Source organism: Paracoccus haeundaensis, from assembly GCF_006239215.1.
Lineage (GTDB): Bacteria > Pseudomonadota > Alphaproteobacteria > Rhodobacterales > Rhodobacteraceae > Paracoccus > Paracoccus marcusii.
In genome coordinates this window covers 1-56,062 of record NZ_VDDC01000028.1, presented here as the reverse complement: position 1 = coordinate 56,062, position 56,062 = coordinate 1, and the positions used below count along the sequence as shown (strand labels likewise).

At 68.4% G+C, this 56,062-nt stretch carries 56 protein-coding genes and 1 tRNA gene (1 of these 57 cut by a window edge); 30 read left to right on the top strand and 27 right to left on the bottom strand.

Annotated features, from left to right (window positions below):
* Positions 1-1,032: part of an ABC transporter permease coding region (locus FHD67_RS14925; RefSeq protein WP_139599158.1), annotated on the top strand (this coding region is incomplete at its 5' end). 142 nt of the annotated region lie to the left of the window's left edge; the window shows 1,032 of its 1,174 annotated nt.
* Here the strand turns inward: FHD67_RS14925 and FHD67_RS14920 are convergent.
* The 10 genes from FHD67_RS14920 to FHD67_RS14875 all read right to left on the bottom strand — a co-directional run bounded on the left by FHD67_RS14920 (position 1,029) and on the right by FHD67_RS14875 (position 10,839).
* The gene (locus tag FHD67_RS14920) at positions 1,029-2,150 is read right to left on the bottom strand and encodes an AI-2E family transporter (protein ID WP_139599157.1); all 1,122 of its coding nucleotides are present in this window, start codon (positions 2,148-2,150) and stop codon (positions 1,029-1,031) included. The two genes, FHD67_RS14925 and FHD67_RS14920, sit on opposite strands and share 4 nt — an antisense overlap.
* Entirely contained in the window at positions 2,147-2,512 is a 366-nt protein-coding gene (gene mnhG / locus FHD67_RS14915; protein WP_139599156.1) for a monovalent cation/H(+) antiporter subunit G, read from the bottom strand. Before mnhG ends, FHD67_RS14920 begins: the two co-directional genes overlap by 4 nt.
* The gene (locus tag FHD67_RS14910; protein WP_045983163.1) at positions 2,509-2,790 is read right to left on the bottom strand and encodes a K+/H+ antiporter subunit F; all 282 of its coding nucleotides are present in this window, start codon (positions 2,788-2,790) and stop codon (positions 2,509-2,511) included. Before FHD67_RS14910 ends, mnhG begins: the two co-directional genes overlap by 4 nt.
* On the bottom strand, positions 2,787-3,275 hold the full coding sequence (locus tag FHD67_RS14905; RefSeq protein WP_232303301.1) for a Na+/H+ antiporter subunit E: 489 nt from the start codon (positions 3,273-3,275) through the stop codon (positions 2,787-2,789). Before FHD67_RS14905 ends, FHD67_RS14910 begins: the two co-directional genes overlap by 4 nt.
* Positions 3,272-4,912 carry a monovalent cation/H+ antiporter subunit D gene (locus FHD67_RS14900; protein ID WP_139599155.1) on the bottom strand — a complete coding sequence of 547 codons (1,641 nt, stop codon included), beginning with the start codon at positions 4,910-4,912 and terminating at the stop codon, positions 3,272-3,274. Before FHD67_RS14900 ends, FHD67_RS14905 begins: the two co-directional genes overlap by 4 nt.
* Positions 4,909-5,256 (bottom strand): Na+/H+ antiporter subunit C, encoded by a 348-nt coding sequence (locus FHD67_RS14895; protein WP_045983165.1) that lies wholly within the window; start codon positions 5,254-5,256, stop codon positions 4,909-4,911. Before FHD67_RS14895 ends, FHD67_RS14900 begins: the two co-directional genes overlap by 4 nt.
* Positions 5,256-8,153, bottom strand: a complete 2,898-nt coding sequence (locus tag FHD67_RS14890) for a monovalent cation/H+ antiporter subunit A (RefSeq protein WP_139599154.1) — start codon at positions 8,151-8,153, stop codon at positions 5,256-5,258. Before FHD67_RS14890 ends, FHD67_RS14895 begins: the two co-directional genes overlap by 1 nt.
* A 216-nt stretch (positions 8,154-8,369) precedes the next feature.
* Positions 8,370-8,705, bottom strand: coding sequence for a hypothetical protein (locus tag FHD67_RS14885; protein WP_139599153.1), 336 nt, complete (start codon positions 8,703-8,705; stop codon positions 8,370-8,372).
* A gap of 97 nt (positions 8,706-8,802) precedes the next feature.
* Positions 8,803-10,164 (bottom strand): sensor histidine kinase, encoded by a 1,362-nt coding sequence (locus FHD67_RS14880; RefSeq protein ID WP_139599152.1) that lies wholly within the window; start codon positions 10,162-10,164, stop codon positions 8,803-8,805.
* Positions 10,165-10,170: 6 nt separating this feature from the next.
* Entirely contained in the window at positions 10,171-10,839 is a 669-nt protein-coding gene (locus tag FHD67_RS14875; RefSeq protein WP_046000203.1) for a response regulator, read from the bottom strand.
* Positions 10,840-10,938: 99 nt separating this feature from the next.
* On the opposite strand from FHD67_RS14875, the gene FHD67_RS14870 reads away from it, so the two are divergent.
* The 9 genes from FHD67_RS14870 to FHD67_RS14835 all read left to right on the top strand — a co-directional run bounded on the left by FHD67_RS14870 (position 10,939) and on the right by FHD67_RS14835 (position 19,663).
* On the top strand, positions 10,939-12,036 hold the full coding sequence (locus FHD67_RS14870) for an ABC transporter substrate-binding protein (RefSeq protein WP_218062321.1): 1,098 nt from the start codon (positions 10,939-10,941) through the stop codon (positions 12,034-12,036).
* Positions 12,037-12,120: 84 nt separating this feature from the next.
* The gene (locus tag FHD67_RS14865) at positions 12,121-13,065 is read left to right on the top strand and encodes a Bug family tripartite tricarboxylate transporter substrate binding protein (RefSeq protein WP_046000204.1); all 945 of its coding nucleotides are present in this window, start codon (positions 12,121-12,123) and stop codon (positions 13,063-13,065) included.
* Positions 13,062-13,550: a tripartite tricarboxylate transporter TctB family protein gene (locus FHD67_RS14860; RefSeq protein WP_045982028.1), complete on the top strand. Its 489-nt coding sequence runs from the start codon at positions 13,062-13,064 to the stop codon at positions 13,548-13,550. Before FHD67_RS14865 ends, FHD67_RS14860 begins: the two co-directional genes overlap by 4 nt.
* Positions 13,551-13,554: 4 nt before the next feature.
* Entirely contained in the window at positions 13,555-15,072 is a 1,518-nt protein-coding gene (locus FHD67_RS14855; RefSeq protein ID WP_139599151.1) for a tripartite tricarboxylate transporter permease, read from the top strand.
* 135 nt (positions 15,073-15,207) lie between these two features.
* On the top strand, positions 15,208-15,369 hold the full coding sequence (locus FHD67_RS20505; RefSeq protein ID WP_157020456.1) for a hypothetical protein: 162 nt from the start codon (positions 15,208-15,210) through the stop codon (positions 15,367-15,369).
* Between the two features lie 195 nt (positions 15,370-15,564).
* Positions 15,565-16,839: a hemolysin family protein gene (locus tag FHD67_RS14850; protein ID WP_046000206.1), complete on the top strand. Its 1,275-nt coding sequence runs from the start codon at positions 15,565-15,567 to the stop codon at positions 16,837-16,839.
* 15 nt (positions 16,840-16,854) lie between these two features.
* Positions 16,855-17,220 carry a hypothetical protein gene (locus FHD67_RS14845; protein ID WP_139599150.1) on the top strand — a complete coding sequence of 122 codons (366 nt, stop codon included), beginning with the start codon at positions 16,855-16,857 and terminating at the stop codon, positions 17,218-17,220.
* A 72-nt stretch (positions 17,221-17,292) separates the two neighbouring features.
* Positions 17,293-17,481, top strand: coding sequence for a hypothetical protein (locus FHD67_RS14840; protein ID WP_139599149.1), 189 nt, complete (start codon positions 17,293-17,295; stop codon positions 17,479-17,481).
* Positions 17,482-17,659: 178 nt separating this feature from the next.
* Positions 17,660-19,663, top strand: coding sequence for a Hint domain-containing protein (locus tag FHD67_RS14835; RefSeq protein ID WP_139599148.1), 2,004 nt, complete (start codon positions 17,660-17,662; stop codon positions 19,661-19,663).
* A gap of 107 nt (positions 19,664-19,770) precedes the next feature.
* On the opposite strand, the gene modC is transcribed toward FHD67_RS14835, so the two are convergent.
* From modC to FHD67_RS14810, 5 genes are all read right to left on the bottom strand, one after another.
* Positions 19,771-20,868 (bottom strand): molybdenum ABC transporter ATP-binding protein, encoded by a 1,098-nt coding sequence (modC, locus tag FHD67_RS14830; protein WP_139599147.1) that lies wholly within the window; start codon positions 20,866-20,868, stop codon positions 19,771-19,773.
* Positions 20,865-21,572: a molybdate ABC transporter permease subunit gene (modB, locus tag FHD67_RS14825; protein WP_139599146.1), complete on the bottom strand. Its 708-nt coding sequence runs from the start codon at positions 21,570-21,572 to the stop codon at positions 20,865-20,867. The genes modC and modB overlap by 4 nt, the downstream gene beginning before the upstream one ends.
* Entirely contained in the window at positions 21,569-22,327 is a 759-nt protein-coding gene (gene modA, locus FHD67_RS14820) for a molybdate ABC transporter substrate-binding protein (RefSeq protein ID WP_139599145.1), read from the bottom strand. The genes modB and modA overlap by 4 nt, the downstream gene beginning before the upstream one ends.
* A 136-nt stretch (positions 22,328-22,463) precedes the next feature.
* Positions 22,464-22,553: transfer RNA gene (locus tag FHD67_RS14815), tRNA-Ser, on the bottom strand.
* A gap of 42 nt (positions 22,554-22,595) precedes the next feature.
* Positions 22,596-23,099, bottom strand: coding sequence for a hypothetical protein (locus tag FHD67_RS14810; RefSeq protein ID WP_139599144.1), 504 nt, complete (start codon positions 23,097-23,099; stop codon positions 22,596-22,598).
* Positions 23,100-23,218: 119 nt separating this feature from the next.
* Between FHD67_RS14810 and FHD67_RS14805 the strand changes: the two genes are divergently transcribed.
* The gene (locus FHD67_RS14805; protein WP_045982037.1) at positions 23,219-23,629 is read left to right on the top strand and encodes a SufE family protein; all 411 of its coding nucleotides are present in this window, start codon (positions 23,219-23,221) and stop codon (positions 23,627-23,629) included.
* Here FHD67_RS14805 and mnmA read toward each other — a convergent pair.
* Complete coding sequence (gene mnmA / locus FHD67_RS14800) at positions 23,601-24,770, bottom strand: tRNA 2-thiouridine(34) synthase MnmA (RefSeq protein ID WP_139599143.1); 1,170 nt, start codon at positions 24,768-24,770, stop codon at positions 23,601-23,603. The genes FHD67_RS14805 and mnmA overlap by 29 nt on opposite strands.
* Before the next feature lie 177 nt (positions 24,771-24,947).
* On the opposite strand from mnmA, the gene sciP reads away from it, so the two are divergent.
* The 4 genes from sciP to recG all read left to right on the top strand — a co-directional run bounded on the left by sciP (position 24,948) and on the right by recG (position 30,393).
* Positions 24,948-25,223: a CtrA inhibitor SciP gene (gene sciP / locus FHD67_RS14795; RefSeq protein ID WP_042249233.1), complete on the top strand. Its 276-nt coding sequence runs from the start codon at positions 24,948-24,950 to the stop codon at positions 25,221-25,223.
* A gap of 99 nt (positions 25,224-25,322) precedes the next feature.
* Positions 25,323-26,033, top strand: a complete 711-nt coding sequence (gene ctrA / locus FHD67_RS14790) for a response regulator transcription factor CtrA (RefSeq protein ID WP_042249236.1) — start codon at positions 25,323-25,325, stop codon at positions 26,031-26,033.
* Positions 26,034-26,110: 77 nt separating this feature from the next.
* The gene (ligA, locus tag FHD67_RS14785) at positions 26,111-28,300 is read left to right on the top strand and encodes an NAD-dependent DNA ligase LigA (RefSeq protein ID WP_425467275.1); all 2,190 of its coding nucleotides are present in this window, start codon (positions 26,111-26,113) and stop codon (positions 28,298-28,300) included.
* Positions 28,273-30,393, top strand: a complete 2,121-nt coding sequence (recG, locus tag FHD67_RS14780) for an ATP-dependent DNA helicase RecG (protein ID WP_232303302.1) — start codon at positions 28,273-28,275, stop codon at positions 30,391-30,393. Before ligA ends, recG begins: the two co-directional genes overlap by 28 nt.
* A gap of 273 nt (positions 30,394-30,666) precedes the next feature.
* Here the strand turns inward: recG and FHD67_RS14775 are convergent, their stop codons facing one another.
* The gene (locus FHD67_RS14775) at positions 30,667-31,104 is read right to left on the bottom strand and encodes an iron-sulfur cluster assembly scaffold protein (protein WP_046000235.1); all 438 of its coding nucleotides are present in this window, start codon (positions 31,102-31,104) and stop codon (positions 30,667-30,669) included.
* Between the two features lie 72 nt (positions 31,105-31,176).
* On the opposite strand from FHD67_RS14775, the gene hisI reads away from it, so the two are divergent.
* Positions 31,177-31,533, top strand: a complete 357-nt coding sequence (gene hisI / locus FHD67_RS14770; RefSeq protein ID WP_139599142.1) for a phosphoribosyl-AMP cyclohydrolase — start codon at positions 31,177-31,179, stop codon at positions 31,531-31,533.
* On the opposite strand, the gene gluQRS is transcribed toward hisI, so the two are convergent.
* The 3 genes from gluQRS to FHD67_RS14755 form a co-directional block, all read right to left on the bottom strand.
* Positions 31,530-32,351, bottom strand: coding sequence for a tRNA glutamyl-Q(34) synthetase GluQRS (gluQRS, locus tag FHD67_RS14765; protein WP_139599141.1), 822 nt, complete (start codon positions 32,349-32,351; stop codon positions 31,530-31,532). The genes hisI and gluQRS overlap by 4 nt on opposite strands.
* Complete coding sequence (trmFO, locus tag FHD67_RS14760) at positions 32,333-33,670, bottom strand: methylenetetrahydrofolate--tRNA-(uracil(54)-C(5))-methyltransferase (FADH(2)-oxidizing) TrmFO (RefSeq protein WP_139599140.1); 1,338 nt, start codon at positions 33,668-33,670, stop codon at positions 32,333-32,335. Before trmFO ends, gluQRS begins: the two co-directional genes overlap by 19 nt.
* A 101-nt stretch (positions 33,671-33,771) precedes the next feature.
* Entirely contained in the window at positions 33,772-34,401 is a 630-nt protein-coding gene (locus FHD67_RS14755) for a 50S ribosomal protein L25/general stress protein Ctc (RefSeq protein WP_045982043.1), read from the bottom strand.
* Positions 34,402-34,610: 209 nt separating this feature from the next.
* On the opposite strand from FHD67_RS14755, the gene FHD67_RS14750 reads away from it, so the two are divergent.
* Positions 34,611-35,570 (top strand): acyltransferase family protein, encoded by a 960-nt coding sequence (locus FHD67_RS14750; RefSeq protein ID WP_139599139.1) that lies wholly within the window; start codon positions 34,611-34,613, stop codon positions 35,568-35,570.
* Here FHD67_RS14750 and FHD67_RS14745 read toward each other — a convergent pair.
* Positions 35,567-36,745: an alpha-hydroxy acid oxidase gene (locus FHD67_RS14745; protein WP_139599138.1), complete on the bottom strand. Its 1,179-nt coding sequence runs from the start codon at positions 36,743-36,745 to the stop codon at positions 35,567-35,569. The two genes, FHD67_RS14750 and FHD67_RS14745, sit on opposite strands and share 4 nt — an antisense overlap.
* Positions 36,746-36,803: 58 nt before the next feature.
* Positions 36,804-37,088, bottom strand: coding sequence for a hypothetical protein (locus FHD67_RS14740; protein ID WP_176695145.1), 285 nt, complete (start codon positions 37,086-37,088; stop codon positions 36,804-36,806).
* 40 nt (positions 37,089-37,128) lie between these two features.
* Here FHD67_RS14740 and FHD67_RS14735 point away from each other — a divergent pair, with 40 nt between their 5' ends.
* The 6 genes from FHD67_RS14735 (at position 37,129) to FHD67_RS14710 (ending at position 44,094) form a co-directional block, all read left to right on the top strand.
* Positions 37,129-37,713, top strand: a complete 585-nt coding sequence (locus FHD67_RS14735) for a TetR/AcrR family transcriptional regulator (protein WP_046000240.1) — start codon at positions 37,129-37,131, stop codon at positions 37,711-37,713.
* 42 nt (positions 37,714-37,755) lie between these two features.
* Entirely contained in the window at positions 37,756-39,666 is a 1,911-nt protein-coding gene (gene dnaG, locus FHD67_RS14730; RefSeq protein WP_139599137.1) for a DNA primase, read from the top strand.
* A 150-nt stretch (positions 39,667-39,816) separates the two neighbouring features.
* Complete coding sequence (gene rpoD, locus FHD67_RS14725) at positions 39,817-41,790, top strand: RNA polymerase sigma factor RpoD (RefSeq protein ID WP_046000242.1); 1,974 nt, start codon at positions 39,817-39,819, stop codon at positions 41,788-41,790.
* On the top strand, positions 41,780-42,205 hold the full coding sequence (locus FHD67_RS14720; RefSeq protein WP_052715208.1) for a BLUF domain-containing protein: 426 nt from the start codon (positions 41,780-41,782) through the stop codon (positions 42,203-42,205). The genes rpoD and FHD67_RS14720 overlap by 11 nt, the downstream gene beginning before the upstream one ends.
* Before the next feature lie 63 nt (positions 42,206-42,268).
* A complete protein-coding gene (locus FHD67_RS14715; protein WP_139599136.1) occupies positions 42,269-43,672 on the top strand; it encodes a DNA recombination protein RmuC in 1,404 nt (467 codons plus the stop codon).
* Positions 43,669-44,094 (top strand): secondary thiamine-phosphate synthase enzyme YjbQ, encoded by a 426-nt coding sequence (locus tag FHD67_RS14710; RefSeq protein ID WP_046000244.1) that lies wholly within the window; start codon positions 43,669-43,671, stop codon positions 44,092-44,094. The genes FHD67_RS14715 and FHD67_RS14710 overlap by 4 nt, the downstream gene beginning before the upstream one ends.
* Here FHD67_RS14710 and FHD67_RS14705 read toward each other — a convergent pair.
* Complete coding sequence (locus tag FHD67_RS14705) at positions 44,085-44,756, bottom strand: SDR family oxidoreductase (RefSeq protein ID WP_139599135.1); 672 nt, start codon at positions 44,754-44,756, stop codon at positions 44,085-44,087. The two genes, FHD67_RS14710 and FHD67_RS14705, sit on opposite strands and share 10 nt — an antisense overlap.
* Before the next feature lie 163 nt (positions 44,757-44,919).
* Here FHD67_RS14705 and nrdR point away from each other — a divergent pair, with 163 nt between their 5' ends.
* Positions 44,920-45,384 (top strand): transcriptional regulator NrdR, encoded by a 465-nt coding sequence (nrdR, locus tag FHD67_RS14700; RefSeq protein ID WP_045982052.1) that lies wholly within the window; start codon positions 44,920-44,922, stop codon positions 45,382-45,384.
* On the top strand, positions 45,381-46,391 hold the full coding sequence (gene ribD / locus FHD67_RS14695; protein WP_255352865.1) for a bifunctional diaminohydroxyphosphoribosylaminopyrimidine deaminase/5-amino-6-(5-phosphoribosylamino)uracil reductase RibD: 1,011 nt from the start codon (positions 45,381-45,383) through the stop codon (positions 46,389-46,391). The genes nrdR and ribD overlap by 4 nt, the downstream gene beginning before the upstream one ends.
* Here the strand turns inward: ribD and FHD67_RS14690 are convergent, their stop codons facing one another.
* The 3 genes from FHD67_RS14690 to FHD67_RS14680 form a co-directional block, all read right to left on the bottom strand.
* Positions 46,392-48,398: a capsular polysaccharide biosynthesis protein gene (locus FHD67_RS14690; protein ID WP_139599134.1), complete on the bottom strand. Its 2,007-nt coding sequence runs from the start codon at positions 48,396-48,398 to the stop codon at positions 46,392-46,394.
* 1 nt (position 48,399) lies between these two features.
* Positions 48,400-49,494 carry a polysaccharide biosynthesis/export family protein gene (locus FHD67_RS14685; protein ID WP_232303314.1) on the bottom strand — a complete coding sequence of 365 codons (1,095 nt, stop codon included), beginning with the start codon at positions 49,492-49,494 and terminating at the stop codon, positions 48,400-48,402.
* Positions 49,495-49,645: 151 nt separating this feature from the next.
* The gene (locus FHD67_RS14680) at positions 49,646-50,992 is read right to left on the bottom strand and encodes a capsule biosynthesis protein (protein WP_139599133.1); all 1,347 of its coding nucleotides are present in this window, start codon (positions 50,990-50,992) and stop codon (positions 49,646-49,648) included.
* A 188-nt stretch (positions 50,993-51,180) separates the two neighbouring features.
* Here FHD67_RS14680 and FHD67_RS14675 point away from each other — a divergent pair, with 188 nt between their 5' ends.
* The 5 genes from FHD67_RS14675 to FHD67_RS14655 all read left to right on the top strand — a co-directional run bounded on the left by FHD67_RS14675 (position 51,181) and on the right by FHD67_RS14655 (position 55,393).
* Entirely contained in the window at positions 51,181-51,789 is a 609-nt protein-coding gene (locus FHD67_RS14675) for a riboflavin synthase (protein WP_046000248.1), read from the top strand.
* A 22-nt stretch (positions 51,790-51,811) separates the two neighbouring features.
* Entirely contained in the window at positions 51,812-52,930 is a 1,119-nt protein-coding gene (ribB, locus tag FHD67_RS14670) for a 3,4-dihydroxy-2-butanone-4-phosphate synthase (RefSeq protein WP_045982067.1), read from the top strand.
* Positions 52,931-52,934: 4 nt separating this feature from the next.
* Positions 52,935-53,477 carry a 6,7-dimethyl-8-ribityllumazine synthase gene (locus FHD67_RS14665; RefSeq protein ID WP_046000249.1) on the top strand — a complete coding sequence of 181 codons (543 nt, stop codon included), beginning with the start codon at positions 52,935-52,937 and terminating at the stop codon, positions 53,475-53,477.
* Positions 53,474-53,956 carry a transcription antitermination factor NusB gene (gene nusB, locus FHD67_RS14660; protein WP_045982058.1) on the top strand — a complete coding sequence of 161 codons (483 nt, stop codon included), beginning with the start codon at positions 53,474-53,476 and terminating at the stop codon, positions 53,954-53,956. The genes FHD67_RS14665 and nusB overlap by 4 nt, the downstream gene beginning before the upstream one ends.
* A 498-nt stretch (positions 53,957-54,454) precedes the next feature.
* Positions 54,455-55,393 (top strand): DUF481 domain-containing protein, encoded by a 939-nt coding sequence (locus FHD67_RS14655; protein WP_139599132.1) that lies wholly within the window; start codon positions 54,455-54,457, stop codon positions 55,391-55,393.
* Between the two features lie 464 nt (positions 55,394-55,857).
* Here the strand turns inward: FHD67_RS14655 and FHD67_RS20715 are convergent.
* Positions 55,858-56,062: hypothetical protein (locus FHD67_RS20715; protein WP_218062320.1), on the bottom strand; the 205-nt coding region annotated here is incomplete at its 5' end.

Below are 56,062 nucleotides of genomic sequence, written 5' to 3'. Positions count from 1 at the left end.
CAGGTGTCGTCGAACCTTCGCCAGGCCATCGCGACCGAACTGCCCGAACGCGCGCCCAGCTATTTCTTCCTGGACATCCAGCCCGATCAACTGGACCCGTTCCTGACCCGGCTGCGGGACGATCCGCTGGTCGGCGACGTGCAGACCGCGCCGATGCTGCGCGGCATCGTCACGCAGCTGAACGGCCGCCCCGCGCGCGAGGTCGCGGGCGATCACTGGGTGCTGCGCGGCGACCGGGGCATCACCTATGCCGCGACCCCGCCGCCGGGCACCCAGATCACCCGCGGCGACTGGTGGCCCCAGGATTACGCCGGCCCCCCGCTGGTCAGCCTGTCCGAGGAGATCGCGACCGAGATCGGCCTGGACCTGGGCGACACCGTCACCGTCAACATCCTGGGCCGCGACATCACCGCGACCATCGCCAACCTGCGCGTCGTCGATTTCAGCGACGCGGGCATCGGCTTTGTCATGGCGCTGAACCCCGGCGCGCTGGCGGGCGCGCCGCACACCCACATCGCCACTGTCTATGCCGATCCGGCGGCCGAGGCGCAGATCCTGCGCGATCTGGGCAACCGCTTTCCCAACATCACCGCCGTCCCCGTGGCCGAGGCGATCGACCGCGCCTCGGACGCCCTGGCGGGGATTGCGGCGGCGGTGGCCTGGGCGGCGGGGGCCACGCTGGTCACCGGTTTCGTCGTGCTGATCGGGGCCGCGGCGGCGGGCGAACGCGCTCGCGTCTATGAGGCCGCGATCCTCAAGACGCTCGGCGCGTCGCGCGCGCTGATCCTGGGCAGCTTCGCGCTGCGCCAGGCGCTGATGGGGGCGGCGGCGGGGCTGGTCGCGCTGTTGGGCGGGGGCCTCGCGGGCTGGGCTGTCAGCCGCTTCGTGATGGACGTGCCCTATCGGTTCGACATGGGCTCGGCGCTGCCCATCGTGGCGGGCGGCATCGCCGCGACCGTCGTGGCGGGGCTGGCCTTTGCGTGGCGCCCGCTGGCTGCGCGGCCCGCACAGGTCCTGCGGGCGCAGGACTAGGGGTCGACGGGACCGGGCAGGGGGGCCGCGGGCTGGGAAACGTCGCGCTGCCATTCCCGCCAGATCGACATCAGCAGCGCCATCAGCACCGGCCCCACGAACAGGCCTACCAGGCCCATCGTCTTGATCCCGCCGATCAGCCCGAAGAAGGTGGCCAGGAACGGCAGCTTGACCGGGCCGCCGATCAGCACGGGGCGGATGGTCTTGTCCACGATGAACAGCTCGACCGTGCCCCACAGGAACAGCGCGGCGCCCGCGACCGGCGTTCCGCTGAACACCAGATAGGCCGAGATCAGCGTGAAGGACAGCGGCGCCCCGCCCGGGATCAGCGCCATGAACCCGGTCACGACCCCGAAGAACACCGGCGAAGGCACCCCCGCCAGCCAATAGGCCGTGCCCAGGATCACCCCCTCGCCGATGGCGATCAGGGTCATGCCGGTGACGGTCGCGCTGATCGTGGCGGGGACCACGCGCGACATGTGCGACCAGCGGCCGGGCAGGATGCGCGCGCCCACGCGGTCCAGCTGCGCCACGATGCTTTCGCCGTCGCGATAGAACACGAACAGCGCGATCAACGTGAACAGCAGGTTCAACATAAAGTGGAACGCGGTCGATCCCGCGGTCAGGATGCCGCGATAGACGGAATAGATGTTTGACCCGGTCACCGCCTGGACCAGCTGGCTGATCGCGCCGGGCTGACCGATATAGGTGCGCCATTGCTGGTCCAGCCACGGCCCTACGCGGGGGATGTCGGCGATCCAGGGGGGCGTGGCCTCGCCCATGGCGTTCACGTTGCCCGCCCACAGGATCCAGACGCGCAGTTCGGCCGCCGCATAGGTCAGCGCCATCAGCAGCGGCACCACCAGGATGCACAGGATCGCCAGCACCAGCAGCGTCGCGGCCAGCGTCGGCCCGCTGCGCTCTGCCAGGCGCTCGCGGATGCGCCAGCTGGCCACGCAGATGATCGTCGCGGCCAGGACCGGGATCAGGAAGCCGTGGAAGAAATAGATCGACGCCGCAAGGATCCCCAGCAGCAGCCAGCGCGCGGCCGACAGGTCGGTGACCAGCGGGCGCGGCGCCGGACGGGGAACGGCGTTGCGGTCGGCCCCTGGGGTCATTCGCGCATCTCCGGGTGGTCGTCGCCAGGGGCGGGGGGCAGCGTGCCCTCGGCCCGGTCGCGGTGCAGGGCGGCGCGGCCCAGCAGCATCAGCGTGACGGGAACCGTCGTCATGATGCCCAGACCCACCATCAGTTCATGCAGGATCGGGCGCCCCTGCTGAAAGCTGGCCAGCAGCGCCGACCCCAGGATCACCCCGCCCGTCCCCCAGCTGGAGGCCAGCGTCGGCGCATGCAGCCGGTCATAGAAGCTGTCCATCCGCGAGAACCCCCAGGCCCCGATCAGAGTCAGCGTCGCGCCCAGCATCACCAGCCCCGCCACCGGAATGGCCAGCCACAGGGGGATGTCGTCAAGCGGGCTCATTCGATCACCTCTCCGCGGAACAGGAATTTGGCCAGCGCGATGGAGGCCACGAACCCCATCACCGCGATGACCATCGCGGCCTCGAACAGGTACAGTGAGCCAAGGCGCATCCCGGTGACCAGGAACAGCAGCATCACCGCGATATACAGCGTGTCAAGGGCCAGCACCCGGTCCTGGGCGCGGGGACCGCGCAGGATGCGCAGGCCCGCCAGGCAGCCCGCCAGGGCCAGGACCACCTGGGCATAGCCGATGGCAAAGGTCAGGATCGTGCCGCTCATTCGAAGATCTCCTGCAGCATGGGTTCATACACGTCGCGGATGACATGCAGGTAATGGTCGGTCTCGGCCCCGTCGAAGACATGCAGGACAAGCGTCTGGCGGTCGTGGGAATATTCGATCCAGGCGGTGCCGGGCGTGGCGGTCAGGATGATCGACAGCACCGCCAGCCCGGTCGGGCTGCGCAGCTGCAGCGGCACCTCGAGGAAGGCCGAGCGGCGGCCCGACCGCCCCTCGGTCAGGATCAGCCGCGCCACGCGGATGTTCGACCGGACGATGTCGCCGAACAGCGTGGCGATCAGCCGCGGCACCACGCGCCAGTTGCGCGGCGTGGCCCGTTCGGGGTGCAGCGACGACATCGCCCAGCCCGCCAGCAGCGCCAGCGCGCCCCCCAGCAGCAGGTGACCAAGCGAGAACCGCGTCATCACCATCCACAGCAGCGTCAGCAGGCCCGACTGGACAGGATAGGGGACAAGCCGGGTCATCATGGAACGTCCTCTGGGGTGGGCGGCTGCGCGTCGTCGGCGCGGGGCGCGGTCAGCACGCCCTGGGCATAGCGCGACGTCTGGTGCAGCGCCTGCGCGGTGCGGTCGGTATAGCGCAGCACGGCCTCGGATTCGATGCTGATCATGGCCAGGACGGTGATCAGGGCCATGATCGGCGCGATCTCCATCGCCATGACGGGGGAATCGCGGTCGTCATTGGCCCAGAAGGTCTGGATGCCGATCCGCGCCAGCCCGATCAGCGTGGCAAAGCCCGACACCAGCAGCAGCGCGACGAAGGCCCAGCCCAGCCAGGGGCTGGTGTCGGTCGTGTCGAAGACGCCCTGGATCATCGTCAGCTTGCCGATGAAGCCGGGCATCGGCGGCAACCCCGCCAGCGCCAGCAGGCACAGCGCAAAGCATGCCGCCAGCAGGGCGGGGCCCGCGGCGATGGCGGGGCCGTCCGGGCCGTCGTCGTCGGGCGGCAGGTCGGCCTTGGCGCCATAGATCTCGGCCGTCAGGGCCAGCATGGCGGCGATGCCGCCGTCGTCGCGCGACATCGGCTCGACCATCAGGAACAGGGCGCCCGCGGCCAGGGTCGACGCGACCATGTAATGCAGGGCGCCCGCCAGCATCCATTCCCCGCCCCCCGCCAGCGCCAGCCCGGTCACGGCCAGCATGGTGCCCGACGACAGGATCACCGCATGCGCCGCGATCCGCCCCAGGCTTTGCGACGCCAGCACGCCCAGCATGCCGAAGACGACCGTGGCCATGCCCAGCCCGATCAGCAGCCCCGCGCCCAGCCCCGCAGACGGGCCCGATCCGGCCGCGAACAGCAGCATCGTCAGGCGCAAAATCGCATAGATGCCCACCTTGGTCATGATCGCGAACATCGCGCCCACCGGCGCGGCGGCGGCCATGTAGGCGTTGGGCAGCCAGAAGGACAGCGGCCAGATGCCCGCCTTGACCAGGAAGGCCACCCCCATCAGCGCCAGGCCCATCTGCAGCAGGGGCCGGTTGGCGGCATCGATGTCGGGCATCATGCTAGCCAGATGCGCCATGTTCAGCGTGCCCGTCACGCCATAGATCAGGCTGATCCCCAGCAGCAGCAGCAGGGACGCCGCCAGGTTGATCGCGATGTAATGCAGGCCCGCGCGGACCCGCACCTGTCCCGACCCGTGCAGCAGCAGGCCATAGGACGCGGCCAGCAGCACCTCGAAAAAGACGAACAGGTTGAACAGGTCGCCGGTCAGGAACGCGCCGTTCAGACCGACCAGCAGGAACTGGAACAGCGAAAAGTAATGCTGCCCCTGCCGATGCCAGGACGCCCGCGCATAGACCAGCGACGCCAGCGCCAGCACCGATGTCAGCAGCAGCATCATCGCCGCCAGGTGATCCAGCACCAGGACGATCGCCATCGGCGCGGCCCAGTCCCCCAGCAGGTAGAAGCCGATGTTTTCGGCTCCTTCGGACGCGCCCAGCTTGGCGCGCATCAGCAGCGCCACCGCCACTGCCAGGGTCAGCCCGGTCGCGATCAGGCTGAGCCAGAATTTCGCCGCGCGCTGGCGGTCGTCATAAAGCAGCATCAGCGCGCCGGCGACGAAGGGGATCAGGATCGGGGCGATGATCAGGTGCTGGCTCATGGCTGCTCTCTCTCGCGGCCGTCGACATGGTCGGTGCCGGTGAACCCGCGAGAGGCGATCAGCACGACCAGGAACAGCGCCGTGGTGGCAAAGCTGATGACGATGGCGGTCAGGACCAGCGCCTGGGGCAGCGGGTCGGCATAGCGGGTCGGATCGACGAAGCCGCCCTTTGGCATGATCGCGGGCGCCGACAGCGTCAGGCGCCCCATGGAAAAGATGAACAGGTTCACCGCATAGGACAGCAGGCACAGCCCGACGATGACCTGGAAGCTGCGCGGGCGCAGGATCAGCCAGATGCCCGACGCCGACAGAACGCCGATGGCCAGGGACAGCACGATCTCCATCAGCGGATCTCCTTTGTGGCGGGGGCAGCGTCGTCCTGTTCGCGCAGGCGCGCGGCGCGCAGGGACTGGTGGGCGATGGCGATCAGCATCAGCACCGTCGCGCCCACGACCAGGGCAAAGACCCCCAGGTCGAACAGCAGCGCGGTCGCGGCGGGCACGTTCCCGATCAGCGGGATCGAGACATAGCGGGCATGGGCCGACAGGAACGGATAGCCGAAGATCCACGACCCCATCCCCGTGCCCACCGCGATCAGCAGGCCGATGCCCATCCAGCGGATCGGCAGGATGGTCAGCCGCGCCTCCACCCATCGCACATTGGTGGCCAGGTATTGCAGCAGGAAGGCGATGGCCATGGTCACGCCCGCGGCGAAGCCGCCGCCCGGCAGGTCATGACCGCGGAAGAAGAAATAGGCCGCGACCATGATCAGCACCGGGAACATCCACAGCATGATGACCGACGGCACCATCAGGTAGTCGTCCAGCACCTGCTGGCTGGTGGCCTGCTGCTGGTTGGGTTGGTCCACGCTTTCGGGGGCGGGGCGGAAGCGGCGCAGCAGCGAATAGACGGTCAGGCCCACGATCGCCAGAACGGCGATCTCTCCGAACGTGTCGAAGGCGCGGAAATCGACCAGGATGACGTTCACCACGTTGGTGCCGCCGCCTTCGTAATAGGCGTTGGCCAGGAACCAGTCGCCCACGTTCGGGACCAGCGGCCGTGTCATCACCGAATGCGCCACCAGGGCGATGCCCGACCCGCCCGCGACAGCCATCACCAGGTCGCGCATCCGCCGCCTGCGCGCGGATGCCAGGTTGTCCTCGGGCAGACCCGCCCGGCGTTGGGGCAGCCAGCGCAGGCCCAGCAGCAGCAGGACCGTGGTCACCACCTCGACCAGCAGCTGGGTCACGGCAAGGTCGGGGGCCGACAGCCAGGCGAAGGTCAGGCAGGTGACCAGACCCGCGCCGCCCAGCATCGCCAGCGCGGCAAAGCGGTGGTACTTGGCCTGCCACGCCGCCCCCACCGCGCAGGCCCCGCCGATCAGCCACATCAGCGCGAACGCCGGGCTGAAATCGGTCACCCGCGCCGGGGGTGCCCAGGGGAACCGCGCGCCGATGGCCGCGACGGCCAGAAACAGCGCGACCGCCACCAGCAGGCGCAGCTGCGGCTGCAGCCGTTCGGTCGCCAGCCGGCCCAGCACCCGGCGGGGCAGGACCCACGCCCCCTTTAGCATCAGCCGGTCGAAGACGCGCTGCCCGCGCAGGCGGTGCAGCAGGGGCGGGCCTTCGGGGCCCAGGGGGATGCGGGTCCGGGTGATCGCATAGATCAGCGTGCCCACGCCCAGGGACACCAGGCTGAGCATCAGCGCCGCATTGACCCCGTGCCAGATCGCGATGTCGTAATAGGGCAGATCCGGCCCCAGCACGGCGCGCGCGGCGCGGTTGATGACGGGGCCGATCACCGGCGCGGGCAGGATGCCCACCGCCAGGCAGGCCGCGGCCAGCAGGCTGACGGGCAGGCGCAGCAGGACCGGCGCCTCGGACACGCGGCCGCGCAGGGCGTCGGGCAGCGGACCGAAGAACACCGACGCGATGAACCGGATCGCATAGGCGGCGGAAAACGCGCTGGCCACGACCGCCAGATAGGGCAGGCTGTCGTCCAGCCAGCTGCCGTTGTGCCAGGCGACGGCCTCGGCCAGGAACATCTCCTTGGACAGAAAGCCGTTCAGCAGCGGCACGCCCGCCATCGCGGCGGATGCGATGATCGCCAGCGTCGCGGTGAAGGGCATCACGCGCGCAAGGCCCCCCAGCTTGCGCAGGTCGCGCGTGCCGGTCTGGTGGTCGATGATGCCCGCGGTCATGAACAGCGACGCCTTGAAGACCGCGTGATTGCAGATGTGAAAGATCGCGGCCAGGATCGCGCCCTGGCTGCCAATGCCGGCCAGCGCAGTGATCAGGCCCAGATGGCTGATCGTCGAATAGGCCAGCAACCCCTTGAGGTCGTGGCGGAACAGCGCGATCACCCCGCCGGTCAGGAAGGTCGCCATGCCGATGCCGGTCACGGCCAGGAACCACGCCTCGGTCCCGCCCAGGACGGGAGAAAAGCGGATCAGCAGGAACACCCCGGCTTTGACCATCGTGGCACTGTGCAGGAAGGCCGAGACCGGGGTCGGCGCCGACATCGCGCCGGGCAGCCAGAAATGGAACGGCACCTGCGCCGACTTGGTGAACGCGCCCAGCAGGAACAGCGCCAGGATCGCGCCGTACATCGGGTGTTCGCGCACCTGCGGCCCCGCGGCCAGCACCACGTCCAGATCGTGGCTGCCCACGACATGGCCCAGCATCAGCATCGCCAGCAACAGGCACAGCCCGCCCATCGCGGTGATCAGCAGCGCGGTGCGCGCGCCGTCGCGTGCCGCCTGGCCCTGGTGCCAGAACCCGATCAGCAGGAACGACACGACCGATGTCAGCTCCCAGAACACCACCAGCATCAGCAGGTTGCCCGACAGAAGGATGCCCTGCATCGCGCCGGTGAACGCCATCAGCAGTGCGAAGAAGCGCGGCAGGCGGTCCTTGCCCGCCATGTAGACCTGGGCATAGACGACGACCAGCAGGCCGATCGTGCTGACCAGCGTCGCGAACATCCAGGCGAACCCGTCCATCCGCAAGGACAGCGACAGCCCCGCCGACGGCACCCAGTCCAGCGACGCGCGCAGCACCTCGCCCGACATCACGGGTCCCCCCAGCCCCGCCGACAGCGCGATCCCGGCCAGCATGGTGATGCCCGCCAGAATCCCCGCCGCGCGCCCCGAGACGCTGATCAGCAGAAGCGCGGACAGGAAGGGCAGGACCGCCAGCAGCACCAGAAGGTTCTGCTGCGCAAGGGCGGTGGGGGTGATCATCAAGGGCGGTCCTTCGCTGGGGCGGCATGCAGGGCGGGGCAGGATCCCAGGCGGGATCATGCGGGCGTCGGGGGAATGCGGCAAGATGCGGGTGATGACGGGACGGCGCATGCGATGCGGCCGTGCCGCGGCACGATCCGTCCGGGATCACCTCTGTGGGGGCGGCCGCGGAGCCATCGGCCGCGGGTCAGGACAGCAGGCGTCCGCGGGCGCGGGTCAGGCCAGCGGAGGGCCGCGGGCGCGGGCAGGGCGGGCGACGCCCTGCGGCCGGGGAACGTCCGCGTCGGACGCGGCGATGACCGACACGGCCTGCGGCGGGACGGGCCCCGCGGGCGCGCGGTACCAGGGATCGGCGTCCGGCAGTGGTGATGTCGCCTGCGGTCCGGCCGGGGCCTTGGAGGTCAGGACGGCGACCTGGGCCGGGCTGTCGGAATACAGCCGCTGCTCCTCGGTCAGGCGCAGGAACTGCGGCCCCAGTTCGACCGAGGCAGGCGCCGTCGCCCCGTACAGCGCAAGCTGCACGATGCTGGCCACCAGGACCAGAACGCGCATGATGCACGCCAAGGCTGTCCGCTGTCCGTCCATGGCACGGATATTGCAGACGCCGCCGGGGCGATGCAAGGGCGGGTGGGGGGCGCAGACGCGTTTGTCACCCCACCGGCAGGTGCAGTTCGGCCCGCAGGCCGCGCCCCTGCGCCCCCGCGCGCAGCCGCAAGGTCCCGCCGAACAGCTGTGCGATCTCGGTCACGATGGACAGGCCCAAGCCGCTGCCGCCGGGCCGCGCCTCGGCCGACGCGCCGCGGGTAAAGCGCGAGGTCAGCTGGTCCATCGCCGGGGCGGCGATGCCGGGGCCGTCATCCTCGACCGAGATCACCGCCGTGCCGTCCTGCCGCGCGACGCGGACGGTGACCTCTGCCCCGCGGCCGGCATAGGCCAGCGCGTTGTCGACCAGGTTCTTCAGCGCCTCGGCCAGCAGGACGGGTTCGGCGCGCACGACGACGGGCTGGCCGTCATAGCCCAGGTCGATCCCCGCACCGGCGGCGCGCGGGATCATCTCTCCGGTCAGATCGCGCGCCAGGGCGTGGGCATCCAGCGGCGCGACCATCGGATGGCCCGCGGCCGCATCGACCCGCGCCAGCAGCAGCAGCTGCGCCAGGATCCGTTCGGCATCGGCCAGCGCCGCGTCGCCCTTGGCCACCGCCGATCGCGTGGCCTGCGCGTCGCCCGCCCGCTGCGCCAGGGTCAGCTGGGTGCGGATCACCGCCAGCGGCGTGCGCAGCTGATGGCTGGCATTGCCGGTGAAGTTGCGCAGCGCCGACAGCGCCGTGTCCAGCCGCACCATGAACGAGTTCATCGCCGCGACCAGGTCCTGGACCTCCTGCGGGACGTCGGTGGGCAGGGGGGACAGGTCGTCCGCGCGCCGCGCGCTGATCGCGTCGCCCAGCCTGTTCAGCGGACGCAGCGCCAGCGGCACCGCGATCCAGATGATCGCCGCCGCCCCGCAGATCATCAGCGCCAACCTGGCCGCCGAGCGCAGCAGGATCGCCTGCGACAGCTGGTTCCGCGCCAGCTTGGATTCCGCGACCGTCACGCGGAACGGGATGGATTCGATGCCCGTCGACACGGTCCGCGCCAGCGTGATGACCCGGATCGGCGCGCCCGCGAACACCGCATCCGCATAGCCCGCCCCATCCGCGCCCGGTTCGGCCAGCGGCAGGTCGGCATAGCCGGTCATGAACCCGCCCGGCCCGTCGACGCGATAGAACACGCTGTCCTGCGCGGTCGAGGTCAGCATCTCCAGCGCGGAATAGGGGATGTCGGCCTGCAGGGCGGCATCGTCGCCCACCGTCACCCGTTCCGCGATGGCCAGCGCCGATCCGGTCAGCACCCGGTCGGACACGGCGCGCGCGGTGGACACGGCCTCGGACCAGGTGTCGGCCATCGCCAGCGTGCCCAGGGCGGCCGTGGCCGCCAGCAGCCAGGCCAGCAGTCGGCGGCGCAGCGATCCCATCGGCGCTCAGACGCCCTTGTCGATGTAATAGCCGATGCCCCGCGCGGTGCGCAGCTGCACCCCGTGGGGCGCCAGCCTGCGGCGCAGGCGGCTGGCATATTGCTCGATCGCGTTGTCCGACAGGGTATCCTCCAGCGAGGTCATGGATTGCATGATCGTCTCCTTGGGGACGACCTTGCCTGCGCGCATGAACAGCAGTTCCAGCAGCGCATGTTCGCGGGCGGGCAGGTCCATCGGCTGCCCCTCGGCCAGGAAACGGCGCGCGGTCAGGTCCAGCATGACGCCGCCGATCGTGACCTCGGCCGCGCGCAGGCCCGCCTGGCGGCGCAGCAGCGACCGGACGCGGGCCTCGAACTCGGTGATCTCGAAGGGTTTGACCATGTAGTCGTCGGCGCCAAGGTCCAGGCCGCGGACGCGTTCCTCGGGCGTGCCGCGGGCGGTCAGGATCATCACCGCGGCCGGGTCGCGCCGGGTGCGCATGCGGCGCAGCACCTCCAGCCCGTCCATCTGCGGCAGGTTCAGGTCCAGGATCACCAGGTCGAACCGTTCCGCCGCGATCAGCGCCTCGGCCGAGGCGCCGTCATCGACATGATCCACGGCATGCCCCGCACCGGCCAGAAGCTGCACCAGCCCGTCGGCCAGCGCCGCGTTGTCCTCGACCAGCAGAATGCGCATCGACCGTCCCCCCGGCGGCGATCTTAGGGCCGCGCGGGCCGGGCAGGCAAGGGCGCGCGGCCCGCTTGTCCGGCGGGGCGGCGGGTGCCACGATGCGCCATGCTGGTGCGCATGATTCCCCGCCTGTCCTGCGTTGCGCTGATCCTGTCCGTCATCGCCGGGGCGGCGGCGGCCGACACGCTACGGTTTCCCGCGCCCTCGGGCGCGCAGGACCGGCCGCTGCGCCTCTACATGTCGCTGGACGAGGATCTGGCCCGCCCGCTGATCCAGGGGTTCCAGGCGCTGAACCCCGACATCGCCGTCGAATACCAGGACCTGCTGACCGGCCAGATCTTTGCGCGCATCACCGAGGAGACTGATGCCGGCGGCACCACCGCGGATCTGGCGTTCTCCTCGGCCATGGACCTGCAGATCAAGCTGGCCAATGACGGCTATGCCCAGGCGGTGGCCACGCCGTCCTCGGCAGACTGGCCGCGCTGGGCGAACTGGCGCGACACGGCCTATGCGATCACATTCGAACCCGCCGTCCTGGTCTATCATAAGCCCAGCTTCCGCGACCGCCAGCCCCCCGCGACCCGGTTCGAGCTGCTGGACTGGCTGGATCATGGCGGGGCGACGGTGCAGGGGCGCATCGGCACCTATGACATCGCGCTGTCGGGGGTGGGATACCTGTTCCTGGCCCGCGACCAGGAGCATTTCTTTGACATCTGGAACCTGGGCCAGGCGATGGGACGCGCGGGCGTCCAGCAGTTCGCGACCTCGCGCGAGATCCTGGAACGCGTAGCCGACGGGCGGCTGGCGGTCGGATACAACATCCTGGGGTCCTATGCCGCGGACTGGGCGCGGCAGGAGCCGGACGTGGGCCTGCTGTTGCCGCGCGACTTCACTGTGGTCGTGTCGCGGGTGGCGCTGGTGCCGCGTGCGGCGGCGCGGCCCGACCTGGGCGCGGCCTTCCTGGCCTTCCTGATGTCGCGCGAGGGCCAGACCATCCTGGCCGAGGAGCTGCGCCTGCCCGCCGTCAGCTTGGAGGTGTCGTCGGGCGCGGACGGTATGCCCCCGGCGCTGGGCGCGCAGCTGCGCCCCGTGGCGATCAGCCCCGGCCTGCTGGCCTATCTGGACCAGTCGCGCCGCGCCCGGCTGATCGCGCGATGGCAGCAGGCATTGTCCCCGCCGGAGCCGGAGCCGGGCCCGGAATAATCGCGCCGATGTCAGCTTTGCGTCAGGTTGGCGTGTCAGGATGCCCGTTGCCGGGTGGAGGCCCGGCCAATGGGGAGGACTATCTTGAAACACGCGATTCTTGCGGGCCTGTTCACCGCGGCCCTGGCCGTTCCGGCGCTGGCCACCGACTATACCATCCTGGCGCCTGCCGCACCGGGCGGCGGCTGGGACCAGACCGCCCGCACCATGCAGGAGGTCCTGCAGGCCGAGGGCATCTCTGATTCCGTGCAGGTCCAGAACGTTCCGGGTGCCGGCGGCACCGTGGGTCTGGCGCAGTTCGCGTCCTCGGCCACCGGAAAGGCCGACCAGCTGATCGTGGGCGGCTATGTGATGGTCGGGGCGATCCTGACCAACGCCTCGCCCGTGTCGCTGGCCGACGTGACGCCCATCGCCCGCCTGACCGGCGAGTACGAGGCGATCGTGGTGCCCACCGCATCCGAGATCCAGGACATCAACCAGCTGGTCGAGATGCTGAAGGCCGATCCCGGCTCCGTCAGCTGGGCCGGCGGTTCGGCGGGCGGCGCCGACCACATCGCGGTGGGCCTTCTGGCCAATGCCGCCGATGTCGACCCGACCGCGATTAACTACATCGCCTATTCCGGTGGCGGCGAGGCACTGGCCGCGATCCTGGGCAACCAGGTGACGGCGGGCATCTCCAGCCTTGGCGAGTTCAAGCCGCAGGCCGATGCCGGGACGCTGCGCATCCTGGCCGTCACCTCCGAGGAGCGGATCGAGGGCGTCGACGCCCCCACCCTGACCGAGGTCGGCCTGGACGTCGTGCTGCAGAACTGGCGCATGGTCGCCGCCCCCGCAGGACTGTCCCCCGAGGACGAGGCCGCCATCGCCGCCGACATCGAGACGATGGCCAAATCGACCGCATGGCAGGAGGCGCTGGTGACCAAGGGCTGGGCCGACACCTATCTGGCGGGCGACGCGTTCCGCGCCCAGCTGGAGGAGGAGACCGCCACGACGGCCGCGGTCCTCAAGGACATCGGGCTGGTCGAATGACGACTGCCCCGGACACGAGACGCCGCCCCGACGGGGCGGCGCTGACCGTGGCGGCCGTGCTGGCGCTGATCGCGGTCATCATTTTCCGCGACGTGGCCACGCTGCCGCAGAACCGGGGCTATTCCGGCGTCGGCCCGGCCGACGTCCCGCGCTGGATCGCCTGGGCGCTGCTGGCGCTGTCGGCCTGGACCGTCGTCGCGGCATTCCGCGACGCGCCGGCCGAACGCCCGGCCCAGGATCCCGCGCCCATCGCCTGGATCATCGGCGGCCTGGCCGCGCAGCTGGCGCTGCTGAACACGGCGGGCTTCGTCATTGCGACCGCGCTGCTGTTCGCGGCCACCGCCCGGGCCTTCGGCAAGCGCAACCTGGCACTGACCCTGCCCATCGGGCTGATCTTCACCGGGACGATCTATCTGGTCTTCTCCCAGCTTCTGAACCTCAGCCTTCCGGCGGGTCCGCTGGAACGCCTGATCACGGGGGGCTAGGGGCATGGACACGTTCGGATACCTGTTCCAGGGCCTGATGGTCGCGACCGACCCGATGATCCTGCTCTACGCGCTGATCGGCGTGACCGTGGGCACCGCCGTGGGCGTGCTGCCCGGCATCGGGCCTGCGCTGACCGTGGCGCTGCTTCTGCCGGTGACCTACGGGCTGGACCCGGCCGGGTCGCTGGTCATGTTCGCGGGCATCTATTACGGCGGCATGTATGGCGGATCGACCACGTCGATCCTGCTGAACACGCCGGGCGAAAGCGCCTCCATCGTGACCGCGCTGGAGGGCAACAAGATGGCCCGCGCCGGACGGGGCGGACCGGCGCTGGCCACCGCCGCCATCGGGTCCTTCGTCGCGGGGCTGGTCGCGACGCTGCTTCTGGCCTTCGTCGCGCCGACGGTGGTCAAGCTGGCCCTGACCTTCGGCCCGCGCGAGTATTTCGCGCTGATGGTGCTGGCCTTCGTCACCGTGTCGTCTGCCTTTGGCGACAGCGCGCGCAAGGGGCTGATATCGCTGTTCATCGGCCTGGCGCTGGCCCTGGTCGGCATCGACCAGCTGACCGGTCAGGCGCGGCTGGACTTCGGCGTCCCGCAGCTGCTGGACGGGATCGAGGTCACGACCCTGGCCGTGGCGCTGTTCGCCGTGGGCGAGGCGATGATCGTCGCCGCCAACCGTCATGGCGTCGAGGACAAGGTGACGGCGGTCAAGGGATCGGTCTGGATGACGCGCGAGGACTGGAAGCGGTCCTGGAAGCCCTGGCTGCGCGGCACCTTCATCGGCTTTCCCATCGGCGCCATGCCCGCGGGCGGTGCCGACATCGCCACCTTCCTGTCCTATGCCGCCGAGAAACGCGCCGCCAAGCGCCCCGAGGAGTTCGGCCACGGCGCCATCGAGGGCGTCGCCGGGCCCGAGGCCGCGAACAATGCCAGCGCCGCGGGCACGCTGGTCCCGCTGCTGACGCTGGGCCTGCCGACCACCGCCACCGCGGCCATCATGCTGGCCGGGTTCCAGCAGTTCGGCCTGCAGCCCGGACCGCTGCTGTTCGCGACCAACCCGGATCTGGTCTGGGGGCTGATCGCGTCGCTGCTGATCGCGAACGTGATGCTGGTGGTGCTGAACCTGCCGCTGATCGGACTGTGGGTGCGCCTGCTGACCATCCCGCGGCCGTGGCTTTACGCGGGCATCTTGTGCTTTGCCACGTTGGGGACGATCGGCGCCAACCCGTCCCCGATCGAGCTGTCGATGCTGCTGATCTTCGGCGTCATGGGCTACCTGATGCGCCTCTACGGCTATCCCATCGCGCCGGTGGTCGTGGGGCTGATCCTGGGCCCGATGGCCGAACAGCAGCTGCGCCGCGCGCTGTCGATCAGCCAGGGCGACGTGATGACGCTGGTCTCGACCCCGGTGTCCGCGGGGCTGATCGCGGTCGCGGCCTTGGCGCTGATCGTGCCGATGATCATGCGGGCCCGCGGCAAGGGTCAGGTCCTCAGCCAGATGGCATCGGACGAGGATTGACGCGAAACCCCGGCCCGGTGACGGGCCGGGGTCATGCACCCGGCGCAAGGCTGGGTTGACCGGATGCTGCGTTGCAGAAACGGGGGTCGGACCCGATATCTCTGCTGTCACCTGATGACGGAAAGAGAGATCGAAATGACCACCCTGCGCAATGCCTGGAACCGCCTTCTGTCCGCGATGGACACTCTGGGTGCCAGCCTCGAGGCGGCCCGCGCCGTCCGCGCCCATCGCCGTCCCGCCGATGCCAGCCTGAAGCAGCTGGGCATCCGCCGCGACAGCTTTCCGACCCATATCTGATCGCGGCCCCGGCCCGATCCGCCACCCGGCGCGCCGCCCCCCGCGGCGCGTCTTCGTGTTTCCGCGCCACGCTGGCGGAAAACCGACGATTGCGTGAACGGACGCGGAAAGGTGCTGGTCCGATGGGGGGCCGTCGCCTATCGTGGCGGTCCAGGACGGCCGTGACGCCGCCTTTCATCACCTGACGAAAGTCCCATGCTCCTCGAAATCGCCATTGTCCTGCTGTTGACCCTGTTCAACGGCGTTCTTGCCATGTCCGAACTTGCCATCGTCTCTGCCCGGCCCGCCCGGCTCAAGACCATGGCCCAGCAGGGCAGCCGGGGGGCCGCGACCGCGCTGGACCTGGCCGCCGATCCGGGCCGGTTCCTGTCCAGCGTCCAGATCGGCATCACGCTGGTGGGCGTGCTGTCGGGCGCCTTCTCGGGCGCGACACTGGGCACGCGCCTGGCCACCGCCCTGGTCGCGGGGGGCATGCAGCCCGCGCTGGCCCATACGCTGGCCGTGGGCGGCGTGGTCGTCGCCATCACCTATCTGTCGCTGATCGTCGGGGAACTGGTCCCCAAGCAGATCGCACTGCGCGCCCCCGAGGCCGTGGCCGCGCGCATCGCGCCGCTGATCCGGATGATCTCGCGCATCGCGGCGCCGGTGGTCTGGGTGCTGGACCGGTCGGGGCGGGTGCTGCTGGCCCTGCTGGGCCAATCGGGCAAGGCCGAGAGCAGCATGTCCGACGAGGAGATCAAGGTCATGCTGGCCGAGGCGCACAACGCCGGCGTCATCGCCCCGGCCGAGAACGAGATGATCGCTGGCGTCATGCGGATCGCCGACCGCACCGCGCGCGGCCTGATGACCCCGCGCCACGAGGTGCTGATCGCCGACGCGAACGCCACCCCCGACGATTTGGCGCAGGTCTTCCGCACCGGCCATCGCTCTCGCATCCTGCTGCGGGACGGGGCCGATGACGACATCGTCGGCGTCATCCATGCCCGCGACCTGATCCGCCTGCAGGCCGATCCCGCCGCCGACCCGCGCGCGCTGATTCAGGCGGTGCCCGTCGTGCGCGACGGTCTGCCGGCGCTGAACGTGATCGAGCAGCTGAAATCCTCGCCCGCGCACATGCTGCTGGTCTTTGACGAATACGGGCATTTCGAGGGTGTGATCACCGCGATGGACGTGCTGGAAGCCATCGCCGGCGATTTCCCCGACCCCGGAGAGGACGAGCCCAAGGCCGTCCGGCGCGACGACGGCAGCTGGCTGATCGCGGGCTGGATGCCGGTGGACGAATTCTCCGACCTGCTCGGCGTCCCGCTTCCCGAGGATCGCGATTACGAATCCGTGGCCGGCCTGGTTCTTGACCTTGCGGGCGTCCTGCCCGAGGTGGGCGCCCACGTGACCCTGTCGCCCTGGCGGATCGAGGTGGTGGACCTGGACGGCCGCCGCATCGACAAGCTGCTGGTCGCCCGCATCGACTGAGGAACGCCAGAACCGATGTCCGCCCCGCCGAACGCCGCATCCCATAACAGCCTCAGGACCTTTGTTCTGAGGCTGTGGACCGTCCGCGCGGTCCTGCTGCTGGTCGCGGCGGTGGCGGTTTCCCATCCGGCCTGGCAACGGCAGGTGCCGCATCTGTCTGGCGACCGCCTGTCACAGCTCGGCTTGCCCGCGACCTTCGCGCTGGTCGACCGCCAGGGCGTGCCGGTGGTGCCGTCACCCGCCGCGGGGGCCGATCCGGAACCGTTTTCGCCGCCGCCCCCGCGCGCGCCCGTCAGGCTGGTCCTGCCACAGGCACGCCGCGCCCCACCCCCGCGGCCTGTCCGGCGGACGCGCAGGCCCCGCGCGCCGCCACGCCCCTGAAGCGATGACGATCTGAACGGACACCGCCCCGGCGGGCGGTTCGTCACGACCTCATTCTTTCAGGACATCCAGATGACAGAGATGAACCAAGACCGGGCGGCCACGCCCCCGGCACCGACCGACATGGACGCGCAACCCGACCCGGTCGAGGACTGGCGCCTGGTGCAACCCCCGACCACGCCGCACAGCGTCCTGCTGCACTGGGCGATCTTCGCGCTGGTGTTCGGCGGGGTGATCGGTGCCCTCGTGCTGATCTACTGACCGGCGTGGCATGGTGCGGCGGGGCCGTGCCATGCCCGTGGCCTGTAGAAAAGGACAACTCTCAATTGGGCAGCGTTTTGGACTAAACCGACATAAGTCAGCGGGTGCGAATCGCCGGGCAGAAGCCCTCAGCGACCCGCGGCATGTGATGTAACCAGCGACATTGTGAGGACTATCCATGGCCGCAGATCTTCCCGGAACCACGGGTGACGACACGATCGTGGGCACCGCCGAGGGCGACACGATCAACGGCGGCCCCGGCAATGACACCATCGACGGCGGTCCCGGAAATGACACCGTCAACGGTGGCGAGGGCGCCGACCATCTGACTTGGAACGGGTCGGCCGAGGGTGGCGAGCACGACACGTATATCGGTGGCGACGGGCATGTGCCGGTCTTCGACGGTTCCTATGTCATCGGCATGACGGGGTCCGAGAATTACACCTTCGATCCCTACAACCACAACGGCGGCGACACGCTGAGCCTGAACCCGGACAGCGACGCCGACATGACGGTCACCTATTCCTCGACCGAGGCAGGGACCGCGACCGATTCCAACGGCAACACCATCGAATTCCAGGGAATCGAGCGGGTGTACCTGGGCGACGGCAACCACAATGTCGACGCCTCGAATGCCGACATCCTGTATGTCGACGGCCCGACGCACACGGTCGGCATGCGCCTTTATTCCGGCAACGGGGATGACACGATCCTCGGCAGCTCGGGCACGGACTACATCCAGAGCGGCGGCGGCAACGACATCGTCCATGGCGGCGACGGCAACGACGTGATCGAGACCGGCGGCGGCGACGACGTCGCCTATGGCGGGGACGGTGACGACGGCTATCGTTGGGGCAACGGCGGCAGCGACGCGCCGATCGGGAACGACCTGTACGACGGCGAAGGGGGGTACAACACCCTGAACGCCTGGCAGTCCGCCCCGTCGGAGCCCACCGAATCCGCGCCCGGCGTGCATGTCGTGCTGGACAGCTCCAGCTCGGGCGACATCGACGCCCTGGGCGGCGTGGACGGGCATCTGCGGTTCCTGAACATGCAGAACCTGCGGACCGGCGGCGGTCATGACGTGATCGACGGATCGGCGGCAGGCGTCGACGGATACCGCGTCTTTGCCGACGCGGGCAACGACATGATCATCGGCAGCGACGGCAACGACGTCCTGGAAGGCGGGTGGGGCGCCGATACTATCATCGGCGGCCTTGGCAACGACGAGATCTCGATGAACGGCGATCTGTTCGCCGCCGTCAGCCGTCCTGATGCCGAGGTCGACACGCTGGTCCTGACCGACGGCTTTGGCCATGACACGATCCGCGGGTTCGGGTTCGGGGACGAGCTGGACAGCGAGGGCAACCCCGCCGCCGCGGACGTGCTGGACCTCAGCGGCCTGCATGATGCCGATGGCAACCCGATCGACCTGTCAGACGTCAAGATCCGCGCCGATGTGGACGAGTGGGACAACAAGTACGCCGTCATCTCCTTCCCGAACGGGGAAGAGCTGTGGATGCGCGACGTCGATCCCGACAGCCTGACGCCGTCGCGCCTGAACGGGATGGGCATTCCCTGCTTCTGCGCGGGCACGATGATCCGCACCCCCGATGGCGACGTCGCGGTCGAGGACCTGCGCGTGGGCGACCTGGTCGAGACCCGCGACAACGGCGCCCGTCCGATCCGCTGGATCGGGGGGCGCGCGCTGGACCGCGTCGATCTGACCATGGTTCCCAAGCTGCGTCCGATCCGCATCCGCGCGGGCGCCCTGGGGCAGGCTCTGCCAAGCCGCGACCTGATGGTGTCGCCGCAGCATCGCGTGCTTGTCCGGTCGGCCATCGCGCAGCGCATGTTCGGCACGACCGAGGTTCTGGTCGCCGCACGTCAGCTGACCGCGTTGGACGGCGTCGATGAGGTCGCGGTGGACTCGGTCCAGTACTATCACATCCTGTTCGCCCGCCACGAGATCGTCTTCTCGAACGACGCGCAGACCGAGTCGCTGTATACCGGGCCGCAGGCGATGAAGTCCCTCGGCCAGGCCGCGCAGGACGAGATCTTCACGCTGTTCCCCGAACTGCGTGCCGGCCCGTCGGAACCCGCACGGCCCTTCGTGCCCGGCGGCAAGGCCCAGAAGATGGTTCAGCGCCACCGCCGCAACGGCAAGACGCTGGTCTGCTGACCGGGGCCACGCCTTCACGGACACCGCAACCGAAGGCACGCCGCCTTCGGTTGCGGTGTCCGTTCATTTAGGCGTCGGCCATCACATTTCAGCATCCGAAGATGCGGTCACGTCGCGGGCGGGACAGCGCGCAATGCGCCGATGTCGCCGGCGGCCACCGCTACGGTCTTCAGGATCGCGTGGCAGGGTTGCCCCGGCGCAAGACCCATCCCGGCGACGGAGCGGCGCGTCAGGCGGGCCGTCAGCGTGTCGGGCCCGACGGTCAGGACGACCTGCGCGTTCGGTCCTTCCTCGGCCGTGATCGCGGCGATGCGGCCCGCCAGGATGTTCAGCGCCGACAGGCCCTGCGGCCGATCCCGTGACAGGATGACGTCGCGCGCCCCCACCCGCAGGCGCACATGCGTGCCGGGCGGGGCATCCAGGCGGGCGACGAAGACCGGACCCGCCCCCGTCTGCAGACGTGTCAGCCCGTCCGCATCATGGCCGGCGACCTGCGCGGTCAGGACCGATGCCGTGTCCGCACCGACCGCGCCCGCATCGCCCAAGACCTGCGCCGGCGGCCCGATGGCCGCGACCCGCCCGGCCCGCAGCGCCACGACGGTGGTGGCCAGCCGCGCGACCTCGGCGCTGGAATGGCTGACATAGAGGATCGGCACGCCGGCCTCGTCGCGCAGGCGTTCGAAATAGGGCAGGATCTCGGCCTTGCGGGCCTCGTCCAGGGCGGCCAGCGGCTCGTCCGCCAGGATCAGGCGCGGGGCGGCCAGCAGGGCGCGCCCGATGGCCACGCGGCTGCGCTCTCCGCCGGACAGGGTTCCGGGGCGGCGGGCCAACAAAGGGCCGATGCCCAGCATCTGCACCACGCGATCCAGATCGGGCGCGGTGGCGTCGCGCGGCGCGAACCACCGGCCATAGAGCAGGTTCTGGCGGACCGACAGATGCGGGAACAACCGCCCCTCCTGGAAGACATAGCCAAGGCGGCGGCGGTGGGGGGGCAGGTGGCGCCGAAGGGCGCTGTCGGTCAGGACCCAGTCATCGACCGCGATCCGCCCTGCATCCGGTCGCAGCAGGCCCGCGACCGCGTTCACGATCGTGGTCTTGCCCGAACCGGATGGCCCGAAAAGCACCGTCAGCCCCGGGGGCGCGTCGAACGCCACGTCCAGGTCGAACCCGGCAAACCGGTGGGTCAGGCGGACCTGCAGCGTCATGCGCCCGCCACCCGCCGCGCGACGCGGCGCGCCAGAACCTCTGACAGCAGCAGCGCGGTCATGGCGATGGTGATCGACACCAAAACCAAGCGCCCCGCTGCCGCCTCTCCACCCGGCGCCTGCAGCAGGGCATAGATCGCCGAGGGGACGGTCTGGGTCTGGCCGGGGATGTTCGACACGAAGGTGATGGTCGCCCCGAATTCACCGATCGCCTTGGCAAAGGCCAGGATCGATCCGGCCAGCACGCCGGGCAGGATCAGGGGCAGGGTCACCGTGGCGAACACCCAGGAAGGGCTGGCGCCAAGCGTGCCCGCCGCCGCCTCCAGCCGGGGATCGACGGCCTCGATCGCCAGGCGGATGGCACGCACCATCAGCGGAAAGGCCATGATCGCGGCCGCCAGCGCCGCCCCGGTCCAGCGGAACGAGAAGATGATGGCCACCGTCTCCAGCCACTGCCCGACGCTGCCCCGCCGCCCGAAGGTGACCAGCAGCAGATAGCCCGTGACCACCGGCGGCAGGATCAGCGGCAGGTGGACGATGCCGTTCAGGATCTGCTTGCCGGGAAAGGACCAGCGCGCCAGCGCATAGGCGGTCAGGATGCCCAATGGCAGGCTGACCAGCGTGGCTACCAGCCCGACCCACAGCGACAGGCGCACCGCCTGCCATTCGGTCGGCCCCAGCCAGGATGTGACGGCGTCGATCATTGTACGGTCGTGAAGCCGAACTCTGCCCAGACCGCCCGTGCCGCGTCCGACGACAGATAGTCCAGAAAGGCCTGCGCCTGATCATTGTCCGACTGCGCGGTGACGGCGGCGGGATAGACGATAGGGTCGTGGCTGTCGGCAGGGAAGGTGCCCAGGATGGTCACGTCGTCCTGCGCGGCGGCGTCGGTGGCATAGGTGATGCCCAGGGGCGCCTCTCCGCGCGCGACGAAGGTCAGGGCGCTGCGCACGTTGTCCGATTGCGCGACCATGGGCGCCACCGCGTCCCACAACCCCAGATGGGTCAGCGCGGCCTTGCCATAGATGCCCGCCGGGACGCTGTCGACCATCGCCATGGACAGCCGCCCCCCGTCCAGCATCGCCGTCAGGTCCAGGGTCTTGTCGATGGTCACCGGGGCCGCGTCGCCATGCGCGATCAGCACCAGGCTGTTGCCCAGCAGGTCGCGGCGCGTATCGGGACGGATGTCCCCCGAGGCCTGCACCGCGTCCATCCACTCCTCGCTGGCCGAGACGAAGATGTCCGCGGGCGCGCCCTGCTGGATCTGGCGGGCCAGGGCGGACGAGCCAGCGTAGGACATCACGGCCATCTGACCGGTCTCTTCGCTCCACTGGGCAGCAATGCGGTCCAGCGCGTCGGTCAGGCTGGCGGCGGCAAAGACGGTCACATCATCGGCCAGCGCGGGAGACGCGATCAGCGCCACGCAGGCGGCAAGGGCAAGGCAATCCGGGCCGGGCATGGTGATCTCCGTCGGTGATATGGCCGGGTGGATATAACGCAACGAAGGGCCGACTTGGCAAGCGCTATTTTCCGGCGGACATATCGACGCACAGGGCGGGTCAGGGTGCGGACGAAAAGATCAGATGAGTTGGGGATGGCGGAGGCGGTGGGATTCGAACCCACGGTGGACTTTCACCCACGTCGGTTTTCAAGACCGGTGCATTTAACCACTCTGCCACGCCTCCGACCGCTGCGGACTAGCGCGGCGCGGGCGTTTGCGCAAGCCTTCAGCGGGTCAGGGTGATCACGCGGTCGCCGCCCTCGACCTGGATCGCGGAAAGGCGCGACAGGCGCAGGAAGCTGATCGGCAGCGCCACCGTGATCGTGTCCGTGACGGGATTTGCGGGCAGGGCCGCCGCGGGATTGTCCGCGACCGGGGGCGAGGCCACGAAGCGCAGGCGCAGGACGCCGTCCGGGTCGGGCTGCAGCTGGTCGCCGGACCGCGGCACCGACCGGACCAGGGCGGCCGAGTGATAGCCCTTGACCGGGGCAAAGCCGCGCAGCACCAGCAGGCGGCCGTCGCTGAGCGGTTGCCATTCGGCACCCAGGATCTGCGGCACCGCGGGGCGGGCGTCCTGGGCCGTGGGATAGCCGCCTTCCGGGGCCAGGGTTTCGGGGGTCGACGCACCCGCGCCACGCCAGCCAAGCGGGTTCCAGCCGCTGTCACCGAACCGCCCGCAGCCGGACAGGATCAGGGCGCCGATCAGCAGCGGCAGGGTAAGTCTGGTCATGGCATGTCCCCTTGGCGGTCCTTGGCCCCGTGATAGGCGATCCGGGCCGCGCCGAAAAGCCTCTTTGACCTGACCGCCGCGGCGCGCTAGGCCATGACCCCTGATATCAGGAGAGACCCATGGCCACCCCCGCCTTCGAGGACATCGCCGAAACCTTCGACTTTCTGGACGATTGGGAAGACCGCTATCGCCACCTGATCGAGATGGGCAAGGCCCTGCCGCCCATGGACTCCGCGGTGCAGGTCCCGGCCACCAAGGTCGACGGCTGCGCCAGCCAGGTCTGGATCCTGCCGCGGATCGAGGGGCGCAGCTTTGATTTTCAGGGCGACAGCGATGCGCTGATCGTGCGCGGCCTGATCGCGGTGCTGCACGCGCTGTATGCCGGTCTGCCGGTGGACCAGGTCGAGGCGGTGGACGCTCAGGCTGCGCTGGCGCGCCTTGGGCTGGACGAACACCTGTCGGCGCAACGATCGAACGGCGTGCGCGCGATGATCGCCCGGATCAGGCAGCTGGCCGCCGACGCAGGCTGATCCAGCCGCCACCCAGGACGCGCGTGCCCTCGGCCTCGTAGAAAACGCAGGCCTGGCCGGGGCTGACGCCGTCCTCGGGATCCAGAAGTTCGACCTCGGCACGGCGGCCGGGCAGGGGGCGCAGGATCGCGGGCCGCGGCGGGCGGGTGGACCGGATGCGGACCAGGCAGGCGATCTCTCCCTCAAAGGGCTGATCGCCCAGCCAGTTCACCTCGGTCACGGCGACGGTGCGCGTCGACAGCGCCTCGCGCGGGCCGACGACGACGCGGCGCGTCTCCGGCTCCAGCCGCAGCACATAGAGCGGGCTGCCGCCGCCGATGCCCAACCCGCGCCGCTGTCCGATCGTATAATGGATCACCCCGCGATGGGTGCCCAAGACGGTGCCCTGCTGGTCGACGATCTCACCGGGATCTGCGGCACCGGGGCGCAGCTTCTCGATCACCGCGGCATAGTCGCCGTTGGGGACAAAGCAGATATCCTGGCTGTCGGGCTTGTCTGCGACGGACAGGCCGTAATCGGCGGCCAGGGCGCGCGTCTCGGCCTTGCTGACCAGATGGCCCAAGGGAAAGCGCAGGAAATTCACCTGTTCCTGGGTGGTCGAGAACAGGAAATAGCTCTGATCGCGGTTCGGGTCGGCCGCCATGTGCAATTCGGCGCGATGCGCGCCGTCCTTGCGCTGGATGTAATGGCCGGTCGCCATGCAGTCGGCATCCAGGTCGCGCGCGGTTTCCAGCAGGTCGCGGAACTTGACCCGCTCGTTGCAGCGGATGCAGGGAACGGGCGTCGCGCCGGCCAGATAGGCATCGGCGAATTCGTCGATGACCGATTCGCGGAACTTGTTCTCGTAATCCAGGACATAATGGGGAAAGCCCATGCGTTCGGCCACGCGACGGGCATCGTGGATGTCCTGGCCCGCGCAGCACGCGCCTTTCTTGGCCAGTGCAGCGCCGTGGTCATACAGCTGCAGCGTGACCCCGATGACGTCATAGCCTTCGGATTTCAGCTGCGCCGCAACGACGGAACTGTCCACGCCCCCCGACATCGCCACGACGACACGCGTCTGCGCAGGGGATTTTGCAAAACCAAGGCTGTTCAGTTCGGTCGCGGGCGCATCGGCACGCAGGGCAGCGGTCAGGGTCATGGATGATCTTTCGGCCCGCCAGGGGCGGTGCTGGTCGGGCGGCAAAGGGATTTGCGTCAAAATATAGGCAAATTGGTCGGATTCTCAACCCCGGCCGGGGTCGAAATCCCGATCAGGCTAACCGTGCCTTAAGTGCTTTCGACCAGAACTTGCAGAACGTGACGGAAGGACGCTGCAATGTTCGTGAAAAAGACCACAGGCCCGCGGATCGTGACACTGGCGGATGGGCGCATCCTCAGCGTGGCGGATCTGCCGATGGCCGACACCAGATGGGTCGCCAGCCGCAAGCAGACGGTCGTGCTGGCGGTGTCGCACGGGCTGATCAGCCGCGACGACGCGCTGCGCCGCTATGGCCTGTCGGAGGAGGAGTTCGACGGCTGGTGCACCGCGGTCGCGCGCCACGGAAAGGCGGCTTTGAAGGTGACGGCGCTTCAAAAGTATAGACAACCATAAGGTGCATGACGCAGAAGGAATGCAAGTGGTAACGACATATTAACCTGTTCGTCAGATTGTCGGGACATGACCTTCGGCGAATCGGGGAAAGACCAAGCCATGCGAATCCTTCTGGTAGAAGACGACCCAAGCACTGCACGGGCGATCGAACTGATGCTGACGGCGGCCAGCTACAACGTGTTCCTGACCGACATGGGCGAGGAGGGGATCGATCTGGCCAAGCTGTACGATTACGATCTGATCCTGCTGGATCTGGACCTGCCCGACATGCACGGGATGGAGGTCCTGCGCCATCTGCGCCTGGCCCGCATCGACACGCCGATCCTGATCCTGACCGGGTCCGACGACACGGAAAGCAAGTTGCGCGGCTTCGGCTTCGGCGCGGACGATTACATGACCAAGCCCTTCAACCGCGAAGAGCTGCAGGCTCGCATCCAGGCGATCATCCGCCGCTCCAAGGGGCACAGCCAGGCGCTGATCCGGACCGGAGAGATCACCGTCAACCTGGACGCCCGTTCGGTCGAGGTGAAGGGCAAGCCGGTGAACCTGACCGGCAAGGAATACCAGATCCTGGAACTGCTGAGCCTGCGCAAGGGCACGACCTTGACCAAGGAGATGTTTCTGAACCACCTGTACGGCGGCATGGACGAACCCGAACTGAAGATCATCGACGTGTTCATCTGCAAGCTGCGCAAGAAGCTGTCCGAGGCCTTGGGCGGCGAGAGCCACATCGAGACGGTCTGGGGCCGCGGCTATGTCCTGCGCGATCCGGGTCCGGGGCAGGCGGAACGTCTGGCGATCGGGGCCTGATACGGGGCTTCTGGACGATTGCCTGCCCTTGGGCGATACCCACATCTGAGACGGTCGCGTGTTTCGGCCGGATGCGGATGATGGGGGCGGCGATGGCGCAGGACAAGTCGGTGGGGCAACCGGACCGGAAGATGGATCGCGGTCAGGCCGCGGACCGCATTGCGGATCTGGCGGCGCGGGTCGCCGCCGCGAACCAGGCCTATCACGCCGAGGACGCACCGCAGATATCGGACGCTGAATACGACGCGCTCAAGGCGCAGCTGGCGGCGCTGGAGCGGGACTTTCCCGATCTGGCGCTGCCCGACAGCCCGACCGGCAAGGTCGGCGCCGCCCCGGCCGACGGCTTCGGCAAGATCGTCCACGCGCAACGCATGATGTCGTTGGGCAATGCCTTCACCGAGGGCGACGTCGCCGACTTCACCGCCCGCGTCCGCAGCTTTCTGGGCCTTGCCCCCGACATGCCCCTGGAGGTGACGGCCGAGCCGAAGATCGACGGCCTGTCCCTGTCGCTGCGCTACGAGGGCGGCGTGCTGGTCCATGCCGCGACCCGCGGCGATGGCGTGGTGGGAGAGAACGTGACCGCCAACGCCCGCACGATTTCCGACATCCCCCACCAACTGGAGGGTGACGTCCCCGCCATCCTTGAGGTGCGCGGCGAGGTCTACATGGGGCATGACGACTTTGCGGCACTGAACGATGCGGGGCGGGTCTTTGCCAATCCGCGCAACGCGGCTGCGGGATCGCTGCGCCAGATCGACCCGACGGTGACCGCGCGCCGGCCGCTGCGCTTCTTCGCCTATGGCTGGGGGCAGCTGTCCGAACCGCTGGCGCCGACGCAGATGGCCTCCGTGGAGCGGCTGGCCGCCTTGGGGTTCCAAACCAATCCGCTGACGCGCCTGTGCACCGACACCGCGCAGATGATTGCCACCTGGGCCGAGATCGAACAGCAGCGCGCCACCCTGGGCTATGACATCGACGGCGTGGTCTACAAGGTGAACGACCTTGCGTTCCAGGGGCGGCTTGGCTTTCGGTCCACCACGCCCCGATGGGCCTTGGCGCACAAGTTTCCGGCCGAGACCGCCTGGACCCGGCTGGAGCGGATCGAGATCCAGGTCGGTCGCACGGGCGCCCTGTCCCCCGTCGCGCGGCTGGAGCCCGTGACCGTGGGCGGCGTGGTCGTGTCAAACGCGACCCTGCACAACGAAGATTACATCGCCGGGCAGGACAGTTCTGGCGCGCCCATCCGTGACGGTCGCGACATCCGCGAGGGGGACTGGGTCAAGATCTATCGCGCCGGCGACGTGATCCCCAAGATCGCCGATGTCGACCTGTCGCGCAGGCCCGCGGACAGCGTGCCCTATGTCTTTCCGTCGCACTGCCCCGAATGTGGGTCCGAGGCGATCCGCGAGCCGGGCGACAGCGTGCGCCGCTGTACCGGCGGCCTGGTCTGCCCCGCGCAGGCCGTCGAGAAGCTGAAGCATTTCGTCAGCCGCGCGGCCTTCGACATCGATGGGCTGGGCGCCAAGCAGATCGAGATGTTCTTCGCAGACGACCAGCTGCCCATCCGCGAGCCCGCCGACATCTTCACCCTGGCCGATCGCGACGCCCGGAACTTCACCAAGCTGAAGAACCGCGAGGGGTTCGGCGAACGCTCGGCCGAAAAGCTGTTCGCCGCGATCGAGGATCGCCGTTCGATCCCCATGGCCCGGCTGATCTTTGCCCTGGGCATCCGCCATGTGGGCGAGGTCGCGGCCGCGACCCTGGCCCGCCATTTCCACGACTGGCCTGCCTTGATCGCCGCCATCGACGGGGCGGTACGGGAGCCCGCCTTTGCCGCCCCGGACGACAAGGCCCGTCGCGCGACGTTGGCCGACAGCCCGAACTGGGCCGAGCTGACCGGCATCGACGGCATCGGCGCGGTGCTGGTCGATTCGCTGGTGACGACGTTCGCGCAGCCGACAGAACGCGCCAGCATCGACCGGCTGGCGACCCTTCTGGACATCCGGCCGGTGGATACCGCTAACGCGGTGCAGACCGAGATTTCCGGCAAGACGCTGGTCTTCACCGGTACGCTGGAGCGGATGACCCGCGCCGAGGCCAAGGCGCGGGCCGAGGCGATGGGGGCCAAGGTCGCGGGGTCCGTCAGCGCCAAGACCGACCTGCTGATCGCGGGGCCCGGGGCGGGGTCCAAGGCCGCCAAGGCCGAGGCCCTGGGCGTCACCGTCATCGACGAGGACGAATGGCTGCGCATCGCGGGGGTCGGATGACCGCGCCCAAGGGCCGCCCGCCCGCGTTGTTCCCGCTGTTCGCGGCCATCGACACGCTGCCCGGCATCGGCCCCAAGGGCCGCGCCGCGCTGGAACAGATGGGCATCGACAAGCCGCGCGACCTGGTCCTGACGCTGCCGGTCAGCGGCATCACCCGCCGCCGCATCGCGCGCATCGCCGACGCCCGCGCGCCCGAGATCGTGACGATCACGGTGACCGTCACGCGCCACCACCCGCCCCAGGTCCGCGGCCGCCCGTTCCGGGTGCATTGCACCGACGGAGAGGGCGACCTGACGCTGGTGTTCTTCCGTCCGCGCGACAACTGGATCGAAAGCCAACTGCCCGTGGGCGCGCGCCGCATCCTCAGCGGCAAGCTGGAACTGTTCGACGGGCTGGCCCAGATGGTGCATCCCGACCACATCCTGGCGGATTGCGAGGCGCTGCCGCCCAGCTTCGAGCCCGTCTATCCCCTGTCGGCGGGGCTGACGCAGAAGGGCATGGCCAAGGCCGTCGATGCCGCGCTGTCCCGGCTGCCCGCGGTCGAGGAATGGATCGACCCGCAGCTGATCGCGCAGCGCGGCTGGCCTTCATTCGCCGAGGCGCTGCATCAGGCGCATGCGCCGCAATCGCCCGGCGCGCTGTCGCCCGACAGCCCGGCGCGGGCGCGGCTGGCCTATGACGAATTTCTGGCCCATCAGATGACCTTGGCACTGGTGCGGCGGGACAAGCGGCGGCTGAAGGGGCGGGCCAGTGCGGGTGACGGCGCCCTGCGCGCGCGGGTGCTGCAAAGCCTGCCCTGGCCGCCCACGGGCGCTCAGACCCGCGCGATCGCCGAGATCGCCGATGACATGGCCAGCGCGCGCCGCATGAACCGCCTGCTGCAGGGCGATGTCGGCGCGGGCAAGACGCTGGTCGCGCTGATGGCCGCCCTGGTCGCGGTCGAGGCCGGGGGCCAGGCCGTGCTGATGGCGCCCACCGAGATCCTGGCCCGCCAGCATGCCCGCGCGCTGGAACCGCTGGCGCGTGCGGCAGGGGTGCGGCTGGCCGCGCTGACCGGGCGTGACAAGCGCGACCTGCGCGGCCAGATCCTGACCGATCTGGCGGATGGAACCATCGACATCCTGGTCGGCACTCATGCGGTGTTCCAGAAGGACGTGACCTTCCACGACCTGCGCCTGGCCATCATTGACGAACAGCACCGCTTCGGTGTGGCCCAACGGCTGGAGCTGTCGGCCAAGGGCGACGTGCCGCCCGACATGCTGATCATGACCGCGACGCCCATCCCCCGCTCGCTGGCCCTGTCGCAATATGGCGATCTGGACGTGTCGGTGCTGGACGAAAAGCCGCCGGGGCGCCAGCCCATCACCACGGTGATGATCGCGGACACGCGGTTGGACCAGGTCACCGAACGCCTGCGCGCCGCGATGGCGCAGGGCGCGCGTGCCTATTGGGTCTGCCCCCTGGTCGAGGAGAGCGAGGTCACCGACCTGACCGCGGCAGAGGCGCGGTTCACCCATCTGCGGGCGATCTTCGGCGACAGGGTGCGGCTGATCCACGGCCAGATGCCCCCCGACCAACGCGACGCTGCGATGGCCGATTTCGCCGACGGCACGGCGCAGCTGCTGGTCGCCACCACCGTGATCGAGGTGGGCGTGGACGTGCCGCAGGCCACGATCATGGTGATCGAACGCGCCGAAAGCTTTGGCTTGGCGCAGCTGCACCAGCTGCGGGGTCGGGTCGGGCGCGGGGCAGGGGCCTCGACCTGTCTGCTGATGTATCATGGGCCCTTGAACGAGACCGGGGCTCGCCGCCTGACCACGCTGCGCGACACCGAGGACGGGTTCCGCATCGCGGAGGTCGACCTCGAGATGCGGGGCGCGGGCGATGTGATCGGCACCGCGCAATCGGGCCTGCCGCGGTTCCGCATCGCGGACCTAGAACACCAGGCCGGGCTGATGGCCGTGGCGCGCCAGGACGCACGGTCGCTGCTGGAACGCGACCCCACACTGGAGACCCCGCGGGGGCAGGCGCTGCGGCTGTTGATGTGGCTGATGCAGCAGGATCAGGCGATTCGACTGATCCAAGTCGGCTGACAAGGCGGAATGTTCTTAAAAAGTTCTTTACCGAATCGAGAGAACATGAGAACAAAGAGGCAACAGAGAGGAGTTGCCGTCATGACCAAAGACACCGCCATCGATCTGATCGGGGCCGCCGCGCTCAGCCTGACCACCATTGTCCTGCTGTGGCTGCCCGCCATGCTGCAGGTCTGACCGACTGCCCCGCGACGCAGGGATGGCGCCCCGCCTGTGCGCCATCCGTCCCCAAAGCTCGCGCACCTGGCCGGCCCCGCAGGGGGCCGGCCCTTTTCATACGGATGCCTTGTCCAGCGCCTCCAGCGTGGCGTCCCAGGCCAGCAGGATCGACGGATGGCGGTTGGGATAGGCGCGCGCGGGCGTCAGTGCCTCGAGGTCGGAAAAGGGCGCGTCGGGGGCGGGTGCATCCTGGGTCAGCATCGCGCGCAGCTGATCGCGCGCCTGCACGATGCCCGCCCGGTCCATGCCGATCACCGCCTGCCCCAGCACGGATGCCGAAGCCTGACCCAGGGCGCAGGCCCGCACCTCCTGCGCGAAATCGCTGATGCGGCCATCGGCCATCGACAGGTGCACTGTCACGGACGATCCGCATTGCGGCGACCGGCGCTGTACGCTGGCCTGCGCGTCGTCCAGCCGGCCCTGGTGGGGGATGGCGGTCGTCAGCGCGAGGATGCGTCGCGAGTAAAGCTGCATCAGATCGGTTTCGGCCATGCGTCATCCCTTGGGGTTTCATCAGCGCGGGTCGATGAGTAGATAGGGATGGCCATGCCGAAAGGAAACCCGATGTTCGACCCCCTCAGCCTGAAATATGACGCGGCCGGCCTGATCCCCGCCATCGCGCAGGACGCCGCCTCGGGCGAGGTGCTGATGATGGCCTGGATGAACGCCGACGCCGTGGCCCGGACGCTGGAGACGGGGCGTGTGACCTATTGGTCGCGGTCGCGGTCGTCGTTCTGGATCAAGGGCGAAAGCTCGGGCCACGTCCAGGCGCTGGTCGAGATGCGCGTCGATTGCGACCGCGACTGTCTGCTGGTGCTGGTCGATCAGACCGGGCCCGCCTGCCACACGAACCGGCGCAGCTGCTTTTACTCCGGCATCCGGGACGGGGCCGAGGTCGTGCTGACCGAACCGATGGTCTAAAGCCCGACCATGCGGCGGATGTCGTCGGGGGACGCGCCGTCCGCCCGGTACTGGCGGATCGCGCGGGCATCGTCGCGTTTCGCCAGCCGCCGCCCCGCCGTGTCACGGATCAGCCGGTGGTGCAGATAGGCCGGCGTCGGCAGGTCCAGCAGGTGCTGCAGCAGCACGTGGATATGAGTCGACGCGAACAGGTCCATCCCCCGTGTCACCAGCGTGATCCCCTGTGCGGCGTCGTCCACGACAACCGCCAGATGATAGGACGTGCCCATCCCCCGGCGCGACAGGACCACGTCGCCGATGCCCCCCAGGAACTGCTGACGGGTCAGGATGTGGCTTTGGCCTTGATCCGTGAACCCGATGCTGTCCAGCCCAAGCGCGTCGAAGGCGCGACCGGCGTCCAGCCGGATCACGTCGTCGGGGCCGGCATCGCGCAGGTCGCGGTGGCGGCAGGTGCCCGGATAGATCAGGCCATCCGGCCCGGCGGGCAGGGCGCCCTCCTGCGGGGCGGACAGCGCCGCGCGAATATCGCCCCGGCGGCAGCGGCAGGGATAGGTCAGCGGCACCAGCCGCGCCAGCGCGTCCTGATAGGCGGGCATGCGGTCGGACTGGCGCATGGGCCGCGGCCAGTCCAGGCCGAGCCAAGCCAGGTCCTCGAAGATCGCGGCCTCGTATTCCGGGCGACAGCGGTCGGGGTCGATATCCTCGATCCGCAGGTGGAAATCCCCCTGCGCCGCCGCGGTCAGGGCGGAAAACGCATGGCCCAGGTGCAGCAGCCCCGTGGGCGACGGCGCGAACCGTGTTACTGGGCGGCCAGCCATGCGTTGAAATCGTCCTTGGCGCGCTGCGTGTAGGCGGGATAGCGGTCCTTGCGGCCGCGGCGACCCGACCGGCTGTCGGGCAGGGGCGGGAACAGGCCAAAGTTCACGTTCATCGGCTGGAAGGTCTTGGCCTCGGCCCCGCCGGTGATGTGGTTGACCAGCGCGCCCATCGCGGTGGTGAAAGGCGGCGGCGCCAGATCGCGCCCCAGGGCCTGGGCCGCGGCCATCCTGCCTGCCAGCAGCCCCATCGCGGCGCTTTCGACGTATCCCTCGACCCCGGTGATCTGCCCGGCAAAGCGCAGGTTCGGCGCCAGGCGCAGGCGCATGCGGTCGTCCAGCAGCGTCGGGGAGTTCAGGAAGCTGTTGCGGTGGATGCCGCCAAGCCGGGCAAAGCCGGCATTCTGCAGGCCAGGGATCATCCGGAACACCTGGGTCTGCGCGCCGTATTTCATCTTGGTCTGAAAGCCCACGATATTGTACAGCGTACCCAGCGCGTTGTCGCGGCGCAGCTGGACCACGGCATAGGCCTTTTCCTGAGGCTTGTGGGCATTGGTCAGGCCCACGGGCTTCATCGGACCGTGGCGCAGGGTCTCGCGGCCGCGTTCGGCCATGACCTCGATGGGCAGGCAGCCATCGAAATAGCCCGCGGTCTCGCCCTCGTGGAACTCGGTCTTGTCGGCGGCCAGAAGCGCGTCGATGAAGGCCTCGTATTCGTCGCGGTTCATCGGGCAGTTGATATAGGCCTTCTGCTCGGCCTCCGTCTCGCCCTTGTCATAGCGCGACTGCTCCCAGGCGATCGACATGTCGATCGTGTCGGCATGCACGATGGGCGCAATGGCGTCGAAGAAGGCCAGCGCGTCCGTCCCTGTCACGCCGCGGATCGCCCCGGCCAGCGCGTCCGAGGTCAGCGGCCCCGTCGCCACGATCCAGTTGCCGGTGCCGGGCAGTTCGGTGATCTCTCCGGGAACGATGGTGATCAGCGGCTCCGCCTTCAACGCGGCGGTGACGGCGGCCGAAAAGGCCTCGCGGTCCACGGCCAGCGCGCCGCCCGCGGGCAGGCGGTGGCGGCCCGCCATCTCCATGATCAGACCGCCGGCGGCCCGCATCTCCCAGTGCAGCTGGCCGACGGCGTTCATCACGTCGTCATCGGACCGGAAGCTGTTCGAACAGACCATCTCTGCGCAGTCGCCGGTCTTGTGGGCAAAGGTTTCGACCTGCGGGCGCATCTCGTGCAGCACGACGGGCACGCCCATCCGGGTGATCTGCCAGGCGGCTTCCGATCCGGCAAGGCCGGCACCGATGATGTGGACGGGTTCCATGCGTGTCTCCTTGACGGGTGGGCTAGCAAGGCCTTGGCGGAATGGAAAGGGGCGGCGCCGTCGGCACCGCCCCCAGGGTCATGCGACCGATCCGCGCGGGATCAGGCCTCGGCGGCTGCCTCGGCGGCGTCGCCGTCCTCTGCATCATCCTCGGCGCGCAGGGCCGACGGTGCGGCCAGGTTCGCGATGACGAAGTCGCGGTCGATCGTCGCCTTGGCGCCGTTCGGCAGCGTGACGTCGCTGATGTGGATGGTGTCGCCGATCTGGCGGCCTTCCAGGTCCACGGTCAGGTGATCGGGGATGTCACCCGCGGTCACGACCAGCTCGACCTCGGGACGCACGGTGACGAGGGTGCCGCCGCGCTTGAGGCCGGGGCACTTGTCCTCGTTGATGAATTCGACCGGGATGAACAGGTTCACCTTGGACGTGCGGCGCAGGCGCATGAAGTCGATGTGGATCGGCAGATCCTTGACGACGTCGCGCTGGACGCCGCGGCAGATGACGCGGACATCGTCCTGGCCCTCGACCTGCAGGTTCCACAGCGTGGACATGAAGCGGCCGGCGCGCAGCGTGGTCAGCAGCTTGTTGAAGTCGAACGCGATCGAGACGGGCTCTTTGCCGTCGCCATACACGATACCGGGCACCTTGCCTTCGCGGCGGGTCTGGCGGGCGGCCCCCTTGCCTGACCCCGCGCGTGCCTCGGCCACCAGATTCGGAATCTCTTTGGCCATTTTCTTAATCCTTAACCATGATTGAAGACGCCACCCTCCAAGGGTGCGTGGCGCCAAGCGGTGCCCTTAGCGCAGACCGGCCCGGATGTGAAGTCAGAAATGCCACGCCGCGCGACGCATGCGCGCAGGTGAATTGACTTGCCGGTCCCCCCGGCCCTATGGGCCGACAGGGCCTGCGCGCAAGGCGTGGGCGGGGCTTGGGGGCAGCGGTGGACAAGACGCAGGCGCGGCTGATGTCGGTGGACTATCTGCGGGTGGTGCTGGCCGCCTTCGTGGTCGTCGCGCATTCGGGCCTGGCCCGAGAGACGTTCCGGAGCTGGGGCGATGCGGGCCTGGTCGCGCTGGCCACGGGCAACAGCGTGCTGCGCGTCGCGGTGCCGGTCTTCACGCTGATCGCGGGGTATTTCCTGGCATCGGTGCTGCGGCGGGCGCGGCTGTCGGATTGGGTGGGGCATCTGCTGGTGCTCTATGCCGTCTGGTCCGTGGTCTATCTGCTGTTCCTGTCGCCCTATTACACGAACCGGCCCCTTGGGCTGACCGCGACCGAACTGACGCTCGGCTTCATGCACCTGTGGTTTCTGGAGGGGCTGGCGATCTCCGGCGTGATCCTGGGCGCGGTGCGGCTGCTGGGATCGGGGGCCGTCGTCGCGTCGGCGATCGTGCTGGGGCTGGTGGGGGTCGCGCTGCAATACGCGCGTATGACCGGCCTGTCCGAGATGCCCGTCGAACATTATCGCAACGGCCCCTTCTACCTCTATCCCTATCTGGTGATGGGCTGGTTGATGGCCGTGCATCCGCCGCGCCTGTCGACGGCCCTTCTGTGGGCGATGGTCGCGGGGGGGCTGGCCCTGACCATCGGCGAAAGCCTGTACTGGCTGCGCCGCATCGGAGAGGAGCCGCTGCTGGAGATCCCGGTCGGCCACCTGATCCTGTGTCCGGCGCTGCTGCTGCTGGTCATGCGGCTGCGGGTGCCCGACACGGCGCTGCCCTTGGGGCGGGCGGCGGCGGGGATCTATGTGCTGCACGTGATCGTGCTGCAGGGGCTGCCGAAATTGGGGGTGGACCACCCCGGCGTCACGGCGGTCCTGGGGATCGCCCTGCCGTTCCTGCTGGTCTGGGGCGTCAGCCTCGCGGGCCGACGCCACCGCTGGTTGTCGCGCCTGTTCTAGGCCGGCTGGCCGATCTGGTATTCGTCCAGGAAGTCGCGCGGGATCAGCAGATGCTTGGGCCCGATATTGTCCAGGTCGCGTTCGCCGCACAGCGCCATGCTGATGTCCAGCTCCTTGCGGATGATCTCCAGCGCGCGGGTCACGCCGGCCTCTCCCATCGCGCCCAGCCCGTGCAGCCAGGCCCGTCCGATCCAGGTGCCGTGCGCGCCAAGCGCCAGCGCCTTGAGCACGTCCTGACCCGACCGGATGCCGCTGTCCATGTGGACCTCGACCCGGTCGCCCACCGCCTTGACGATATGGGGCAGCATCCGGATCGACGACAGGGCACCGTCCAGCTGTCGCCCGCCATGGTTGCTGACGATGATCGCATCGGCGCCGAAATCGGCGGCCATGCGGGCGTCTTCGGGGTCCAAGATGCCCTTCAGGATCAGCTTGCCACCCCACATGTCGCGGATCCTGGCGATCTTGTCCCAGTCCAGGCGCTCGTCGAACTGCTCGGCCGTCCAGCTCATCAGGCTGGAGGTGTCGCCCACGCCCTTGGCATGACCCACGATGTTGCCGAAGAAGCGGCGCTTGGTCTTCAGCATGCCCATGCCCCACCGCCAGCGGGTGGACAGGTCCAGCATCGTGGGCAGGGTCATCTTGGGTGGCGCGGACAGGCCGTTCTTCAAGTCCTTGTGCCGTTGGCCAAGGATCTGCAGGTCCAGCGTCAGGACCAGCGCGCTGCAGTTGGCGGCCTTGGCGCGTTCGATGATGGCGGCAACGAAATCCTGGTCCTTCATCACGTACAACTGGAACATGAAGGGCGCCGTCGTGTGCGCGGCCACGTCCTCGATCGAACAGATCGACATGGTGGACAGACAGAACGGCACGCCGAACTTCTCGGCCGCGCGGGCGGCGTGGATCTCTCCGTCGGCATGCTGCATGCCTGTCATGCCGACCGGAGCCAGCGCCACCGGCATGGTCACTGCCTGACCCGCCATCTGCCGCGACAGACGGCGGTCGGACATGTCCACGGCGACCTTCTGGCGCAGCTTCAGCCGCGCGAAATCGGTCGTGTTGTCGCGAAAGGTCTGTTCGGTATAGCTGCCCGATTCCGCATAATCGTAGAACATCTTGGGCGTGCGGGCGCGGTGCATCCGCTTGAGATCGTCGATGCAGGTGATGACGGGCATGGCATGGCCTTTCGCGAACTGGTCAAAACTTATTACCAGTTGCGCGGACCTCTGGCAATCACCCGCCCGCGCGTCCCCGCAGGCCCGGATCGACCACCGGGCCGCGCAGCGCATCGGCCCGCGCCTGCAGGGCGGCTGCACGGGCGGCGGTCGCATCCTCCAGCGGTGCGGGGTCGGTGCGGGCCGCGGTCGCATGGGCGGGCAGGGCGGGTTCGGCCAGCGCCTGTTCCGTCGGCAGCAGGCGGGGATAGTCCCCGTCGGCGGTGCAGGCGGCCAGCGTCAGCGCAAGGATCAGGGCGTGTCTCATGGCGGCGACGATACGCGGGCCGGGGGCGTCCGGCAACGCCTTCCCTCGGCCGTGGCCGCGCGCTAGACACGGGGCCATGGCCCGCACCACCGGTTCCCGCGCCGAAATCACCGGCCCCCTGATCCGCGACAAGGCCCGCCGCCTGTTCGCGCGGCAAGGCTATGCCGCCGTGTCGATGCGCCAGATCGCGGCCGCCGTGGGCGTGCAGGCCGGCGCGCTTTACGCCTATACGCCCGACAAGCAGGCGCTGCTGGCCGACCTGCTGGAAAGCCATATGCAGGAGCTGCTGGGCGCCTGGTCGGACGATCCGGCGGCCGATCCGCTGGGGCGGCTGGAACGCTTCGTGCGGTTCCACATCGATTTCAGCCTGGATCACAGCGACGCGGTGTTCCTGTCCTACATGGAGCTGCGCAACCTGACGCCCGACAATTTCGCCCGCATCGCGGCGCTGCGGGGCCGGTACGAGGCCGCGTTGGAGCAGATTCTCCGTGCCGGGGTCGCCTCCCGCTCCATGAGGATCGAGGATCCTAAGCTGACCACGCTGGCCCTGATCGCGATGCTGACCGGGGTGACGAACTGGTACCGCGAGGGCGGGCGCCTGGACCGGGGCCGCATCGCCCAGATCTACTGGGGGCTGGCCCGCGGCGCGGTGGGCGCCTGAAGGCGCTTGCTGCCCCCCGCGCCATGCCGGATAATCGCGCCCATGTCCCTGCCCCCCGGTTTCCTTGACGAGATTCGCAACCGCGTCCCGATCAGCCGGGTGATCGGCAAGAAGGTCACGTGGGATCTGCGCAAGTCGAACCAGGCGCGCGGCGACTGGTGGGCACCGTGCCCCTTCCACCAGGAAAAGTCCGCCAGCTTTCACTGCGACGACCAGAAGGGCTATTATTACTGCTTCGGCTGTCAGGCCAAGGGCGACGCCATCGGTTTCCTGCGCGACCATGACGGGATGGAGTTCATGGAGGCGGTCAAGCTCTTGGCCGCCGAAGCCGGGCTGACCATGCCCGAACCCGACCCCCGTGCCCGCGAAAAGACCGACAGGCGGACGCGGCTGCTGGAGGTGACGGAGGCCGCCTGCCGCTGGTTCCGCCTGCAGTTGCAGACCGGCGCCGCGGCGGATGCGCGCGATTACCTGGACCGCCGCGGCCTGGACGCGGCCGCACTGGACCGGTTCGAGATCGGCTTTGCCCCCGATCACCGCACCGCCCTGACCGCGGCCCTGCGCGACAAGGGCTTTGCCGAAGACCAGATCGTCGAGGCCGGCATGTCCGCCCGGCCCGAAGGCGGCGGCGCGGCCTATGACCGGTTCCGGGGGCGCATCATCTTTCCGATCCGCGACGGACAGGGCCGCTGCATCGGCTTCGGCGGCCGGGCGATGGACCCGAACGCGCGGGCGAAATACCTCAACAGCCCGGAAACGCCGCTTTTTGACAAGGGGCGCAACCTGTACAATCTGGGCCCTGCGCGCAGCGCGGTCGCCAAGGGTCAGCGGCTGGTCGTGGCCGAAGGCTACATGGACGTGATCGCCCTGGCCCGCGCGGGGTTCGAGGGGGCGGTGGCCCCCCTGGGCACCGCCATCACCGAGGAGCAACTGCGCCTGATGTGGCGCGTCTCACCCGAACCGGTGATCGCGCTAGACGGCGATGCGGCGGGCCAGCGCGCGGCGCAGCGGCTGATCGACCTGGCGTTGCCGCTGACCGGACCCGAACAGGCACTGCGCTTTGTCATTTTGCCCGCGGGGCAGGATCCCGACGATCTGATCAAGGCATCCGGCCCGGGCGCGATGGGGGCGCTGCTGGATCAGGCACGGCCCATGCTGGACCTGCTCTGGGGGCGCGAGACGCAGGGGCAGGTCTTCGACAGTCCGGAACGCAAGGCGGCCCTGGATCGCCGCCTGGCCGAAGCTGTCGCCCGCATCCCCGATGAACGCACCCGCGCGCTGTACTCCGAGGATATCCGGCGCAAGCAGTGGGAGCTGTTCGGCGGTGGCGCCCGCAAGACCACCCCGCGGGGGGGCGCGGCCGGGCGTGGCCCGGCCCGGCGCCAAGGGGCCTCGATGGCCCCGCGGGCGCCGTCCCTGCCGGTGGGGATCAACGTCCCGGAGCAGGGAGAGGGGACGCTGGAGGGCGCTGCCTTGCTGATCTGTGCGTTGCGCCCTTCGGTCGTGGCGCATGTCGAGGCGCGTCTTGAACGCGTGCTGCCGCGCGACCCGGACCGCGCGGCGCTGCTTCATGATCTGCTGACCCACACCGACAGCCCGGCCGGGCGGCGCGGCCTTGAAACCCTGCGCCGCGACGCCCATCTGGGCCTGACGCCCGCAATCATCGAACGGAAGGACGACGACGGCGCCGTGACGATGCTGCTGGATCTTCTGGACCGCATCGAGGTCGCGCGCGCCACGACGCACGAACTGCCCCGCGCCGAATCCGAGATCCAGGGAGAGGCCGATGAGGGACTGACATGGCGCATCAGCCAGATCACCCGCGCCCGCCACCGGGCCGAGAACCCCGAGATGGAGACGTCGGGCGACATGAACGAGGATCGCGACGCCATGTCGGCGCAATTGTCGGATTGGCTGTCGGGCCAGATCTGGCGCAAGCCGCCCCGGCGGTGACCGCGATTCGCAACCCCCGGGGGTTGCGAATCATCAGCGCGCCCGGCCTTTGATTCGGCCGGGAAGCACGTTAGAACCGAAGCAACTTTGCGACGATTCGCACGCACATGCGAATCACCCGCCCACGATCTCGCCGAGAAGGAGCCCTGGATGGCCGCCAAGGACGATGACCACGACAAGACCGACAAGGACGACAATGCCCATACGCTGGACATGAGCCAGGCGGCGGTCAAGAAAATGATCGCCGAGGCACGCGAGCGTGGCTACATCACCTACGACCAGCTGAACGCCGTCCTGCCGCCCGAGCAGGTCAGCAGCGAGCAGATCGAGGACGTCATGTCAATGCTGTCCGAAATGGGCATCAACGTCATCGAGGACGACGACGCCGCCGAGGAGTCGGAGGGCGGGGCCATCGTCACCACCGGGTCCGGGTCGCGCGAACTGGCCGTGTCGGCCAGCGAGACCGAAAAGCTGGACCGCACCGACGACCCCGTCCGCATGTATCTGCGCGAGATGGGATCGGTCGAGTTGCTCTCCCGCGAGGGCGAGATCGCCATCGCCAAGCGGATCGAGGCGGGCCGCAACACCATGATCGCGGGCCTGTGCGAGAGCCCGCTGACGTTCAAGGCCATCACGCTGTGGCGCGAGGAGCTTCTGGACGAAGAGATCCTGCTGCGCGACGTCATCGACCTCGAGACCACCTTCGGCCAGTCCATGGACGACGAGGAGGCCGAGGAGGTCGAACTGACCGTCGAGGGCGAGGCCAGCCCTGCCGCGACCAAGCGCGAGGAGTTCGACGCCGACGGCAACCCGCTGCGCGTCGAGGATGACGAGGACGAGGACGAGGGCGCCAACCTGTCGCTAGCCGCGATGGAGGCAAGCCTCAAGCCCAAGGTCCTGGAGACGCTGGAAGCCATCGCCCATCACTACGAGGGGCTGGCCGACATGCAGGACCAGCGCATGTCCGCGACGCTGAACGAGGACAACAGCTTCTCGGCCAGTGCCGAGAGCGACTATCAGAACCTGCGGTCGGAAATCGTCGTCCTGGTGAACTCGCTGCACCTCAACAGCGGCCGGATCGAGGCGCTTGTCGATCAGCTTTACGGCATCAACCGCCGGATCGTCACCATCGACAGCGGCATGGTCAAGCTGGCCGACGCGGCCCGCATCAACCGCCGCGAGTTCATCGACGCCTATCGCGGCAGCGAACTGGACCCGAACTGGGTGGACCGCATGTCCGCGCAGGCCGGGCGCGGCTGGCAGGCGCTGTTCGACCGGTCGCGCGACCAGGTCGAGCGTCTGCGCGGCGACATGGCCGAGGTCGGCCAGTATGTCGGCGTGGATATCGAGGAGTTCCGCCGCATCGTGGCCCAGGTCCAGCGCGGCGAGAAGGAGGCCCGTCAGGCCAAGAAGGAGATGGTCGAGGCCAACCTGCGCCTGGTCATCTCGATCGCCAAGAAATACACGAACCGCGGCCTGCAGTTCCTGGACCTGATCCAGGAGGGCAACATCGGCCTGATGAAGGCCGTGGACAAGTTCGAATACCGCCGCGGCTACAAGTTTTCGACCTATGCGACCTGGTGGATCCGTCAGGCGATCACCCGGTCCATCGCGGATCAGGCGCGGACGATCCGCATCCCGGTCCACATGATCGAGACGATCAACAAGCTGGTCCGCACCGGCCGCCAGATGCTGCACGAGATCGGCCGCGAACCGACCCCCGAGGAACTTGCCGAGAAGCTGCAGATGCCGCTGGAGAAGGTCCGCAAGGTGATGAAGATCGCCAAGGAGCCGATCAGCCTGGAGACCCCGATCGGGGACGAGGAGGACAGCCAGCTTGGCGATTTCATCGAGGACAAGAACGCCGTCCTGCCGCTGGACAGCGCCATCCAGGAGAACCTCAAGGAGACCACGACCCGCGTCCTGGCAAGCCTGACGCCGCGCGAGGAACGGGTGCTGCGCATGCGCTTCGGCATCGGCATGAACACCGACCACACCCTGGAGGAGGTCGGCCAGCAGTTCAGCGTGACCCGCGAACGCATCCGCCAGATCGAGGCCAAGGCATTGCGCAAGCTGAAGCATCCGTCGCGGAGCAGAAAGCTGCGGTCCTTCCTTGACCAGTGATCTGGACGACCTGCAGGGCCTGGGCTTTGTCCTCTACCGCAGCACCGCGCGTGCTGGTCTGGACGGCTCGGCCATGCAGGACATCCTGCGCACCGCGCGCCATCGCAACCAGTCGCTTGGCCTGACCGGATGCCTGCACCACGAGGACGGCCTGTTCTTCCAGTGGCTGGAGGGACCGGCCGACGGCCTGCGGAAGGTGGTGGCGTCGCTGATGGACGACGACCGTCATTGCGATTTCGAGATTCTGGACCAGGGCGCTTTGGATCACCGGCGCTTTCAGGATTGGCGGATGCGTTTCTCGGACCGGGACAGGGCATCGCTGATGGACTGGTTCGCACGGTCCGACAGTTCGACCGTGCATCGCGGGGATTATGCGGGCGGCGTGGTCGCCTTCATGATGGGCCTCGATCTCTGACAGCGCCTTGCGCTTGCGGCACAAACTGTGAACACTGCCCCGAAACGACGGGGTGATGACAGGATGCAGTTCGACGATGCCGGGGCGTGGCTTTCCGACATGACGGTGATCGGGCCGGCCTTGGCGGTCGCGCTGGCGCTGCTGCTGTGGTGGCGCGGGCAGGTGGCACTGTCGCGGATGCGTGGGCGCGCGACACTGGCCGAGGATCGACTGCACGAGGCGAACCTGGACCGCACCCGCGCGCAGACCCGGGCCGAGGCGCAGGATGCCCGCCTTGCCGATCTGACCGAGGAGCGGGACGGTCTGACCGACGCGCTGCATCACGCCCGCCGGCAGGCGGCGCAGCTGGAGACAAGTCTGGCCGAAACACGCCTGCGCGCCGAGAAAGACGCCGAGGCCAGCGCGCGCGAGGTTGCCACCCTGCGGGAACTGCGCGCCGAGATGACCCAGCAGTTCAAGCTGCTGTCGGCAGAGACGCTGCGCGCGCAGCAGGACGATCTGCAGCGGTTGCAGAACGACCAGCTGGCGGCCCTGCTGACCCCGTTCCGCGATCAGGTCGGCCGGTTCCAGACAGAGCTGCAGGCCCGAAACAAGGTGCTGGACGAGGAATCGGCCCGCCTGCGCGAACAGATCCTGTCCCTGCACAACCGCAGCGAACAGATCAGCCGCGAGGCCGTCAACCTGACCCGCGCCCTGAAGGGCGACAAGCAGCAGCAGGGTGCCTGGGGCGAGATGGTTCTGGAACGCATCCTGGAGGATTCGGGGCTGATGGCCGGGACGCATTACGACCTGCAGTCCAGCTGGCGCGACGATGACGGCAAGCTGTGGCGTCCCGACGTGGTGGTCAAGATGCCGCGCGGCAAGGTCATGGTCATCGACAGCAAGGTGTCGCTGAACGATTACGAGGCTTCGGTGACGCTGGACGATCCGGCGGCCTCTGCCGCGGCGCTGCGCCGTCACGTGGCCGCCATCCGCACGCACATCGCCACGCTGTCGGGCAAGGGCTATCAGCGGATGGACGACAACTCCGTCGATTACGTGCTGATGTTCATCCCGATCGAGGGGGCGTTCTCGGACGCGCTGCGGGCCGATCCCGCATTGGCGGCATTCGCGATGGAACGCCGCGTGGGACTGACGACGCCCACGACGCTGATGCTGACGCTGCGCACGGTCGATCACATCTGGGCGGTCGAGCGGCGCGAAAGCAACGCGCTGGAGATCGCGCGCCGAGCGGGGCAACTGTATGACAAGGTCGCGGGCTTCGTCGAGGCGATGGACGGCGTCGGCCGCGCGCTGGAACAGGCCAACCGTGCCCACGGTCAGGCGATGGATAGGCTGACGCGCGGGTCCGGCAATGTCATCCGTCAGGTCGAGATGCTGCGGTCCCTGGGCGCGCGTGCCAGCAAGCAGATCGACCTTGACCATGACCGCGACGATGCCCTGCTGGGCCCGGAGGCCGCCGAATGATGCATGTCCTGACCGTCGCCACGCAGGGGCCCGCCTGTCACGACATCACTGCGGAACTGGCCGATTGGCTGCGTTCCGGCGGCGCGGTCCGGGGGGTTCTGACCCTGATCGTGCAGCATACGTCCGCGTCTCTGTTGATCCAGGAGAATGCCGACCCCGAGGTGCAGGCTGACCTACTGGCATGGCTGGACCGTCTGGCCCCGCCCGCCGACGATCCGTCCATGGGCTGGATCACGCACCGCTATGAGGGGCCTGACGACATGCCCGCGCATCTGAAGGCGGCCGTTTTGCCAACGACCCTGCAGATCCCGGTCGACCGGGGTCGGATGATAATGGGCCGCTGGCAGGGCATCTATCTGGTGGAACACCGCCGGGCCCCACATCGGCGTCAGGTCGTGGCGATGTTCGCGCCTCAGGCCTGAGGCATCAGATACACCTCGCGGATCGCGGCGCGGTCCGGGGCGGTGATCATGTGTATGACGGCGGCGGCGACATCGTCCGGCTGCAGCTTGTCCGGGGCGCCGTCGTCAAAGAATGCGGTGTCGACCATCCCCGGTGCCACGACGCAGCAGCGCCCGCCCCATTCGCGCATCTCTTCGGCCAAGTTGCCGGCATAGCCATGCACGAACCACTTGGTCGCGCCATAGATCGAGCCCTTGATGTGCTGGCGTCCCGCCGCGGACCCGGTCAGTACCAGCGTTCCCCGCGTCTTGCGCAGATGCGGCAGCAGGGCGCGCGCCGTCAGGACCACGCCCATGACGTTCAGGTCGATCATCCCGCGAATGTCGTCCAAATCGCCCGCCTCGGTCCCCGGCTTGGAAAGGCCGCGCCCCGCATTGGCATAGGCCGCGTCGATGCCGCCGAAATGGTCGGCGACCTGGGCCGCGGCGGCGGTCAGCGCGTCGATGTCGGTGGCATCGCCGCTGACGACCATCGCCCGGTCGCCCAGTTCCTTCGCCAAGGCGGACAGCTTGTCCGCGGACCGGGCGAACAGCGCGACGTTCCAGCCGGCGGCAACGGCGGCGCGCGCGGTCGCCGCACCGATGCCGGAGGAGGCGCCGGTGATGAACAGGGTCTGGGTCATGGATGCCTCAATCGGTTGAATCCCGCAGGAAATTACGGGCGGCAACGCGGCATTCGGGCCACAGGTTCCAGGGGGCCTATCTTGTGGGCTGTGGATAAAGCTACCCAATCCCTGCCAAGGTGCCTATAGTGACGGTGGATCGCCTTGGCACAGGGACAACGGAATGCGCTGCCCGTTTTGCGGAAATGTCGATACCCAGGTCAAGGACTCGCGCCCGGCCGAGGATAACGTGGCGATCCGCCGTCGTCGCTTCTGCCCGTCCTGCAGCGGGCGTTTCACAACCTATGAACGCGTCCAGCTGCGCGATCTTGTCGTGGTCAAGACGAATGGCCGCCGCGAGGATTTCGACCGCGACAAGATGGCCCGGTCGATCCGCATCGCCATGCAGAAGCGACCGGTCGAGCCGGAACGCATCGAACAGATGATCAGCGGCATCGTCCGCAGGCTTGAAAGCACCGGAGAGACCGACATCCCGTCCAAGACCATCGGCGAGATCGTGATGGAGGCTTTGTCGCGCATCGACAATGTGGGCTATGTCCGGTTCGCCAGCGTCTACAAGAACTTTCAGGATGCGGACGACTTCGACAAGTTCGTGTCCGAGCTGCGCCCCGGCGCCGCCAACGATTGACCCCCGATCCGACAGAAGACGCCCGGCACATGGCCCATGCCCTGCGCCTGGCGCGGCGCGGCCTGGGCAACGTCTGGCCGAACCCCGCGGTGGGCTGCGTGCTGTTGCGCGACGGTCGCGTCGTCGGACGCGGCTGGACCCAGCCCGGCGGCAGGCCGCATGCCGAACGCATGGCACTGGACCAGGCGGGACCGCTGGCGGCGGGAGCGACCGCCTATGTCACGCTGGAGCCCTGCGCCCATCACGGCCGCACACCGCCTTGCGCCGCGGGGCTGGTCGGCGCGGGTGTTGCGCGGGTGGTGACGGCGCTGACCGACCCGGACCCGCGCGTGGCCGGGCGGGGTCACCAGATGCTGCGCGATGCTGGCATTCCGCTGATCGAAGGCGTGCTGGCGGATCAGGCCGCGGACTTGCAGGCGGGGTTCCTGCTGCGCATCACCGCGGGCCGCCCCTTCGTGACGCTGAAGCTGGCCAGCAGCCTGGACGGGCGCATCGCCATGGCCAGCGGGGAAAGCCGGTGGATCACCGGGCCCGCCGCCCGCGCACATGTCCATGCCCTGCGCGCGCAGCATGACGCGATCATGGTCGGCGGAGCGACGGCACGCACCGACCTGCCGCATCTGAACGTGCGCGGCATCCGCACGCCGCAGCAGCCGGTCCGCATTGTCGTATCGGCACAGGCCTTGCCACCATTGCCGCCGCAGGACGCCGATCACGGGCCGCTGTGGCGGGTCGACGGGCCCCCGGCAAAGGTCTTGGCCGATCTGGGGGCGCGCGGCATCACGCGGGTCTTTTGCGAAGGGGGCGGGCGGCTGGCTGCAAGCCTGCTGGCCGCGGGGCTGGTCGATCAGCTGGTCGGCTATACCGCCGGCCTGGCGCTTGGGGCAGAGGCGCGGCCGTTCTTGGGTCCGACCGGCTGGACGCATCTGGCCCAGGCACCGCGGTTTCGCCTGGCCGAGACGCGCGCCATTGGCGGCGATCTGTTCCATCGCTGGACCCGTGCCTGACTAGCGGCGCCAGATCCAGGCATGTCCGGCCAGCGCGCCCTGCGCCTTGGCCAGCAGCCGCAGGGCCGGTGGCGGATGCGCCTGTCCTTCCGCCAGCCGTTCCAGCGCCAGTTCGACCGGGCAGGGCAGGCCCGTCACCGGATCGCGATAGCGGGGATAGGCGATCAGGCACGCATGGACCAGCGCCGCCAGATCGGGGCGCGCCTGACGCCGGGCGGGCAAGGGACCTAGATCGCGCGTCAGCCCCCAGCCCGCATAGAAGGGCGCACCCAGCACAGTCACGGGCTTGCCTCGCAGCAGCGCCTCGAACCCCAGTGTCGAGGTGATTGTCCAAACCTCGTCCACGGCCTCGATCAGCGTGACAGGATCGGCGTGGGTGGCGACGTGATCGGCCAAGGCCGCCACCGATGCGGCATCGATCGCGCCGGGGCGTAACCCCGCCTCGACATCGGGATGCGGCTTGTAGATCAGGCAGGCATCCGGATTGTCCGCCCGCACCCGCGCCAACAGCGCCAGGTTGGTCCGTTCGGCGCCCGCGCCCTTCAGGATCGAGGCGTCATCTTCGACCTGTCCGGGCACCAGGATGCAGCGGCGCCCGTCGCGTGGGGGCAGGTCAATGGTCCCGCCCAGATTGTACTTGGTCAGCCGCGCGGCGATCAGCGCGGCGATCAGCCGTTCCGCCCTGTCCCGTCCGCAGGGCGGCGGGCCGCGAGAGATCAGCGCTTCCAGCCGGGAGGGCGCGGTCGGGTCGAAATAGATCCCCAGATCGTCGGCCACCACCGACAGGGGCGGGGTCAGCGCGGCACCAAGGCCGTTCGATCGCAGAAAGCCGTCCTCGACCCGGATCGCCTGCGGCACCTGAGGCGCAGCCCCGGCCCAAGCCAGGGTCACCTGCGGGCCGGGTTCAGCCGCAAAACGCAGCGGGCGGGCATCGCCGAATTCACGGGCCAGGAAGCGGCGCTTCCACAGACGCATGCCATAGGCCGTGTGGCCGTGCCGGTCCTGGCGAAAGGCGCGGGTCTCGGCCTCGATCTGATCCACCGCGCCTTCGAAATCGGTCAGACGGTCGCGGCAGGGGTCGTACCATGTGGGCCCGGTCAGGTGACTGGCGGCGAACAACGCCTCGCGCGTGGCGCGGCCGCGCCGGGCGGGCGGGGTTTCGTCATCGCTGAGGCCCCAGCCTGCATAGAACGGCTGACCGAACAGGCGCGGTCGGTGCCCGGCCAGCAAGGCCTCGTATCCCAGTTGAGAGCTGACGGCATAGACCGCATCGGCCCCCTCGACCAGTCGCCACGGGGATACCGCTGCGTCGCACAGCGTGTCGCCGGGACGCAGGTCCTCGGCGGTCAGATGGCCGGGCCGCAGCCCCGCCGCGGTTTCGGGATGAGTGCGGATCACGATGCGGCAGCCGGGATGTTCGTCACGCGCGGCCTGCAGCATCGTCAGAAACAAAGCGCGGTCCGCGCCGCGCAAGGATGCGTCGCCCCGCGTCTGATCGATGACCAAGACATAGCCGGGCGGCGGCAGCGGCGTGTCGGGATCATGAAAATTGTATTTCGAAAGATCCGCCGTGCGCAGCCGGGCCAGCAGGCGAACCGCGCGGTCGCGCGTGGCGGGTGCCAGCGGTTGTCCGATGAGGTGTTCCAGGCGGGAGGGCCGGTCAGGATCGAAATGCAGCCCCTGGGGGTCGATGATCAGTCCGACCGGACCGCGAGCCGCCAGTGTCCCCCGCGCCCGGCCGGGCAGAACCGATCGCAGCAAGGCGTCCTCGACCGTGATCAGCGGGCAGCCGTGGCGTCGCGCAATGGCCCGACCGCGCCATGCCGTCGGGCTATCGCCCCAGATGCCCACCGCATCGCCAGGCCGGGGCAGGGCCAGGACCGGACGGTGGCCGGCCAGCGTCAGGATGCGTGCGATCCGGGGGCGGGTCAGGAAACCAAGGTTGAAAACGCAAAGCCGCCGGGTTTCCCCGGCGGCTGAACGATCGTCTTGCGGCGTCGGTAGCAGATCAGTTGCCGATGCTGGACAGGCTGTCTGCGGTGGCGGCGCTGCCGGTGACGGCGGACAGGGTCTTCTGCCACTGGACGTAGGGCGCCTCGGTTACATAGACGGTGTCGCCGTCGCGGATGACGAAGTCGCGGGCCAGGAACAGGCCGTTGGGGCGCGTCAGGTCCAGGACATAGGCGAAGCGCTGCGTGCCGACGACCGGCTTGCCCAGAACGCGCGAGGCGACCGATTCCGGCTCGTCGCGCAGGACGAAGACGCCGGTGGGGTCGGCCAAGGCGCTGGTCAGACCGCCGACCATGGCGATGGCCTCGGCCGCATTGATCACCTCATTGCCCAGGGGCACGCGGGTCTGGCCGCCCAGGGCGCCGAGGGCGGTGAAGGTCCGCTGGTCTTCCTCGACCACGATCAGGTCGCCCGGGCGCAGGGCGATGTCGTTGGTGGGGCTGCTGTAGAGGTCGGTTAGCCAGACGCGGCCGCTGTCGTTGCCGCGTTTGACGGTCACGACGGCGACCTCGGGCTCGATGGCGACGCCGCCCGCACGGGCCAGCATGGCCGACAGCGACCGGGTCGGACGCTCGATCGGATAGACGCCCTGAGCGCCGACGCGGCCCACCACGGACACGGTCGCACCGTTGCCTGCGACGCGCTGGACGGTCACCTGCGGGTCGGGGGTTTGCGCGCTGAGCGCGTCAGTGATGACCTGGCGCAGCTGGTCGGGCGTGTTGCCCGCGGCGCGGACCCGGCCGGCATAGGGCACGAAGATGAAGCCGTCGCTGTCCACCTGGATTTCGGTCAGGGTGGTCGAGCTGGCGCCGAGCGAGGTCAGCAGACCGTCATCGACGTTCTCCCAGATCGACAGGCCAAGCGTGTCGCCGGCCCGGATCTCGTCCGCGCCGACCTGTCCGGCATTGCGGAAGCTGTTCGAGAACCCGTAGGCGGGTGCGAAGGCGGAGGCACGGGTGACGTGGTCGTTGACGTAGATCACCTGCGTGTTGCCGCCGCGTTCGACCGCGCCGTTGAAGATCTCGTTCTTGTTGGGGCCGGAACGGGGCAGCGCGCAAGCGGCCAGAAGGCTCATTGACGCGATCATCAGCATCCGCAGGGTGGTCGACGACCGGGATAAAACTGTCACCTCTGATACTCCATGTTGTCTGGTTCCGGCCTTGTATGCCGGTTTGCATCCACTGTAACCCTGTCCGCAAAGACAGGCTATATCATCTTGAGCAATGTCGGCGGGGCGTTGCCTTTCAGCCATGGCGGTCCGCCAGTTGCTGCCGCGGCAGGATTCGGCCGGTCGCCAGCGCCTGGTACGGGTCGTCCGGCGACAGCAGCATGTCGGCCACCAGGCGCAGCGCGTGGGCGCGCGACCGGCTGGCATAGAAGCCGCCGGGGATCTGGCTGGTCTGCAGCAGATAGTCGCGAAAGACGCGGTAGGCCTGCGGATCTGGGGCGTCAGGATCGGCCAGAAACTCCTCCAGCTTCTGCTCGGACACCAGCCCCGGCTTGTCATAGACGGCGCGGCCCAGGGTCTTGACGGGAATCCCGCGCCACAGGGCCTGCTGGCCGGCGGTAGAATTGACGGTGACCACGGCGCGGGCATGGGACAGGATCTCGGCCAGCTTGCCGCCGCGGACGTAATGTACGCGGTCCGACACCCCATGTTCGGCAGCCGCCGCGTGGATGGCGGCGCGGTTCCCCGCGCGACCGTCCTCCAGCGGGTGGGCCTTGAAGATCAGGTGGTGGTGTCGGGGGGCGGCGCGGGCGAACCCCTCGATCACGGTGCGGACGAACTGGGCGTTGCGGGTGAAGGGCGAATGTCCCAGGAAGTTGGAATCGTGTTCCAGCTGCATCAGGACCAGGTTGTAGGGCCAGCCCGACAGGCGCAGGCGCCGCCATTGCAGCGCGCGGCCCAGGTTGTAGGCCGGGGCCAGCACCAGCCGCCGCAGGTTGAGACGGAATTCCTGCACGACGCCGATCGCACGATGCCCCGAATAGGCGCGGTACCGGCCATTCGCGACCAGGATCAGGAAATGATAGAAGGCGCCGTAGAACTTGTGATGGCGCATATCGCCCCAATGGGCGGGCGGGCGGCGCACCTCGTTGATCTGCTCGCGCAGGGCGGCACGCATCTGGGCCAGCGGAATGCGCATCAGAACCGAGTTTCCGTTCGATCCCTGACGTTCATAACTGACCCAGTAGGGACGCAGATAGCCTTCCTCGAACACGTGGACGCGCAGGCCGCGGGCTGCGGCCAGGCGGCGGGCGGTGGCGTGGATCGGGCGGACATCGCCGTAGAGGACGATGTCGGTCACGCCCTTGTCGTCCAGGATCGCCGCCAGATGGTCGGGCCAGTCGTCGACGCTGCCCTGATGGCGGATGAAGCTTTTCGGGTCGGACCAGAAGAACTCGTCCCCCGCGTTGAAGCCGCAGCGCCAGACCACCGCCCCCGCCGCGCGCAGCAGCCGTCCAAGGCGGTCGAAGAACGGACCGTGGGGCCCCTGCAGCATTAGGAAGACCGGATCACCCTGCGCGGACACGCGGCCCGTCGGCGCGTGCGAGGTCTGGGGCAGGGGGGTGACGCCGGTCTGAATCATGGTCGACTTGAAAAGGAGGGGCGGCCGCAATGCCTGGGGCCATGCGTCAGACATGCCATGTCATGCCCCACCGATCCATCATTTTGTGCATCAAGCTTTAGCGGCCCGGCGCGGGGGCGGGGGCTTGGTGCTTGAACGGACAGGGCCGATGGCCTAGTTCGGACCAGGATCATTAGGGAAGGGCTGCGATGTTCACGGGGATCATCACGGATATCGGCATCGTCTGCGCGGTCGAGATGCGCGGCGACATGCGCGCGCGCATTGGCTGTGCCTATGACATGGCCGGCGTGGATCTGGGCGCCTCGATCGCCTGCGACGGCGTCTGCCTGACGGTCGTGGCCAAGGGCCCGGACTGGTTCGACGTCGACATCTCGGCCGAGACGCTGTCCAAGACCAGCATCGGCGCCGAGGGTTGGTCCGTGGGTCAGCGCCTGAACCTGGAACGCGCGCTGCGCGTCGGCGACGAGCTGGGCGGCCATATCGTCAGCGGCCATGTCGACGGCGTGGCCCAGATCACCGCCGCCGCGAAGGACGGCGACAGCCTGCGCCTGACCTTCGAGGCGCCCGCCGACCTGGCACGCTTCATCGCACAGAAGGGTTCGGTCACGCTGAACGGTACCTCGCTGACCGTGAACGAGGTCTTTGGCAACAGCTTCGGCATCAACCTGATCCCGCATACCCAGCAGGTGACCACCTGGGGCGATGCGGCGGTGGGCGATGTCGTAAACCTGGAAATCGACACGCTGGCCCGCTATGTCGCGCGGCTGGCCGAAGCCGGACAACCGATCGGCGCGTGACGCCTGCGTGAAGGACGAACAGATGCAATTCGAAGAACCCGGACCCGTCGAACGCGACCTGTCGGCCGCCATCTCTCCGATCGAGGACATCATCAACGAAGCCCGCAACGGCCGGATGTTCATCTTGGTCGACCACGAGGACCGCGAGAACGAGGGCGATCTGTGCATTCCCGCCCAGATGGCCACGCCGGATGCCATCAACTTCATGGCGACGCATGGGCGCGGGCTGATCTGCCTGACGCTGACCGCCGACCGGATCGAGACCCTGGGCCTGACGCTGATGAGCCCTAAGAACTCCAGCCGGCACGAGACCGCCTTCACCATGTCCATCGAGGCGCGCGAAGGCGTCACCACCGGCATCAGCGCCGCCGACCGCGCACGCACGATCAGCGTGGCGATCGACCCGACCAAGGGCGCGCCTGATATCGCTACGCCGGGCCACATCTTTCCGCTGCGCGCCCGCGACGGGGGCGTGCTGGTCCGCGCGGGCCACACCGAGGCCGCGGTCGACATTTCCCGCTTGGCCGGGCTGAACGCGTCGGGCGTGATCTGCGAGATCATGAATGACGACGGCAGCATGGCACGCCTGCCCGATCTGGTGGATTTCGCGCAGCGCCACGGGCTGAAGATCGGCACGATCAGCGACCTGATCCGCTATCGCCGCCGCCACGACAACCTGATCGCCGAGCGGTCGCAGAAGGCGGTTCATTCCGCCCATGGCGGCGACTGGATGATGCGGGTCTTTGCGGACGAGACGCAGGGAAGCGAGCATATCGTCCTGACCAAGGGCGATCTGACGACCCCCGAGCCGGTGCTGGTGCGGATGCACGCGCTGGACCCGCTGCACGACGTGCTGGGCGTCGGGCGCGAAAGCGCGGGCAGCCTGCCCGCGGCGATGCAGGCCATCGCCGACGAGGGGCGGGGCGTCGTCGTGCTGATCCGCGACCTGTCCCATGCGATCGCCGATCCGGGCGATGTCGGGCCGCATACCTTGCGTCAATACGGCCTGGGCGCGCAGATCCTGTCGGCCCTTGGCCTGTCGGACCTGATCCTGCTGACCAATTCGGCGCCGGTGAAGGTGGTTGGGCTTGACGCCTACGGCCTTTCCATCCATTCCACCCGGCCTATCCCCAAGGACTAGGTACATGGCCTCGAACACGCAACATCACGAACTGGCGCTGCCGCGTCTGGATGCTCCGGTGCGCCTGCTGGCGGTCGTGGCACCCTATTACAAGGACATCACCGACGGCCTGCTGTCGGGGGTCCGCGCCACGGCGGATGCCGCGGGCGCCAGCCTTGACGTGATCGAGGTGCCCGGCGCGCTGGAGATCCCCACCGCCGTGGGCCTTGCCGCCCGCAGCGGTCAGTATGACGGCTTCGTGGCCCTGGGCTGCGTCATCCGCGGAGAGACCACGCATTACGACACCGTCTGCAACGACAGCTCCCGCGCGCTGACGCTGCTGGGGCTGCAGGGCGTCTGCCTCGGCAACGGCATCCTGACGGTCGAGACGATGGCCCAGGCCCAGGTCCGCGCGGACCCGGCGGGTCAGAACAAGGGCGGGGGCGCCGCGGCGGCCGCGCTGCATCTGGTGGCACTTGCGCGCCGTTGGGCGGCGACACCGCAAAAGGCTGCGGCCCATGACGTGATCCGCTTGGCGGGCGAACTTGAAGGGCAAGGCAAGGCATGACCGACCACGACCAGGACAAGCGGCCCGACCGGCGCGCCCTCAGCAGCGCGGCGCGGATGTATGCCGTGCAGGCGCTGTTCCAGATGGAGGCCGCGGGTCAGTCCGCAGACCGTGTCACGCGCGAATTCCAGAACTTCCGCATTGATTTCGACGACCGCGACGGCCCGACCGATCAGGCCGACGAGGCGCTGTTCACCCGCATCGTCGACGACGTCGTCATGTGGCAGTCCAAGATCGACCAGGCCACCGACCGCGGGTTGGTGGCGAAATGGCCCATCGACCGGATCGATCCGGTGTTGCGCGCCGTGTTCCGCGCCGCTGGCGCCGAACTGGTGGCCGAACGTGCACCCGCCAAGGTGGTCATCACCGAATACGTCCGGCTGACGCAGGCCTTCTTTCCGGACGGCCGCGAGGCGCGCTTTGTGAATGCCGTGCTGGACCACATGGCGCGTGACTTCAAACCTGATTCCCTTGGCTGACGGACAGTCCCGTCATGACGATGCGGCCCGGATCCCTGATCCGGGCCGTTTTCGTTGGACGGACGGGTTCATTCGCTTGACAGACGCCTTGCACGTCGTGTCATTCTGACAGCGGGATCGTGGCATCTGTGCAACATTTATGATGCCTGAACGCCGTCAATATCTTGCCCAATATTAAGGCACTCACGCTGATGTTTCAGTTGGTTGTTTTTGCGGGCTTGAGTGACAGCATGGAACAAAACCCATAAAAACGTCGCGTTCCAAGTACGTTCGTCAAGTCGCGAGAAAGTTGCATCACCAAACATTACACGTCGTTTTCGGCAAGGTTTCGCCAGTTTCTGTCAAGACCCAAGCATGCTCACGATTGCGCGACTTGCAGAAGAAATGCGGTGGGCTTTGAACCGAAAGGGGGGGGCGCTAATTGATGTCCCAGCAGAGATGCTCTGGTGCCCGGAACGGGGCCGGGACAATCCTACTCAGCTCGTGAGGACGACGAAAATGAAAAAAGTTACGCTGCTGACCAGCACCGCCGCAATCCTGACCGCCCTGTCGGTTCCGGCATTCGCGCAATCCGAGATCTCGACCGGCGCCGACGCTGCCGGCGTGTCGGCCATCAACGACCGCATCACCGACATCGAAGAAGATGTGACCGACGCGTTCGACCGTGACAACGACGCTGACCGCTTCGGCCCCGCTGACCGTCGCCAGGGCCTGTTCGGCAACATGTCGCTGAGCTACACCGGCCGCACCGGCAACACCGACAACCAAGATCTGGCGATCGGTGGTCGCGTGAACTACAACCAGGGCGTGTTCGCGCAGAGCGTGGGCCTGTCGCTGGAATTCGGTGAAGACGATTTCGGCAACAAGGACCAGGAAGACGTCGCCGCGATCTATGACGCGCAGTACTACTTCAATGATCAGCTGTACGCCTTCGCCTTGGGCCGCATCAACCAGAACGGTCTGGTCGACGGCGTCCGCAACAGCCCGTCGCAGACCGATGAAGATTTCGCCGCTGAATTTGACGATTTCCGCACCGACGCGTTCCTGGGCTTCGGTCCCGGCTACCGCATCCTGAACTCCGAACAGACCACCTGGCGAGTTCAGGCCGGCGTTGGTGTGCGCTACACCAAGACGGGTGCGCAGGAACTGGGCGCGACCTTTGATGGCACCCCGGTCGCAGATTCCTCGGACACTTCGGTCGGCTACATTGCGTCGTCGCGTCTGTACCATCGCTTCAACGACAATATCTTCATCACGAATGATACCGACTACCTGGGTTCCGAAGACTCCTCGGACGTGATCACCAACGAGTTCGGCGTGAACTTCCGCGTCTCCGAACAGCTGGCAACCCGCGTGAGCTACACCAGTGAATACCAGGAAGACCGTGCGATCCGCACCGACAACACCGTCGGTCTGGCAGTGGTCTACGGCTTCTGATCCATCCCACGGGATGATTGGATGACGAAAGGGCGGCCCTCGGGCCGCCCTTTTGCGTATTGCGCCATGGCTTCGACAGGACTGCAGCATACGAGCATCTTCTGCTGAGACGTGTTGCATGGATGGGAGTGGGGAGGGTGTGGCGGGAACCGCAGCGACCGCGACGGCGACAGATTTCCCGAAAGCCTGATATATCAGGTGGGCACCGGGTAACGTGACCAGGGTCACGACAGAGCCAGCGCCCTCGGAAAACTTATAGGCCAGTGGAAATTTGGCCATACGCGGGAAGAGCAGAAGCCCGCCACAACTCAAATCTAGGCCCGCGCCGCATATTAATCAAGGTGGAGCCGCATCGGGGGGCGCCGACCGTATGCCAGATGCGGGTGAGGGCTCGTGAGTCGGTCTGGCGGCGAACCTGATTCTGTCCTGCAGCGCAGATAGAAGCAGAATTCTTCTGATAAAAATCATTCATAATCAGTGATATATGAAGTTTGTCGTGCGGGGATGTCATTTTCTTGTTGCGTGCATTTGTTCTCGGGCCTAAACACCGCTTCACCGAAGGCGGGAACGCTGGAGGGGCCGGGAAGGCGGCGCTGGGAAGCGCGGTTGGATCGGGAGACATTCTGGGGATTGGGTGACGGTTGTGGCGTCGAGTTGACGTCGTGATCG

Bases quoted from the DNA above. Each gene is read 5' to 3' on its own strand.
- FHD67_RS14655 (WP_139599132.1), top strand. From the start codon at position 54,455: ATGAAAAAAGTTACGCTGCTGACCAGCACCGCCGCAATCCTGACCGCC.
- FHD67_RS14835 (WP_139599148.1), top strand. From the start codon at position 17,660: ATGGCCGCAGATCTTCCCGGAACCACGGGTGACGACACGATCGTGGGC.
- FHD67_RS14870 (WP_218062321.1), top strand. From the start codon at position 10,939: ATGCTGGTGCGCATGATTCCCCGCCTGTCCTGCGTTGCGCTGATCCTG.
- nrdR (WP_045982052.1), top strand. From the start codon at position 44,920: ATGCGCTGCCCGTTTTGCGGAAATGTCGATACCCAGGTCAAGGACTCG.
- FHD67_RS14880 (WP_139599152.1), bottom strand. From the start codon at position 10,164: ATGGGATCGCTGCGCCGCCGACTGCTGGCCTGGCTGCTGGCGGCCACG.
- FHD67_RS14890 (WP_139599154.1), bottom strand. From the start codon at position 8,153: ATGATCACCCCCACCGCCCTTGCGCAGCAGAACCTTCTGGTGCTGCTG.
- dnaG (WP_139599137.1), top strand. From the start codon at position 37,756: ATGTCCCTGCCCCCCGGTTTCCTTGACGAGATTCGCAACCGCGTCCCG.
- FHD67_RS14895 (WP_045983165.1), bottom strand. From the start codon at position 5,256: ATGGAGATCGTGCTGTCCCTGGCCATCGGCGTTCTGTCGGCGTCGGGC.
- rpoD (WP_046000242.1), top strand. From the start codon at position 39,817: ATGGCCGCCAAGGACGATGACCACGACAAGACCGACAAGGACGACAAT.
- modB (WP_139599146.1), bottom strand. From the start codon at position 21,572: ATGATCGACGCCGTCACATCCTGGCTGGGGCCGACCGAATGGCAGGCG.
- gluQRS (WP_139599141.1), bottom strand. From the start codon at position 32,351: ATGGCTGGCCGCCCAGTAACACGGTTCGCGCCGTCGCCCACGGGGCTG.
- FHD67_RS14775 (WP_046000235.1), bottom strand. From the start codon at position 31,104: ATGGCCGAAACCGATCTGATGCAGCTTTACTCGCGACGCATCCTCGCG.
- FHD67_RS14710 (WP_046000244.1), top strand. From the start codon at position 43,669: ATGATGCATGTCCTGACCGTCGCCACGCAGGGGCCCGCCTGTCACGAC.
- mnmA (WP_139599143.1), bottom strand. From the start codon at position 24,770: ATGACCCTGACCGCTGCCCTGCGTGCCGATGCGCCCGCGACCGAACTG.
- ribB (WP_045982067.1), top strand. From the start codon at position 51,812: ATGCAATTCGAAGAACCCGGACCCGTCGAACGCGACCTGTCGGCCGCC.
- mnhG (WP_139599156.1), bottom strand. From the start codon at position 2,512: ATGAGCCCGCTTGACGACATCCCCCTGTGGCTGGCCATTCCGGTGGCG.
- FHD67_RS14875 (WP_046000203.1), bottom strand. From the start codon at position 10,839: ATGCGCATTCTGCTGGTCGAGGACAACGCGGCGCTGGCCGACGGGCTG.
- recG (WP_232303302.1), top strand. From the start codon at position 28,273: ATGGCTGCGCATCGCGGGGGTCGGATGACCGCGCCCAAGGGCCGCCCG.
- trmFO (WP_139599140.1), bottom strand. From the start codon at position 33,670: ATGGAACCCGTCCACATCATCGGTGCCGGCCTTGCCGGATCGGAAGCC.
- FHD67_RS14675 (WP_046000248.1), top strand. From the start codon at position 51,181: ATGTTCACGGGGATCATCACGGATATCGGCATCGTCTGCGCGGTCGAG.
- FHD67_RS14845 (WP_139599150.1), top strand. From the start codon at position 16,855: ATGTCCGCCCCGCCGAACGCCGCATCCCATAACAGCCTCAGGACCTTT.
- FHD67_RS14810 (WP_139599144.1), bottom strand. From the start codon at position 23,099: ATGACCAGACTTACCCTGCCGCTGCTGATCGGCGCCCTGATCCTGTCC.
- ctrA (WP_042249236.1), top strand. From the start codon at position 25,323: ATGCGAATCCTTCTGGTAGAAGACGACCCAAGCACTGCACGGGCGATC.
- FHD67_RS14855 (WP_139599151.1), top strand. From the start codon at position 13,555: ATGGACACGTTCGGATACCTGTTCCAGGGCCTGATGGTCGCGACCGAC.
- FHD67_RS20505 (WP_157020456.1), top strand. From the start codon at position 15,208: ATGACCACCCTGCGCAATGCCTGGAACCGCCTTCTGTCCGCGATGGAC.
- FHD67_RS14805 (WP_045982037.1), top strand. From the start codon at position 23,219: ATGGCCACCCCCGCCTTCGAGGACATCGCCGAAACCTTCGACTTTCTG.
- FHD67_RS14920 (WP_139599157.1), bottom strand. From the start codon at position 2,150: ATGACCCCAGGGGCCGACCGCAACGCCGTTCCCCGTCCGGCGCCGCGC.
- modC (WP_139599147.1), bottom strand. From the start codon at position 20,868: ATGACGCTGCAGGTCCGCCTGACCCACCGGTTTGCCGGGTTCGACCTG.
- nusB (WP_045982058.1), top strand. From the start codon at position 53,474: ATGACCGACCACGACCAGGACAAGCGGCCCGACCGGCGCGCCCTCAGC.
- FHD67_RS14685 (WP_232303314.1), bottom strand. From the start codon at position 49,494: ATGCTGATGATCGCGTCAATGAGCCTTCTGGCCGCTTGCGCGCTGCCC.
- FHD67_RS14905 (WP_232303301.1), bottom strand. From the start codon at position 3,275: ATGATGACCCGGCTTGTCCCCTATCCTGTCCAGTCGGGCCTGCTGACG.
- ligA (WP_425467275.1), top strand. From the start codon at position 26,111: ATGATGGGGGCGGCGATGGCGCAGGACAAGTCGGTGGGGCAACCGGAC.
- FHD67_RS14910 (WP_045983163.1), bottom strand. From the start codon at position 2,790: ATGAGCGGCACGATCCTGACCTTTGCCATCGGCTATGCCCAGGTGGTC.
- FHD67_RS14665 (WP_046000249.1), top strand. From the start codon at position 52,935: ATGGCCTCGAACACGCAACATCACGAACTGGCGCTGCCGCGTCTGGAT.
- FHD67_RS14850 (WP_046000206.1), top strand. From the start codon at position 15,565: ATGCTCCTCGAAATCGCCATTGTCCTGCTGTTGACCCTGTTCAACGGC.
- modA (WP_139599145.1), bottom strand. From the start codon at position 22,327: ATGCCCGGCCCGGATTGCCTTGCCCTTGCCGCCTGCGTGGCGCTGATC.
- hisI (WP_139599142.1), top strand. From the start codon at position 31,177: ATGTTCGACCCCCTCAGCCTGAAATATGACGCGGCCGGCCTGATCCCC.
- FHD67_RS14745 (WP_139599138.1), bottom strand. From the start codon at position 36,745: ATGCCCGTCATCACCTGCATCGACGATCTCAAGCGGATGCACCGCGCC.
- FHD67_RS14840 (WP_139599149.1), top strand. From the start codon at position 17,293: ATGACAGAGATGAACCAAGACCGGGCGGCCACGCCCCCGGCACCGACC.
- FHD67_RS14885 (WP_139599153.1), bottom strand. From the start codon at position 8,705: ATGCGCGTTCTGGTCCTGGTGGCCAGCATCGTGCAGCTTGCGCTGTAC.
- sciP (WP_042249233.1), top strand. From the start codon at position 24,948: ATGTTCGTGAAAAAGACCACAGGCCCGCGGATCGTGACACTGGCGGAT.
- FHD67_RS14900 (WP_139599155.1), bottom strand. From the start codon at position 4,912: ATGAGCCAGCACCTGATCATCGCCCCGATCCTGATCCCCTTCGTCGCC.
- FHD67_RS14705 (WP_139599135.1), bottom strand. From the start codon at position 44,756: ATGACCCAGACCCTGTTCATCACCGGCGCCTCCTCCGGCATCGGTGCG.
- FHD67_RS14680 (WP_139599133.1), bottom strand. From the start codon at position 50,992: ATGATTCAGACCGGCGTCACCCCCCTGCCCCAGACCTCGCACGCGCCG.
- FHD67_RS14735 (WP_046000240.1), top strand. From the start codon at position 37,129: ATGGCCCGCACCACCGGTTCCCGCGCCGAAATCACCGGCCCCCTGATC.
- FHD67_RS14715 (WP_139599136.1), top strand. From the start codon at position 42,269: ATGCAGTTCGACGATGCCGGGGCGTGGCTTTCCGACATGACGGTGATC.
- FHD67_RS14860 (WP_045982028.1), top strand. From the start codon at position 13,062: ATGACGACTGCCCCGGACACGAGACGCCGCCCCGACGGGGCGGCGCTG.
- FHD67_RS14755 (WP_045982043.1), bottom strand. From the start codon at position 34,401: ATGGCCAAAGAGATTCCGAATCTGGTGGCCGAGGCACGCGCGGGGTCA.